Origin of the sequence: Fusibacter paucivorans, from assembly GCF_018390735.1 — a bacterium.
GTDB classification, from domain to species: Bacteria; Bacillota; Clostridia; order Peptostreptococcales; family Acidaminobacteraceae; genus Fusibacter; species Fusibacter paucivorans.
In genome coordinates, this window is record NZ_JAHBCL010000001.1 from 173,014 (window position 1) to 230,684 (window position 57,671).

40 protein-coding genes (1 of these 40 running past the window's edge) are annotated in these 57,671 nt (G+C 44.2%); 8 read left to right on the plus strand and 32 right to left on the minus strand.

The window, feature by feature from the left end; genetic code table 11:
- On the plus strand, positions 1–531 hold the final stretch of the coding sequence (locus tag KHM83_RS00760) for a DUF917 domain-containing protein (protein WP_213234982.1). 570 nt of this gene lie to the left of the window's left edge; only the last 531 of its 1,101 coding nucleotides appear in the window; its start codon lies beyond the left edge, outside the window; it ends in the stop codon at positions 529–531.
- Positions 524–2,077 (plus strand): hydantoinase/oxoprolinase N-terminal domain-containing protein, encoded by a 1,554-nt coding sequence (locus tag KHM83_RS00765; protein WP_213234983.1) that lies wholly within the window; start codon positions 524–526, stop codon positions 2,075–2,077. Before KHM83_RS00760 ends, KHM83_RS00765 begins: the two co-directional genes overlap by 8 nt.
- Before the next feature lie 329 nt (positions 2,078–2,406).
- Here KHM83_RS00765 and KHM83_RS00770 read toward each other — a convergent pair whose 3' ends face one another.
- The 15 genes from KHM83_RS00770 to KHM83_RS00840 all read right to left on the minus strand — a co-directional run bounded on the left by KHM83_RS00770 (position 2,407) and on the right by KHM83_RS00840 (position 19,329).
- Complete coding sequence (locus tag KHM83_RS00770) at positions 2,407–2,913, minus strand: nucleoside-triphosphatase (protein ID WP_213234984.1); 507 nt, start codon at positions 2,911–2,913, stop codon at positions 2,407–2,409.
- A 16-nt stretch (positions 2,914–2,929) separates the two neighbouring features.
- Positions 2,930–4,144: an ABC transporter substrate-binding protein gene (locus KHM83_RS00775; protein ID WP_246542796.1), complete on the minus strand. Its 1,215-nt coding sequence runs from the start codon at positions 4,142–4,144 to the stop codon at positions 2,930–2,932.
- A 70-nt stretch (positions 4,145–4,214) separates the two neighbouring features.
- Positions 4,215–4,940, minus strand: coding sequence for a methyltransferase (locus KHM83_RS00780; protein ID WP_213234985.1), 726 nt, complete (start codon positions 4,938–4,940; stop codon positions 4,215–4,217).
- Complete coding sequence (locus KHM83_RS00785) at positions 4,937–5,713, minus strand: ABC transporter ATP-binding protein (protein WP_213234986.1); 777 nt, start codon at positions 5,711–5,713, stop codon at positions 4,937–4,939. The genes KHM83_RS00780 and KHM83_RS00785 overlap by 4 nt, the downstream gene beginning before the upstream one ends.
- A gap of 40 nt (positions 5,714–5,753) precedes the next feature.
- Complete coding sequence (locus tag KHM83_RS00790) at positions 5,754–6,731, minus strand: FecCD family ABC transporter permease (protein WP_246542815.1); 978 nt, start codon at positions 6,729–6,731, stop codon at positions 5,754–5,756.
- Positions 6,732–7,161: 430 nt separating this feature from the next.
- Positions 7,162–8,517, minus strand: a complete 1,356-nt coding sequence (locus tag KHM83_RS00795; RefSeq protein WP_213234988.1) for an FAD-dependent oxidoreductase — start codon at positions 8,515–8,517, stop codon at positions 7,162–7,164.
- 223 nt (positions 8,518–8,740) lie between these two features.
- Complete coding sequence (locus KHM83_RS00800; protein WP_213234989.1) at positions 8,741–9,928, minus strand: CaiB/BaiF CoA transferase family protein; 1,188 nt, start codon at positions 9,926–9,928, stop codon at positions 8,741–8,743.
- Positions 9,929–10,177: 249 nt separating this feature from the next.
- Positions 10,178–10,435 (minus strand): HPr family phosphocarrier protein, encoded by a 258-nt coding sequence (locus tag KHM83_RS00805; RefSeq protein WP_213234990.1) that lies wholly within the window; start codon positions 10,433–10,435, stop codon positions 10,178–10,180.
- A gap of 203 nt (positions 10,436–10,638) precedes the next feature.
- Positions 10,639–12,078, minus strand: coding sequence for a 6-phospho-beta-glucosidase (locus KHM83_RS00810; protein WP_213234991.1), 1,440 nt, complete (start codon positions 12,076–12,078; stop codon positions 10,639–10,641).
- Positions 12,079–12,242: 164 nt separating this feature from the next.
- On the minus strand, positions 12,243–13,196 hold the full coding sequence (locus KHM83_RS00815) for a Cof-type HAD-IIB family hydrolase (RefSeq protein ID WP_213234992.1): 954 nt from the start codon (positions 13,194–13,196) through the stop codon (positions 12,243–12,245).
- Between the two features lie 38 nt (positions 13,197–13,234).
- Positions 13,235–14,107: a BglG family transcription antiterminator LicT gene (gene licT, locus KHM83_RS00820; RefSeq protein WP_213234993.1), complete on the minus strand. Its 873-nt coding sequence runs from the start codon at positions 14,105–14,107 to the stop codon at positions 13,235–13,237.
- 152 nt (positions 14,108–14,259) lie between these two features.
- Positions 14,260–16,152, minus strand: a complete 1,893-nt coding sequence (locus tag KHM83_RS00825; protein ID WP_213234994.1) for a beta-glucoside-specific PTS transporter subunit IIABC — start codon at positions 16,150–16,152, stop codon at positions 14,260–14,262.
- 41 nt (positions 16,153–16,193) lie between these two features.
- The gene (locus KHM83_RS00830; RefSeq protein ID WP_213234995.1) at positions 16,194–17,615 is read right to left on the minus strand and encodes a glycoside hydrolase family 1 protein; all 1,422 of its coding nucleotides are present in this window, start codon (positions 17,613–17,615) and stop codon (positions 16,194–16,196) included.
- Between the two features lie 299 nt (positions 17,616–17,914).
- Positions 17,915–18,763 carry an AAA family ATPase gene (locus tag KHM83_RS00835; RefSeq protein WP_213234996.1) on the minus strand — a complete coding sequence of 283 codons (849 nt, stop codon included), beginning with the start codon at positions 18,761–18,763 and terminating at the stop codon, positions 17,915–17,917.
- Between the two features lie 14 nt (positions 18,764–18,777).
- The gene (locus KHM83_RS00840; RefSeq protein WP_213234997.1) at positions 18,778–19,329 is read right to left on the minus strand and encodes a helix-turn-helix domain-containing protein; all 552 of its coding nucleotides are present in this window, start codon (positions 19,327–19,329) and stop codon (positions 18,778–18,780) included.
- A gap of 201 nt (positions 19,330–19,530) precedes the next feature.
- Between KHM83_RS00840 and KHM83_RS00845 the strand changes: the two genes are divergently transcribed.
- Positions 19,531–20,082 (plus strand): hydrolase, encoded by a 552-nt coding sequence (locus tag KHM83_RS00845; RefSeq protein WP_213234998.1) that lies wholly within the window; start codon positions 19,531–19,533, stop codon positions 20,080–20,082.
- Positions 20,083–20,228: 146 nt separating this feature from the next.
- Here the strand turns inward: KHM83_RS00845 and KHM83_RS00850 are convergent, their stop codons facing one another.
- The 7 genes from KHM83_RS00850 to fabG all read right to left on the minus strand — a co-directional run bounded on the left by KHM83_RS00850 (position 20,229) and on the right by fabG (position 28,736).
- Positions 20,229–20,846, minus strand: a complete 618-nt coding sequence (locus KHM83_RS00850; RefSeq protein ID WP_213234999.1) for a non-canonical purine NTP pyrophosphatase — start codon at positions 20,844–20,846, stop codon at positions 20,229–20,231.
- 204 nt (positions 20,847–21,050) lie between these two features.
- The gene (locus KHM83_RS00855; protein ID WP_213235000.1) at positions 21,051–22,835 is read right to left on the minus strand and encodes a methyl-accepting chemotaxis protein; all 1,785 of its coding nucleotides are present in this window, start codon (positions 22,833–22,835) and stop codon (positions 21,051–21,053) included.
- 451 nt (positions 22,836–23,286) lie between these two features.
- The gene (locus KHM83_RS00860; protein WP_213235001.1) at positions 23,287–24,312 is read right to left on the minus strand and encodes a ketopantoate reductase family protein; all 1,026 of its coding nucleotides are present in this window, start codon (positions 24,310–24,312) and stop codon (positions 23,287–23,289) included.
- Between the two features lie 132 nt (positions 24,313–24,444).
- Entirely contained in the window at positions 24,445–25,755 is a 1,311-nt protein-coding gene (locus KHM83_RS00865; RefSeq protein ID WP_213235002.1) for a GntP family permease, read from the minus strand.
- 39 nt (positions 25,756–25,794) lie between these two features.
- Entirely contained in the window at positions 25,795–26,970 is a 1,176-nt protein-coding gene (locus KHM83_RS00870) for a thiolase family protein (protein WP_213235003.1), read from the minus strand.
- Positions 26,971–26,988: 18 nt separating this feature from the next.
- Positions 26,989–27,837, minus strand: a complete 849-nt coding sequence (locus tag KHM83_RS00875) for a beta-keto acid cleavage family enzyme (RefSeq protein ID WP_213235004.1) — start codon at positions 27,835–27,837, stop codon at positions 26,989–26,991.
- Positions 27,838–27,998: 161 nt separating this feature from the next.
- The gene (fabG, locus tag KHM83_RS00880) at positions 27,999–28,736 is read right to left on the minus strand and encodes a 3-oxoacyl-ACP reductase FabG (protein ID WP_213235005.1); all 738 of its coding nucleotides are present in this window, start codon (positions 28,734–28,736) and stop codon (positions 27,999–28,001) included.
- 448 nt (positions 28,737–29,184) lie between these two features.
- On the opposite strand from fabG, the gene KHM83_RS00885 reads away from it, so the two are divergent.
- Positions 29,185–30,591 carry a sigma-54 interaction domain-containing protein gene (locus KHM83_RS00885; RefSeq protein WP_213235006.1) on the plus strand — a complete coding sequence of 469 codons (1,407 nt, stop codon included), beginning with the start codon at positions 29,185–29,187 and terminating at the stop codon, positions 30,589–30,591.
- Between the two features lie 38 nt (positions 30,592–30,629).
- A complete protein-coding gene (locus tag KHM83_RS00890; protein ID WP_213235007.1) occupies positions 30,630–32,126 on the plus strand; it encodes a carboxylesterase/lipase family protein in 1,497 nt (498 codons plus the stop codon).
- A gap of 124 nt (positions 32,127–32,250) precedes the next feature.
- On the opposite strand, the gene KHM83_RS00895 is transcribed toward KHM83_RS00890, so the two are convergent.
- Together KHM83_RS00895 and KHM83_RS00900 are read right to left on the minus strand one after the other, a co-directional pair.
- The gene (locus tag KHM83_RS00895; protein ID WP_213235008.1) at positions 32,251–33,009 is read right to left on the minus strand and encodes a protein NO VEIN domain-containing protein; all 759 of its coding nucleotides are present in this window, start codon (positions 33,007–33,009) and stop codon (positions 32,251–32,253) included.
- 12 nt (positions 33,010–33,021) lie between these two features.
- Positions 33,022–34,149 carry a DNA adenine methylase gene (locus KHM83_RS00900; protein ID WP_213235009.1) on the minus strand — a complete coding sequence of 376 codons (1,128 nt, stop codon included), beginning with the start codon at positions 34,147–34,149 and terminating at the stop codon, positions 33,022–33,024.
- Positions 34,150–34,298: 149 nt separating this feature from the next.
- Between KHM83_RS00900 and KHM83_RS00905 the strand changes: the two genes are divergently transcribed.
- On the plus strand, positions 34,299–35,495 hold the full coding sequence (locus KHM83_RS00905) for a GGDEF domain-containing protein (RefSeq protein ID WP_213235010.1): 1,197 nt from the start codon (positions 34,299–34,301) through the stop codon (positions 35,493–35,495).
- 419 nt (positions 35,496–35,914) lie between these two features.
- Here KHM83_RS00905 and KHM83_RS00910 read toward each other — a convergent pair whose 3' ends face one another.
- The 4 genes from KHM83_RS00910 to KHM83_RS00925 form a co-directional block, all read right to left on the minus strand.
- Positions 35,915–37,084 (minus strand): trans-sulfuration enzyme family protein, encoded by a 1,170-nt coding sequence (locus tag KHM83_RS00910; protein ID WP_213235011.1) that lies wholly within the window; start codon positions 37,082–37,084, stop codon positions 35,915–35,917.
- 3 nt (positions 37,085–37,087) lie between these two features.
- Complete coding sequence (locus KHM83_RS00915) at positions 37,088–38,266, minus strand: MalY/PatB family protein (protein ID WP_213235012.1); 1,179 nt, start codon at positions 38,264–38,266, stop codon at positions 37,088–37,090.
- A gap of 19 nt (positions 38,267–38,285) precedes the next feature.
- On the minus strand, positions 38,286–39,566 hold the full coding sequence (locus KHM83_RS00920; RefSeq protein ID WP_213235013.1) for a dicarboxylate/amino acid:cation symporter: 1,281 nt from the start codon (positions 39,564–39,566) through the stop codon (positions 38,286–38,288).
- Between the two features lie 269 nt (positions 39,567–39,835).
- On the minus strand, positions 39,836–41,878 hold the full coding sequence (locus KHM83_RS00925; RefSeq protein ID WP_213235014.1) for a sigma-54 interaction domain-containing protein: 2,043 nt from the start codon (positions 41,876–41,878) through the stop codon (positions 39,836–39,838).
- Positions 41,879–42,041: 163 nt separating this feature from the next.
- On the opposite strand from KHM83_RS00925, the gene KHM83_RS00930 reads away from it, so the two are divergent.
- Together KHM83_RS00930 and KHM83_RS00935 are read left to right on the plus strand one after the other, a co-directional pair.
- Positions 42,042–42,506: a MarR family winged helix-turn-helix transcriptional regulator gene (locus tag KHM83_RS00930; RefSeq protein ID WP_213235015.1), complete on the plus strand. Its 465-nt coding sequence runs from the start codon at positions 42,042–42,044 to the stop codon at positions 42,504–42,506.
- A 49-nt stretch (positions 42,507–42,555) separates the two neighbouring features.
- On the plus strand, positions 42,556–43,983 hold the full coding sequence (locus KHM83_RS00935) for a DHA2 family efflux MFS transporter permease subunit (protein ID WP_213235016.1): 1,428 nt from the start codon (positions 42,556–42,558) through the stop codon (positions 43,981–43,983).
- On the opposite strand, the gene KHM83_RS00940 is transcribed toward KHM83_RS00935, so the two are convergent.
- From KHM83_RS00940 to KHM83_RS00955, 4 genes are all read right to left on the minus strand, one after another.
- A complete protein-coding gene (locus KHM83_RS00940; RefSeq protein ID WP_213235017.1) occupies positions 43,980–44,594 on the minus strand; it encodes a LysE family translocator in 615 nt (204 codons plus the stop codon). The two genes, KHM83_RS00935 and KHM83_RS00940, sit on opposite strands and share 4 nt — an antisense overlap.
- A gap of 295 nt (positions 44,595–44,889) precedes the next feature.
- Positions 44,890–54,636, minus strand: a complete 9,747-nt coding sequence (locus KHM83_RS00945; RefSeq protein WP_213235018.1) for a X2-like carbohydrate binding domain-containing protein — start codon at positions 54,634–54,636, stop codon at positions 44,890–44,892.
- Positions 54,637–54,685: 49 nt separating this feature from the next.
- On the minus strand, positions 54,686–54,916 hold the full coding sequence (locus KHM83_RS00950; RefSeq protein WP_213235019.1) for a DUF2442 domain-containing protein: 231 nt from the start codon (positions 54,914–54,916) through the stop codon (positions 54,686–54,688).
- Between the two features lie 128 nt (positions 54,917–55,044).
- Entirely contained in the window at positions 55,045–57,519 is a 2,475-nt protein-coding gene (locus KHM83_RS00955) for a LuxR C-terminal-related transcriptional regulator (protein WP_213235020.1), read from the minus strand.
- Positions 57,520–57,671 lie beyond the last annotated feature (152 nt).

Here is a 57,671-nt window from a genome sequence, read left to right on the forward strand (position 1 = left end):
TGCATGGATGGTGCAACACTTAAAAAATACGCCGTTAAAAACATCGTAACGCGCAGTGAGCAGTTAGGCGCTGCCATCCGCAATGTTAAACACAGTGGTGAAGCATCACCTGAAGCCGCATTTTTAAAGGCCACCGAGGGCTTCAAACTATTTAAGGGCAAAATTGCCGATGTACTTCGTGAAACGAGAGACGGCTTCAACTTCGGTAAAGTCGTACTGGAGGGCATTGACACGGATCGCGGCAAAAAAGCCTCGGTCACGTTCCAAAACGAAAACCTCGTCGCAGAAGTTGACGGCGCCATTCTCGCAACAACGCCCGATCTTATTGCCATTGTCGATTCCGAAACCTTTATCCCCGTGACAACTGATGCATTGAAATATGGCAAACGCGTTATCGTCGTCGGATTAAAATGTTTTGAATTATGGCGTACGCCAGAAGGACTTGAACTCGTCGGCCCGCGCTATTTCGGCTGTGATGTCGACTATCAACCTATTGAAGAATTGATGAAAGGCGGTGAAACCAATGTATAGACTCGGTATAGACGTTGGCGGTACCAATACAGATGCCGTGATCATCGACGAGGCATTGAACGTCGTCGCGCAGATAAAACACCCGACATCTGACGATATTTATGACGGTATTCTCGGTGCAATTGATGCCATATTATCAGAATCAAAAGTTGATCCCAAAAAAATTCATTTGGCAATGCTCGGCACGACACAGTGTACCAATGCCATCGTCGAAAGAAAACACCTTGAACCCGTCGGCCTGCTGCGCATTGGCGCCCCCGCAACCCTCGGCGTTCCACCGCTCGTCGACTGGGCTGACGATATCGCCAAAGTAGCGGTATCCGTCGCAATGATCGGCGGCGGTTTCGAATACGACGGCAAAGCCATTGCCGCCTTTGACGAAGCTGCAGCCACTGCTTACTTCGAAAGTTTAAAGGGCAAAGTCAATTCCGTTGCTATTTCCTGCTGTTTTTCAACTATTCGCGATGAACATGAAAAAAAGGCAGCCGCATTATGCCGTAAAGTTTTAGGTGACGACGTCCACGTCTCCATTTCCAGCGACGTCGGCTCCATGGGACTTATAGAGCGCGAAAATGCGACGGTTCTCAATGCTTCACTTTACAAGGTCGCTCAAAAATTCACCGATGGTTTCGCCAAAAGTCTTTCCGAACACGGCATTGACAATGCCAAGATTTATATTTCTCAGAATGACGGCACGCTGATGACCATGGCACACGCTCAAAAATATCCAATCCTCACTATCGCCTGCGGTCCTACCAATTCCATTCGCGGCGCCAGTTATCTCGGAGAGCTTAAAGAAGCCATTGTCATTGACGTCGGCGGCACCACCACCGATATCGGCGTCATCCAAGGCGGTTTTCCGCGCGAATCCGGCGTTGCCGTTACCATTGGCGGCGTCCGAACGAATTTCCGTATGCCGGACGTTTTATCCATCGGCCTCGGCGGCGGCTCCATCGTCCGACAACATCCTGACGGGAACATCACCGTTGGACCTGACAGCGTCGGTTATGAAATTACGAAAAAAGCGCTTGTGTTTGGCGGCGATACCCTAACAGCCACGGATATCGCCGTAAAGCTCGGCATGTGCCAAATTGGCGATGCCAGCAAAGTTGACTTTCTCGAAACTGATTTCGCTGAACGCGCCATGACCGTCATCAGAAATGCCATTGAAAACGGCATTGACGCCATGAAGCTGTCCAGCGATGACGCCGATGTCATTCTCGTCGGTGGCGGTTCCGTTATTGTCCCGTCAACACTGACCGGCACGCGTCAAGTCTTGATGCCAAATTATTTTGGAACAGCCAATGCCATCGGCTCAGCCATTTCCAAAATCAGCGGTACCTACGAAAAACTCATCGACTATGAGACACTGCCGAGAGAAGAAGCCATTGAAGCGGCTAAAAAAGAAGCGATTCAAATGGCGGTTGATTCCGGCGCAGCCAAAGAAACCGTCGAAATCATTGATGTCGAAGATGTGCCACTCGCTTACTATCCCGGGAATACAAACCGGGTTAAAATTAAAGCAGCCGGCGATCTGGCCATTTAACGGCATTAAAGTTGATTTCACGATCCAGAAATCTAGCCTATTTAATTCTGCTTGATTTTCTTTCTTGATATTCTTAATGTCTCTTTTATAAAGGAAAAATCGCCGATACGGATTTTAAAGTTTGTATCGGCGACTTTTATTTCACGGGATTTCAATTCACCTTCAATCAATCATCTATTATTCACTGATAGACGTACCATATATTCTCTAACAAAGGCTAAAATTAATATATCACGTAGACTCTATGATTAGTATCGTATCGTTTCGTACACTGTATTGAGCGGCATACTGTATTGAACACTCAACACTGCGAGCCGATTGCCTTTATGCTACCACGCGAGTGCTTTTATCAGCTCATCCAGTTCGGCTATCCGCATGGTGCGATTGGCCTCTGTAATGTGAAAGAGCATGGCGTTGTCATTTGCACGGACAGCATCCAAGAAAGGAGCCGAACGCGCTTTCACCACGGCCAAAACCGGTCGATCACTCGCCATGATTTCTAAAACGGCATCACAAAACACTTTTGCATCGCGTTCCATAAACCCCAGTTCATCCATGACAATAAGCGACTGCGTTGGAAACCGGTTAATTGTTTTGCCAAATGTATCAAAAACAGACGGATAGGCCGTCATGATCCCATTTGCATCGCATTTACCAATGCATTGCGGTATTGCCCGTCCTTTCAGCAAATGATGCGCATCGTATAAAAATACCTCACTGCCCCGCTTGATGGTAAAAAAACCGTTGATCTCCAAATGAACCTGCGACAGCAAAGAACGTACTAAGGTTGATTTCCCAACACCTATTTCACCTGTAATCAAAATTTTCGGAATCATTTCTCACCCGATATCATTACTGTGCTCTTTCCATCAGCGTTTGATACTGCGCTTCTGATAAATCACAATGATAAAAGTTTTTAAAATAAGCGGCAACTTCCTGATACATATCGTAATCAGCTTCTTCGGGATAAAACAGCTCAGTCATCCAAATCATGCCTAAATAACGCTGCACAGATGGCGGAAAGCCAAGCCAGTTATAAGGGACATTGGGCACTTCATAATAACGGCCGTTTGCAATTGCCGGTATGGTTGCCCATGCAGGGTCATCGCCTACCGTGTCATATATACTGCCTGGGCCGAAAACAATAACATCCGGCTGCCAATTGACAATTTGCTCCATATCCACTTCATTCCCCGCACCGCTGGACACTGGGCTGTCTACAACAGCTGCATTGTTTGCAAGCAAATCAAATACCTGCGCGTGAAACGATCCCTTGGCAATAACGTGCTGTCCCTTGTCGCCCAAACAATAGAGCAGATTAACTTTTTCGACGCCCTCGGCAATCGATGCCGTTTTGGCATAAATCGTCTCGCAGTACGTCGCAAGTGCTTCGGCCTCTTCTGGCATATCAAGCAGTTCACCCAATTTTCGGTAGGCTTCTCCCATATTGTCGAGGTTAGCCGTGATATGGACAAATGGGATTCCCGTTTGCGCTTGGAGCATGTCCAGATCTGCTGTAATGGAATCTTTTGGTTCACCGACATCAATGACCACTTGTGCACCACTGGCAAGCAGCGTTTCTAAATTCAGTTCCCCCTTGCCGCCATACAGCTGCCCCAAAACCGGCATATTGTAATAAACGGGATCAAAATAAGGCTCTGCTTCTTTCGACCACTCGTTTGCAATCCCCACGAGCTTATCCGGTGCCAGCGAAAAAACAACGATCTGCGTCAATGGTCCTGATATAGCCACTTTGGTAATATGTGCCGGCACTTCTACGGTTCTGCCCACGGAATCAACAAAAGAAACCATTTCATCTGAATCGCTTGCCTCATTTGACACACTGGATGCTGGTTCTGATTCTGCGACAGCTTCTCCCTCATTTGATTCAGTTGACGGTTCTGCCACGGCAGAAACTGCTGTTTCTTCACCATCTTTCGATGCTGTTTCAGCAGATGCCTTTGCCTGACAACCGCACAGCAATCCCAGTACAAGCATAACGGTTAAAAAAAAGGCGATCCCCCTTCTGCCTTGATAGCCATGCCACTTCCTATCATGCTTTAACATTTGTATTCCCTCCATTTTCTCTAATATTGGCGTTTACCATCCCCATATTATTTCATCACCTCTAAACCATTTATAATCCGTCAAGATCCGACGTCTTTACAATGAAAATGCCAACCTCACGATCCATATGACTGTAATATGGAAATATCTCGGAGTGATTATCTGACAGCTTCATTTTTATTGTGTTGAAATCAATGCTCGCCGTATCCGATTCCCGGCTGTACAATCGATAAAATGCAACTGCGTCTTCTCTGCTTCGGAATGGCTGTCCCATCTCCAGCTTCAGCATTTCTGTTTGATAGGGTATTGAAAGCATTTCAAATGCCGCTTTTGAATGGCCATAAGTACATTTGTGAATAGGGCTGTTTATCATGGCAAACCGATGCGTCTCCCAGTTTTTAAAGATCATCATAACCGTGCCGACACACTGCGCTTTTGCTAACTTTAAGTTTTCTTCCGCGGAGCCAAACATACTAAACACCATTGCGTCATAAGGTTTTTGGGGTACGTGTGTATAAATATCTTCTTCGATGACATCAATATTCTCAATACGGTTCAACCGGATATTATCCCTCAATACGTCGAGTGGCCTTGATGCTGTATCCACAGCCGTAATTTTTTGAAAATAAGTTGACATAGCAAGGCTTAGGTATCCGAGGCCGCAGCCGGCATCGCAAATATGGGCATCATGCGGAAGCCACTCTGCAATTTTGGCACCGACCGTTAAGTGTGTGCCATTGTACTCATAGGCATCTTTCATATAGCGAACCATTTCCGGCTCCCACAAAAACATCATTTTGACATCCTTTCCAGAGAAGGTTTAATCCATCGTTCATCGCCGATGGCGATCATTTCTACAGGTTCTTTATAAAGCGTCTCAATTAACGATGCGTCCACAATGGTCTTCGGTTCTCCCATTGCTAAAACACGCCCGTTGTGCAGTGCAATCACTCGGTCTGAAAACATGAGGGCATGCTGCGGATTATGGCTTGAGATCACGATCGTATAACCTTCTTGCTTCAATGCATTTACGCGCTTAAGCACGCGCAGCTGATTGCCGTAATCCAAATTTGACGTTGGTTCATCCATCAATATGACTTTTGAATGCTGTGCCAGCGCTCTGGCAATAAGGATCATTTGCTGCTCGCCGCCACTGAGCTGATTAAACTGCCGGTTGGCATAATCCTCAAGCGCCATCATGGTCAGTGCCTCCAATGCGCGCTGATAAGCACCTTTATCCGGTACCGAGTACTTGGGAATACTGCTTGCCAGTCCCATCACAACCATCTCCAATACTGTATAACTAAACGTCGATATATGCGACTGCGGAATATAGGCCACTTGCTGAGCCAATTGCTGAGGCGATAATCGCTTAATGTCTTTCCCGCCAATGCGGACAGTCCCTTCATAGTGCTTTGTAAATCCCAAAAGACATCGAAAGAGCGTACTCTTCCCAACGCCATTAGGCCCCAGCAATGCCACCATTTCTCCCGATCGAACTGTAAAACTGACCGATTTAAGAACAGGCCTCTTGCCATATTGAAAGGTCAGTGAATCAACTGCAATCATATTGTCTACGCCTCCTGTCTAAACGATACGCTTTTTCTCGCTATACATTTTCTGAATCTCGCCTGAAAATCAGCACTGCAAAAAAAGGTGCTCCAATAAAAGCTGTTAAGATCCCAATAGGGATTTCAGTTGCCATCAGGTTTCTTGAAATATTGTCGACAAGCAGCATGAACACCGCACCGAAAATCATACTGGCCGGCATCAAGTAGGTGTAATTATTGCCCATGATTTTTCGGCATAAATGCGGCATCACGAGACCGACCCAGCCGATCATACCACTGACCGAGACACTTGCAGCCGTAATCACTGTTGATGCAATGATAACGATCATTCTAACTTCTTCCGGATTGACACCCATGCTTCGACATGCTTCATCGCCCATTGTCAAAAGGTTAATGCGCCACCTTAACGCAAGCAGCGGCAGAAGACCTAAGAGCATCGGCCCCGCTATTGTAATGACTTCGTACTGCTTCGCCGCAGAAAAGCTGCCCATTAGCCAATAAGTTATTGCCGGCAATTCATTGTTTGGATCTGCAACAAGTTTGATAAAAGAAGTCCCCGCCGTAAAAATGGAACTCACCATGATCCCGGCGAGAATCAGATTCATCACCGATCGCCCCGGCGCCCATTTCCCAATATAATAGACAATCATCACTGTAATGATACTGAAAAAGAATGAGGATATTGTTATCACAGACGTTGAGGCGCCAAGTAAAAATGCCAGCGCTGCACCAAAAGCGGCACCCGATGTCGCACCTAAAATATCAGGAGATGCCATGGGATTTCGAAAAACACCCTGATACGATGCACCGGCTACCGAAAGACAACAGCCCACCATACTGGAAAGCATAATTCTGGGAAGTCGAATGTTAAAAACGACTGCTGCCATTGCCGGTGTCCACGTCTTCTCTATTGGCAGCACACTGCTTGCTAAAATCCTGACTAATTGAGACAGTGATACCGGATAGCGGCCAAAACAAAAAGACCCAAAAAAAGAGATGGCAAAGAGAACGCCCATTCCCAAAAGTTTCTGATTGGGTGTCAGAGGCAGTACCAAGGACTGCTTCTGTCTTTTTAGCCTCGTTAATATATGTATTTGTTCCATTCCTTCACCTCGCATTTCCTGCCGTCTCGTTTCAGCCATTGCATTAAATTCAATTGCCTTGTTGGTAAACGTTCAGTATAAAACTCTATTGCAATTTTTATGCCATGTTCTGGAAAACATTTTCATAAAAAAAACCCGCAGACTTTTTATCGCCTGCGGGGCAGTTTTTAGAAGCACTTTGTATGCTTTTGCGTGATTATTCAGTTAAATGAATCTGTTCAAACAGCATTAAAAGAGGGTAACAGCGTGCACACAGTGATTGCTCATCTGCGTAACAGCCATTACACATCAATGCCATCAAAACTATGTTTAGATGTTTATAGCATCCATTGTTTTCGTGCGCTTATTTTAGTTTGCGCGCAATGACTTCAGCAGCCTTAATCAGCGGGTATGCTGCCGGCGATGCGGTTAGCATCGGTTGTGTACCAATTTGAGATACCAAAAGGTCATTCAGCGTCATACCGCCTTGAATAATAAAGCCAATCACGTTGATGAGTTCGCCGACACTGGTGCCGCCGATGACTTCACCGCCTAAGATCCGTCCGCATTCTTTGGAAACAATAAGTTTAACGGTTTGCTGATGTGCTCCGGCAAGTTTTCCCGGGTGACGGTCCATTCCCGTAAAGCTGCCAGTGATAATCTCAAAACCTTCTTTGCGCGCCCCGCCTTCTGTCAGCCCTGCTACACCATATGAGCTTTCACCGATATTGGTTGAATAGATGCCAATCGTCCCTTTAAATGATCTGACAGTGGAAAGGCTGTATAGATTGAGTCCTGCAACCCTTGCTTCTGCACATGCAGTAGAGGCAAGCATCGTCGTCGCCAATTTCCCGGTGGCAAAATCACGTTTGCCGGCACAGTCGCCTGCTGCAAAAACATTGGCCGCGCTGGTACGCATGTATTCGTCAACGGCAATATAGCCAAGGTCATTAATCTTTAACCCCATTGCCTTTGCAAGTGCTACATTGGGGCGGTAGCCCATCGAGAGAATAACAGCATCTGCTTTAAGCCGTTGGCCATCTGACAACTGCACGGCTTCGACTTTTCCGTCGCCTTCAATTGCCTTAATGCCTACACCTGTCAGAATGTTGACGCCGCGCGCCGCAAGTTTTTCTTGGGCAACGCCAGCGATGTCATCGTCAAATGCAGCTCCTAGGATACGATCCTGTATTTCCACCAGTGTTATTTTCTTGCCTGATTTATTGAGTTCATCTGAGGTTTCGACACCAATAAAGCCCGCGCCGACAACAATAACACGATCCATTTCACTCAGTTTTGCCATAAGTTCATCTAAATAAACTTTATTTTTAGGAATCGTAAAAACATTTTTTAATTCAGCACCTACGAGCCATGACGGTACAAACGGCTGCGATCCCGTTGCCATAATCATTTTGTCATAAACGATGCTGTCACCGCTCTGCGTTTCGCACAGCTGCTTTTCAGCATCAATTGCATTGACTGTATCAATGCAAATTTCAACACCAAGTCCTTCGAGTCCTGCATCCGGCAATATGTTTTGATCTGTGCCGTCAAGCGATCCGAAAATATACGGAATGCCGCATGGAATCATGACTTTAGCCTCTTTCCGAATAAGCATGACTTTTTTATCAGGATGATTCGCTTTTGCCGTCATCGCCGATACCAGCCCCGCAGCACTTCCGCCTATTACCAATATGTCCGCTTTCTTTTGAGTCCCCATTTCCAACCTCCATCGTATTATTTGTATCACAATACTTTCATTATACGACGAAAAAAGTTTTTGTCAAATGCCCATAACTTTTTTTGCTTCTTATCCAATCTAAATCTTGATTCTATTAAGTAAGAAAAGGCCAACATCACCTTTCGTTTGTAAAAAAGCAGCTGCCAGAGACCTATTGGTCTCCAAGCAACTGCTTTTAGATTTTGCGATAACATCTACAACCTTAAAAAATACCTTCTGCTTTTAATGCTTTAATCTCTTCATCTGTTTTGCCTAAAAGCGTCTTCAATATTTCATCAGTGTGCTCACCGAGTACAGGTGCCGCCGTACGTATACTTCCCGGCGATCTACTCAGTTTAATTGGAATACCTGGGATATGTGTCTTGCCCGCCACTTCATGAGCCACCTCGACAATCATCTCGCGTTCAAGAACCTGCGGATCTTTTGTAAGCATTTCAATATTGTTGATCGGTCCGCAAGGTACACCGGCTTCTGTCAGCCTATGGTACCAAGAATCCGTTGTATCCGCTTTAAATTTTGCCGCAATCATGGGTCTCAGTGTTTCATAATGTTCTGTTCGAAGCGGATTCGTACAGTATTTTGGATCGTCGACAATGGCTTCAAGTCCAGCTTCTGCACAGAATTTACGCCATAGGTTATCATTGCCGACTGCAATCATAATTTCACCGTCACTGGTTTCAAATGGCTCAAACGGTACAATAGACGAATGCTTGTTGCCTGCCGGTTTTGGCGATTCGCCCGTGGCAAAATAACGCGCCATGGCGTTTTCTAAAATCGCCACTTGGCAGTCGAGCATTGCCACATCCACTTTTTGTCCCCTGCCGGTTTCATTGCGGTAATTCAGTGCGGCCAATACGCCAATCGCCGTAAAGAGTCCTGCTGTAATATCGCCAATGGACGGTCCAACACGCGTTGGTTTGCCGCCGAGTTCACCTGTAATGCTCATAATACCGCCCATGGCTTGAACGACACCATCATAAGCAGGGCGCTTGCTGTAAGGTCCCGTGTGTCCAAAACCGGAACTTGCCGCATAAATCAGACTTGGATTAATTTCTTTTAAGACATCATAACCCATCCCCAGTTTTTCCATGGTTCCGGGTCTAAAGTTTTCGACGACGACATCAACTGTCTGAATGAGTTCAAAAAACAACGCCTTTCCAGACTCACTCTTTAAATCGAGCGTCATGCTGCGCTTATTGCGGTTAATGCTCATAAAATAAGCGCTTTCACCATTAATATATGGGCCAAACTGTCTTGAATCATCACCTTTTTCAGGTACTTCGATTTTAATGACATCGGCGCCTAAGTCGGCAAGAATCATTGTGCAATAAGGCCCTGCCAAAACGCGTGTCATATCCAAAACTTTAAGGCTACTTAAAGATTGCTCCATACTAAAACCTCCTGATGAACATGATCCATACATGTTCTTCTGCTTATTGTAAATTTGACATTTCGTCATTTTCATTCTAACAGGTTTAGTGCCGCCTAAAAGGAGCCGAAATACCGCCAGTTTTATAAAACACTGTACGAATCAGGTGAAATGAGCATAAAACAAGCGCTTATCTGTATTAGGTACCCTGACAGATAAGCGCTTATCATTCAGTGTTATAAAAGATTATGATGCAATGTGCTCAATTGACTATAAATCCTGTAGAAAGAATGCTTTTAGCTTTTCAGCCATTTCCGTTTCATCGTTGCCTTCGACAACGCATTCGATATCACTGTCTTTGGCAATGCCGAGCGACATAATCCCCAAAATGCTCTTTGGATTGCCTTCGCGACCGTTGCTAATGAGTTTTATCGTCGATTGGGCGCCCGCACACAATTTCACCAGTTCAGATGCCGGTCTCGCGTGCATACCTTCTTTAAAATTGATCTTTTGTGTAAATGTAACCATGATTGCCTCCATTCTATAGCCTACAACTTAATGTTTTTAACGCTATGTCCTTAAATGATATCGCCTATATTTAATGTTCGATCATCTTAATGCCCTAGAACTTTAAATTCTATACTTTAAAGCGCCACTGCTTAATGTTTTACGTCTTAATCTTCTGCATCCTTGTGCGCTGAACCTCTGTGCGCTGCGGCACAAAGCCACTGCTAAAGAATGCCGCCATTGCTGCTGATGACTTCCTTGTACCAATTAAAGCTCTTTTTCGGTGTGCGCTTTAAGCTGCCTGCTCCCGTATTGTCCTTATCGACATAGATATAGCCATAGCGCTTTTTCATTTCACCTGTTGAGGCGCTTACAATGTCAATACAGCCCCATGATGTATAACCCAGTGTCGGTACCCCGTCAACTAGAATAGCATCTCGCATGGCCTTCATATGTTCACTGAGGTATGCAATACGGTAATCATCTGAGACAAATCCGTTTTCATCCGGTGTATCAACGGCGCCAAGACCGTTTTCAACAATAAAAAGCGGTTTTTGATAACGATCATATAGGGCATTCATGGTAATTCGAAGTCCAAGAGGATCTATTTGCCAGCCCCACTCACTCGCTTTAAGATAGGGGTTTTTCAAAGAACTGAAAACATTCCCCTCCGTTTGTGTCATTACCGCAGGATCAGCACTGGTCAACCTAGACGCGTAATAACTAAATGAAATAAAATCAACGGTATGTACCTTAAGCATCTCCTCATCGCCTTCGAGCATCGTCAGCTTGATGCCCTTCTGCTTTAATTGGTTGAGCGCATACTGAGGATAAGCACCTCTTGATTGCACATCAATGAAAAAATAATTTTCCCGATCCTTGCACATTGCCTCAAAGACATCTTCCGGCGCGCAGGTATTGGCATAAGTATTCCCAGCCGCAAGCATACAACCGATTTGAAAAGCCGGATTGATGCGCTTTGCCGCTGCGGTTGCCGCCGCACTGGCAACAAGCTGATGATGCGCTGCCTGATATTTAATCTGCTCGACATTTTCACCTGATTCAAAACGAATGCCGCCGCCGATAAACGGCAAATGCAAAATCATATTGATTTCATTAAATGTCAGCCAATATTTTACCTTGTCTTTGTATCGATTAAATAGTACTTCGCTCAGTTTTACATAGTGGTCAACCATTTCCCTGCTTCGCCAGCCGCCAATGGTCTGCACGAGATGCATCGGCACGTCAAAATGCGCAATGGTCACAAGCGGTTCAATTTTATACTTGATGCATGCGTCAAACACGCGATCATAAAAGGCGAGTCCTGCCTCATTGGGCATTGTCTCGTCACCTTTTGGAAAGATTCGCGTCCACGATATGGAGATTCTAAGCGTTTTAAAGCCCATTTCTGCAAAGAGGGCAATATCCTCTTCATAGCGATGGTAAAAATCAATGGCTTCATGTGATGGATACTGATGATTCTCATCACAGGTATTGACTACCATCTCGCCAGACATTACTGGAAATCTATCTTTTCCCGATGGAATCACATCCACGGTTGAAAGCCCTTTACCACCCTCTAAATAAGCGCCTTCACACTGGTTTGCCGCTAACGCGCCGCCCCATAAAAAGCCTTCTGGAAAGGTGTTTTGCTGTTTGTTCATAAAAAAACCTCCTCAAAATATATGTGTTCATATGCTTAAAAAGCAATGTTGTTTGCGTCTTTAAAAAAACACGTTTTCTGCGCTAAATGCTAAATGACATCACTGTACATTTGCACAAAAGCAAACGACAGCGAGGGGACGCGCCTTTTGGCGTCTTATGCCTTTCAGTTGCTGAGATCAAAATGGCGTTCCAGCATTGCACGTATCCCTTCGCCGTTATTATCAAGTGTCGTTGCGTCGGCAAGTGCTTTCACATGCTCCGCCGCATTGCCCATTGCAACACCGCATCCGGCATAGGCCAGCATCTGCACATCATTGTCACTGTCGCCGAATGCCATAATCTGCTCTGATGCCACCCCTAGCTGCTTTGAAAGTTCTGCAATCCCTGATGCCTTATGGACGCCGTTCCGCGTCAGTTCAATGGTAAATTTAAATGTTCGTGCCACTTCCAGTGTCGTCTGCTCTCTTAAAAGGCGTTCAATGGCATCTGCCTTTTCTGGCGAGTTGATAAACAATACAACTTTAAGAATACCTGCGTGATCACGCAGGATTCTTTTTTGCATGCGCCTGTGTCCCGGTACATAGACCAGTCGTTTTGATAGGAACTGCTTATAGCGAATGTTGTTGAACAAATGAAATAAATAAACACCTAAGCTTTCAATATAAATGTAGGTTTCGCTGTAATAAATCGGGTGCAGATCGTATTCAATTGATAATGCATTTAACTGACGCAGACTTTCGGCATCCATCGTCTGCGCAAACCGCAGTTTTTTTGAATTAACTTTCCCGACGGCTGCGCCGTTTGCCGCAACATAATAGGCGCCTAGATCAATCAACGATGCATAATAGCGTGCATCCACCGGATGCCGTCCTGTACTCACGACGACGTGCACCCCTTTTGCCATTAATGTCTTTAGTGCCGAAACAGCCGATGGATTAGGCATGTGCTGATCATTGAGCAATGTGCCGTCTAAATCGACGCAGACCATCTGATATTGATTTTCTGTTTTATTTTCTGCATTATTTACGATCGTTTTTGCTGCGGTATGCTCTATCACTTCTTCCACCGTATTTCCTGCTGTGCTGTTTAAAGGTTCTTCGGCATTGATTGCTTCCATGGCTGCTCCTTTCGACTGAACTACTTCCATGCCATTGATCACTTTTTGAGACTTTGAATCACTTTTTCAATGTGGACAATTAAGTAAGTAAGCTCTGCATGATTGATTTCAAATTGGTGTACCTCATGGGCATATTTCTGAATTTTCTGCGCACAGGCATACGATTCCCTGTACTGTGATGAAATCATGACAAAAAGCTTTTCATCGGCATCATCTTTTGCTGAATCTTTCGCTTCACCCAGATCATTGTTCTTTTGACTGCTGATGATCCGCTGTGCAAAGAATTTTAAATGTGTGACCAGCCGCTGGTAATAAAGCGAATCTTCATCAAACTCAATATGGTAATGGTATTTCATAATACTTAGTGTATCCTGAATAATTTTGATCATCGTCACGACATTCGGCATCGCTTCACCGAGCTCGGCATTGACGATGTGCATCGCAATTGAGGCTGCTTCTTCGTCGGGGAGTTCGATATGAAGGTTTTTTTCAATAGCCTCAATGGCCTTAACGCCGACTTTGTATTCTTCGGTGTAGAATCGCCGTATTTCCCATGACAGCGGATTACTGATGGTTAATCCCTTTTCAATGCGTTCTACTAAAAAGTGAATATGGTCCGTTAATGTCAAGTAGATATTTTCATTTAATTCGCATCCGAGATCTCGTTTGGCCATGGCAATGATAGCTTCTGATATTTCAACATATTTAATCGGCAAATCCCGTATCAGTTTTTTTAGTTTTCGTGAGACTTCCTGATCTTCCAAACGAAAAATGCGCTCTACTTTGTGATTGTCCAGAATATCGCCGATCTTCTTTTTAAAAGCAAGTCCAGATCCAGTTACCACCACTTCGTTTGTATCTCGATCTATGGCGATAACGGCATTATTATTTAAGATTTTCTTAATTTTCATGCAACCACCTTTTCCGCTATTTTGGGACATCCTTTTCACGATTATCACATGCCGAACGGCACGGAAGACACTCTCAATAATCATACCCCTCCGCACCGTTTTTTACCATCCTTTGGTGGCATCTGAAAATATACCATGCCCACATTACTTCATTAGATCACGCTCATAACACATTCGTTCACAGTCGCAACGCGGTCATTGTTCAATGCGAAGTCAACATAATCATCTGAATTTGTAATCACCACAGGTGTAATCAGTGAGTAGCCAGCCGCTTTAATACCTGCCATATCAAATTCCAGCAGCAGATCGCCGCGCTTGACAAAATCACCTTGATTGATTTTAGCGTCAAAGAATTCACCGTTGAGCTTAACCGTATCCATCCCGACGTGAATGAGAATTTCCATGCCGGTTTCCGTTTTGATTCCAATGGCATGCTTGGTTTTAAAGAGCGTGACGATTTCACCGTCCACCGGTGCATAGACTTTGCCTTCTTTTGGCATGATGGCAAATCCCTTACCCAGTGCCTCGCTGGAAAAAGCAGCATCTTCAACTTGATTAAGCGGTACGATTTCCCCTGCGATTGGTGCGTAAATCATTTGAACCGGAGCATCACCTGAAGCTGAGACTTCAACAGGCTCTTTTTCTTTATAGAGAATCATGGTTGCAACAAATGAGAAGACCATTGCAACGCCAACACCTGCTAAGGCGCCGAAAATACCTGTGATATTATTGGTTGCCGGATCAATGTATGACGGAAAGCCAAAGACGCCCAAACCACCGAGCATATACGTCTTCACGCCGAAAATACCAATGATAGCACCGCCGATAGCCGCACCAACACAGGATATCCAAAACGGCAGTTTTCTCGGAAGCGTTATACCGTAAATTGCCGGCTCAGTCACCCCAAAGAAGCCTGAAATAATAACGGGTATTGTAAATGATTTAAATTTAACGTCTTTTGATTTAAACGCCAGTGCCATAACGACAGCAGTCTGCGCAAATGAAGCGGCAAAGACAAGTGACAGAATAAAGTCATAGCCCAGTGCACCTAAATTGACAAACGACAGCGGAATGACGCCCCAGTGCAGACCAAAGATAACGAGGATCTGCCATAATGCACCGAGAACGAGACCTGCTAAAATTGGACTAATGCTAAAGACAGTATTGGTAATCACGCCGATTAACGATGTCAACACGGATGCAATCGGTCCAACGACGATAAACGTTAACGGTGCGACGACAACCAGTGTAATGGTTGGCACCAAGAAGGATTTCACAACATCGGGAATAACGGTTTTCAACCATTTTTCAAGTTTTGATGCAATAAAGACCGCCAAGATAACCGGAACAACTGAGGAAGCGTAGCCTGCCATCGGAATGGTAATCGGCAGTCCGAAGAATGTCGCATAGATATTCGCCGCAAAATCTGTTCCCGCAAACATCGTCCCGATAACTTCACCTGAAGCCATTGCCAGGACATCGTTGACATACATCAGCGCCGCCCCGAGCGCCATCCCCACAAAGAGGTTAGAATTGAATTTCTTGGCCGCTGTGTAACCTAAGAAAATCGGCAAGTAGTGGAAGAAGCCATCACCGACAGCATACAGTACTTGATAGACGCCACCCGCAGTATCAACCCAGCCAAAGAATACAAAGAGTGCTAAGAAGCCCTTAATCATCCCCGTCGCAACGAGTGCGCCCAATGCCGGCTGGAATACCCCTGAAATAATATCGATCAGCGCTGCACCCGGGCTCAATTTAACGGCTTCGCCTTCGCTGTTGGCAAGATCTGATAAATTGCCGACTTTAATAACGGATTCATAAACATCCGGCACGTGATTGCCGATGACGACTTGGTACTGTCCACCGCTTTGCATGACGGTGACAACACCATCTAGTGCTTTAATCACATCGGTTTTTGCTTTCGACTCATCTCTTAATTTAAAGCGCAGCCGCGTGATACAGTGTGTCACACCTGCGATATTTGATTTTCCGCCTACGTTCTTAATAATGTCTTTTGATAATTGATCATATTTACTAGACATATAAACCTCCTAAACTCCCTAAGGATAACTATTTTGCTTTATTAGGCTTTTGACGCTCTTGATAAAGACGCCCCGTTGGATGCAATTATATCTTTGTACCAGTAGAATGATTGCTTACGGTATCGTTTCAGTGTTCCCGTACCGTCATTATGTCGATCGACATAAATATAGCCGTAACGTTTTTTCATTTCTGCCGTCGATGCACTGACGAGATCAATACATCCCCAAGAGGTATACCCCAACACGTCGACGCCATCTTTCAGCGCCTCCTCAACCTGCACCAAATGATCATTCAGGTAAGCAATTCTGTAATCATCTTTCACCGTATACGCGCCCTGCTCGTCCTGTACGAGTTCGTCTATGGCGCCAAGGCCGTTTTCAACGATAAACAACGGTTTCTGATAGCGGTCATAGAGTGTATTCAGCACATATCGCAGGCCTTTGGGGTCAATCTGCCATCCCCACTCGCTCGCTTTAAGCAACGGATTGGGAACACCCGGCAATATATTGGCAATATCTCTTTCGACGTCTTTTGACGTTTCACAGATGCTCATATAATAACTAAAGGATACAAAGTCCACCGTATTTTTGAGTACCGTCGTATCTTCCGGCAATATTTCGAGTTCAATGCCGTTTTCTTTAAATAGGCGTTTAGCATATGCAGGATACGCGCCTCTAACGTGGACATCGCTGAAGAGTAAATTGCTGCGATCCAGTGCCAATGTCTGAATCATATCATCCGGTGACGGTGTCATCGGATACACCGGCAGTGCCAGCACCATGCATCCGACTTTAAATTTTGGGTTGATCTGATGGGCAATTTCGGTCACTTTCGCACTGGCGACGAGTTCATGATGAATCGCCTGGTATAAGTCCTGTTTTGACAGCTGCGCCTTTGGTGTCAAAATGCCGCCGCTGATAAAGGGTGCATGTAATATAGAATTAATTTCATTAAACGTCAGCCAGTAAGTGACCTTGTCCTTGTAACGCTCAAAAAGAGTTGTTGCATAGCGCACATAAAAATCAATCATCTTTCGGCTCTTCCAGCCATCGTAAGTTTTTGCCAAATGAAGCGGCGTCTCATAGTGCGAAATGGTTACCATGGGTTCAATACCATATTTCAAACATTCGTCAAAGACACCATCGTAAAAGGCAAGCCCCTTTTCATTGGGCTCTGTGTCGTCACCATTCGGAAAAATGCGCGACCACGCGACGGAAATGCGCAGCATTTTAAAGCCCATTTCCGCAAATAATTGAATATCTTCTTTGTATCTATGATAAAAGTCTATGCCGATGCACTTCAAGTTGTCTTCTGTCGGCATTTCTGTGATGGGACCTGCAATGCCCTTCGGTGTCACATCCTGTACACTAAGTCCCTTGCCGTCCTCGTTATAAGCGCCTTCAAGCTGATTTGCCGCTGTGGCGCCACCCCATAAAAAACCCTCTGGGAACGCTGAAATCATATAACCTCCTAACATAACCTAATTGCTCTTTTGAAATTGCTTTACTTTCTCACAATACGTTTTAATTGTTTGGCCAAACAACTTTGATTAAAAAAAGCAATAAAAAAAGACCAAAATGTCATTCAACGGTCTAAACGTGAATAACAATTCTGGTCTTGCCTGATTCAACAGTAACAATCCAACATTATGTTTGATTTGTGATACAATACTACCACGTCGATTTTTGCTTGTCAATAGGATGTACTAAAAAAAATGCATGCTATTATGTTCATCTTTCGCACACTTTAAAACCTCTCCGATTAACACCCTCGAAAAAAGTTTTGATAAATCTGAATATTTTCCAGTTCATGATACGCTTTTAAAACAACGGGATCACAGTCAAAATCGTATATCTTAGCACCCTCAATGGCTAAGAGAAATGGCGAATGCGTCGCCATGATGATTTGACATCCAAAGTAGCGAACCGCCTCTTCAATCAGCTTTTTAAGTTCAAGCTGAAGCTTTGGTGAAAGGCTGTTCTCCGGCTCGTCCAAAAGAAAAAGCGCATCATCTTTCAGCCTTTCCGTGAAATAGCGAAAAGCATTTTCTCCATTGGAATGTGTTCTAATATTCGCGGCAAGATTATCGCGAACATATCTCGACTGCGTCTTGCGGCGCGATTCATTAACCTGTTTTAGGCGATCGTAATCTTCCAGCGACTGCATTTGAAATTTTGCGTATTTCGCATCAAGATATTCATCAAACATCGATTCACGTCTGTGATCAATTCCTAAATTGGCATTTCGTATGTTCAATGCATAGTCAAAGACATCGTCACTGGTGACAATAGCGCTTCCTTCGGGTATTTTCGCCTCAACTTCAAGGCGATAAAAACACATTGTCAAATAATTTTCGAAAAAGTTCGTCCGATTGTAAACGGCACTGCGATTTAGTTTTAATTTTTCAGCGATAATATTCAATGCCGTCGTCTTGCCGGAACCATTGCCGCCATAAAGGATTGTAATGGGTTCAAAATCAAGCTCCAACGGCTCATCGGAAGCCAATACCTGAAAGGGGTAGAATGTCGTGTAGCAGTTCCGAGCCACTGACATAAAAAAGTTGAATTCCTGATCTTTGCTCGGAAAAACGAATTTTTCTAAATAACGCACGATAGCCTCCTGTACTAGGCCGGATAATAATTAATAATTGTCGCTTTTAAAACAGCCTCACCTGCGGCAAGATAGCTATGCGGCACTGATGCATCGAACTTAATGCTCTCTTCCGGCTCAAGCCGATAGATTTCACCGTTCAGCGTCAGTTCCAAACTGCCGCTTAATATCATGATATACTCTTCACTCTTTGAAGCATGTCCGATAGATTGATGCGTTTCACCGGGATCCAGTTCAATTTGGAACCATTCAAAATTGCGATTTGGCGTATTGGGATAGTAGCAGTACAAGCGGTAATGATCCCTTTCATCCAACTGCATGCCAGCGCTTTCTTTCGTCATAACTTGCGCTTCCGGCTGATAGAATTCCAGCAAAACTGTGTAGGGAACTTTAAGACCGTTGGCAATTTTCCACATGGTATTAACGGTCGGATTCGTCGTGCCCTTTTCGATGTGAAACAACATGACTTTACTGACGCCGCAAAGCGTTGCCAGCTGTCCTAAGCTGAGGTTGCGCTCCATGCGCAAACGCTTTAAGTTATCTGCTACAATTTGATTAATTTCCATGTGATCTCCTTTTGATTGACATCTATATTTAACATATGTATAATATATTTAACGATTTAGCCAACACTTATCGTGCGTTATTGTATCATTAAATAAAGCTTTACGCTTGCTTGTGCCATGCAGATCATTTAACGAACGTTAACGATATTATAACGCGCTTTTTATTAACGTACAAGATGATATAACCACAAGGAGGTTTTCATGTTCACTAGAGATGAAGCACTGGCATTACTCAACAAGTATAATCAAGAACCTTTTCACATTCAACACGCCCTTACCGTCGAAGGCACGATGCGCTATTTTGCAGAAAAGCTAGGCTACGGTGACGACATCGAATTCTGGGGACTGGTAGGGCTCCTGCACGATATCGACTTTGGCAAATGGCCCGAAGAACACTGTCAGAAAGCGCCGGAGCTGCTTGCTGAAATCAATGCACCAGAATCACTCGTCCACGCAGTTGTCAGCCACGGTTACGGTATTTGTGCTGATGTTGAACCCAAGCATCAAATGGAAAAAGTCCTCTTTGCCACCGATGAATTAACAGGACTTATTGGTGCCGCTGCACTAATGCGCCCTTCAAAAAGCTGTTCCGACATGGAGCTGAAATCACTGAAAAAGAAATTTAAGGACAAGCGATTTGCCGCCGGCTGTGATCGCGAGATCATTAAGCGGGGCGCCGAAATGCTCGGTTGGGAACTTGATGACCTTATGAATCAAACACTCGATGCCATGAAAAGCCTCGAAAACGCTTAGAATTTAATAGGAAACCCGCAGTACGACTCTTTTCAAATCGTCTGCGGGTATTTTATTTGTTCTGTTATGGTCTACTATCCTAATATGCCAGAAAGGACACGCCTCTTATAGATGACACGCCGCAACTTAACTGCTTCGACTAGACGCTATTGTGTTTGCAATGCCTTCAAAACATTTTCAAAAAAAGTCAGAAAACCTTCTTCAATGGCAACTTGATCTCTGACGCTCTCCTCGAGATCGTAAAAGTACTTGCCGGTCGCCATATCCAACGAAAGGCTATCTATGGGAAAACCATCTTTTCGTATAGGGTGCGGCTGATCCGTAATCATAAATGGAGCACTGGCTAAGCTTTCATCCATGGATTCATAAACGTGATCTGAATCGACAATCAGGCATATAGCATTTCGGTAACATGTCACCAATTGTCCGTACTGCTTCGCAAGACCGCCATAGTAGGCAATCATCTCTGTATCATTTAAAATTTTGCCGCCAACGCGTCTGGTGTGAACTCCCGGCTGCAATGCCGCTGGCACCCCTTCCAGATACATCGCTGAATCACAGGAAAAAACCGGCATGCCATAAGCTTTATAATACGCTTCTGCCTTTTGTCGTGCATTCTCAAGCGGCGTCTTACCATCTTCGGGAACATCGGGAATTGAATCACCCATTTCCTTTAATCCAATAATCTCAACTGGCAGCATCTCCAGTCTGCGCTGCATGGCTTCCAGTTTTGCTGCATTACCCGTTCCGTATAAAAACTTCATCTGCACGCTCCTTCAGTCATCAGAGGAAATTGCATCATTCCCTAAATTGATCCCTCACGTCAATCGGTATTATTTTCATAAGACGAAAATTCAACCGATTTCATGAAGCATTAAATTTGAAAGAAGCAATGACCTCAATTACAGAATATCCTGAACCTATTATAGGCAATAACAAACAGTGCGTCCAGCATTCTAAGAAGATACTTATAGATTAAATTGAGATACGAGCTTTACCAGTGATTCGGCATATCGCTCAGTGGCATCGGCCGTTCTCGAAAGTTCGTGTGCCTTGCCGGTAATATTGTCGATACTGCCTGCGATGTCACCAGCACCTTCTGCACTTTCAGAAGTCGCCACTGCTATTTCGTTCATGGCCCTCGTCATCTCTTGAATCACATCGCTTAAATGTACCGCATTATTTCCAAATAACGTAATCATTTCATTCAGTTTCTCAGCATCATCCCGATAAACGGATGACGTCGTCAGCATGAGCTCATAGTCTTTTGCTACATTTTTAACCATATAATTAACAAGGTCACCGGTATTCGCATACATGAAATTGACTGACTCAACAACAGACTGTGTAATGACTTGGATCTGGCTGACGGTATGCTGCGAATGTTCTGCCAGCTTTCTGATTTCCTCTGCAATAACGGAAAAGCCAAGACCTGCACTGCCCGCCCTCGCCGCTTCTATTGAAGCGTTGAGTGCAAGCAAATTCGTTTGTTCTGTTATTTCAATAATTGCTTTTGACAGCTGGTCGATCTGCGCAACCGACTGCGTCGCCTTCTCGGCTTCTGACATCTTATGATGTGCATCTATGATAAAGACCTTACCGTCATCTAACGCTTTTTCAATGTTGACCGTTAAATTTACTGCACGCTCACTGATTTCATCAATTGCATGTGTTGCATCTTTCGCTTTATCAGCAATATCTCTAGCTGATTCAGCAATTTCATATGTTTTAGCGGTGATATCCTGTGAGATCGCCGTGGTTTCTTCCATACCTGCCGCAATTTCTTCCGTCGTCGCTGAAACCTCTTCAATTTCCTGATTTAAGGTTGCAGTTGCTTCTTTTACTGTCATAGACGATTTTGAAACATGGTCCGCTTCTGTCGCGACACCATGGATAAACTGCTTAATTTGCTCAGTCATCTCATTCAGTGTTTTTGCTAAAAGACCTATTTCATCTTTTGATTGAATTGCCACTGCTTTAATGGTAATTTTGCCTTCAGTATCCTTCTCAAAACCTTTGACGAGTTTGACAATCGGCTCCGTGATCACGCGGCTGAAAATCATCCCCATGAGAATACTGCCGACCATTGAAAAAATAAGCATACCAATAAGCCCATAAACATTATTTTGAAACTGATGTTTTAATACGGCTTCTCTTGAAGCTACCAGCGCATCAATATCATCGACGTAATTGCCGGTACTGACAATCCACTGCCACGGTTCATAATACTTGGAATATGCTCGCTTTGGACTTTGCAGATTGCTGTTGACATCTTCCGGTTTTACCCACATATAATCTGTAAAACCGTCGTTTGTGCCATTGATGCTGGCATCAATAATATTTTGAATGAGATAAACACCATTGGGATCTTGTGTATTGATTCGATTGTTGCCTTCATTTTCCGGTAAAATTGGATGTCCTATTAAAATGCCGTCGGCATTGTCAATCCAAAAATAACCATCGCCGTTATAACGAAGCAATTTTATCGCTGCAATCGCCTCGGCCTGTGCTTCCTTTTCTGTCATACTGCCAGCTCGAAAAAGGCCATCATAGTATTCGAGGATGCCTACGGCAGTATCGACTTCATTCTTAATCATATGATCATAATCGTCGCTAAGCATTTCATGCATTGTCGACAACTGTGTCTGATTCATTGATGCAATATGATGTAAGCTATAAGCACCAATCAGTAAAATAAAAATTGACGAAACACTTAATAAAAGCAATTGAATTTTTAACCTTATTTTTTTCATATGTCACTCCTAATTGAAAATAATATCTTTTGAATATGTATACGTATCTTCTTCAATTGGCAAATCATACAAAAACACGGTTATAACAATCAATGCTTTCAAGTCTATTTAAAAATGCTGTTAGCGGTGATATAAACTGGATATTTTCTTAGATAGATTACTAGATGTTTTGATAGAAATATTTACGGCAATCACTATTGGCAAGAAATGAATCTCCGATGACACCAAAACCGTCTTCACAGAACGAGCTTCCTTATATATCGGATTGTATACATTATACCATGAAGATTGTTTCTCGAAAATCATTTGTTAAACAAAAGACGAAACGCACACATTTGTGATCATCTCGTCTTTTATTTAGTACATTACTCAAGCGTTTCAATAGTCTGTTCCGCCAATGTCGGCAACTGTCAACTACCTTACCATAATCATTCCCCCGCTTTGCTTTTACCTAAAGAAACGGTGACTGTGGAAAGCGTGACAAATTAGCCATTTCATAGGCCAAAGTCTTTCCTTCAATTGCTTTTACAACAGATACGACGGTATCGTTGTAAGGCGTTTGAATGCCCACTTTTTTACCGGCATCACAAATGTAGCCATTAATCATGCTGATTTCTGTCTTTCGTCCTTTTTCAAGATCTTGCAGCATGCTCGCCTTGGCAGGTCTCAAGTCTTTTAATATGTCGTAGAAAATTCCCTGCGATTTATCAAAAGCTGCCTTTGAACTGAGATCGCCCATGGCCGTCATATCCTGATTTCTAAACGGCGGCATTTTATAGCCTAGTGCACGGCACACTGCAACGGCTTCATTTGCGATATGGCTCATGCAGGCGCTCGCCTTAGCATTATCGATAATATCACCAAAAGTACAGCCCAGCGATGCAGACATGCCGCTCCAGCAGCTGTTGAACATGACTTTCAACCATCGTGCACCCATCAGATTATCCGTTACCTCAACGCCGCCCATTACTTCCAGCGCCGCAGCGACTGACTTAATGCGCGCATCAATATGTCCGTCGATTTCACCAATTTCAAACAACACTTTGCTTTTCGTAATATCCTGCGTCAGTTCTGAAACACCGGGCTCTTTAAACGTAGCTCCCCAGAGAATCGTTCCGCCAACCGTGCGCTTTTCGCCAATAACTGCCGCAACACTTGGCTCCGGCACGCCATTTTGAAGGGTGCAGACGGTACTCTTCTCATGTAGGTAGGGCAGCATTTTGGCGAGGACTTCATCATTCGCCGTCTGCTTCGTCATCAGAAAGACGAGATCATAGGTTCCTGTCATTTCTTCTGGTGTAATGGCTTTGACCGGTACTGTCAGATCGGCACACAGTGTTACCTTTGCACCGGATTCATTAAGCTTATCAACATGTGCCTTATAGTTGTCAATCATGATGACGTCAAGTCCGCCTTTGCTGAGATAGGCACCTAAAACGGTTCCCATTGCGCCGCAGCCGTATATGGCAATCTTCATTTAAATTACTCCTTTCAGATAGTACACATTTAAGAAAAGTGTATCATTACCTTTCGTTAATCCTTAACGACAAATGGTACCTTTTCATTTTCCCGAAAAATTGACATGCGTTTAAAACGCGTTTCCAATCCGTTAAATACCAAGAACAATAATCCCTGCCGTAAAGATGACGAAAGTGATCAATGGAATAACGACTGTTGTAATCCCGAAAAAGCGATAGGAGCTCTTATGGTTAAGCCCTAAGATCGCAAGCATCAGGAAAACGCCTGAGGAATGCGGCAATGAATCCAGACTGCCTGCTGCAATGGCAATGAGTCTGTGTAAAATTTGCAGATTAGCGCCTGATTGCATAAATTGTTCCCCAAATGTTTGAAGTGCAATTTGAAGACCACCGGAGGATGATCCGGTTATCCCTGAGATAATTGCCGTCGCCAATGTTCCACTGACATATGGATTCATATTGAAGCTGTTAATCCAAGCAACGATATCAACAAATGATGACGAATTCTGTACCAATGTTCCAAACCCAACGACAGCACATGGTGATGCAATGGCTGGTACTGCACTGGATAGTCCTACATTGATGGTCTTCATCTTGTCTTTAAGCCTGGACCAATGCAGCACTGTCGCGAGGACTGTTGCGACACACATGGCTGCAACCACCAGCATTGTCGCATTGTCGATGACGCCTTTTAAAGCGATAATCAGTACGATCAATACCACTAACGGTAAAAATGATGCAAAGGCTGACGGCAGCTGATCCCGATCAATTTCATATTGCTTCACATCTTGTCCTTCGATGTAACTAAAGTGTTCACCCGCTTCTCTAAGACGCTTTTCCTCCCATCGCAGATACGCATATAGCAGCACAAACTGAAAAATTGCTGCGATAATACTAAATACTGGTGCCGCAGTCAAAGGCGTCCCTAAAAATCTGGATGGAATAACATTGGTCAGCTGAGGTGAACCCGGTAGTGTCGTCATTGTAAAAGTTGCTGCACCTGCCCCCAAACAGCCAGCTGCAAGACGTCTCGGTACATCGCCTTCTTTGAAAAGCACCATGATAATGGGCAATACGGCAAAGATAACGACAAACAAGCTGACGCCGCCATATGTGAGGACGGCAGTCGAAAGAAATACGACCAGTACGGCACGCTGTTTTCCGAACCAATCCACAAATTTATAGCCAATTGCCACAGCTGCACCCGAATCCTCCATCACTTTCGCATAAAGCGATGATGACGCAAAGATCAGAAAGTAACCTTTAAAAAAGCCAACATACCCCGATAAATAATATTCTGAATAAGATGTCCAAATATCCATTCTGTTGGTCAAAATAACGACCAAACCCGCCAGTAAGGTCAGCGGCAATGCACTGACGCCTTTATAAGCCAATATTGAAAGTATTAGAATTGCAAAAATCAAACCAATAATACCGATCATTTTTGTTCCCCCTATTCAATTGAGGCAATTGCCCCTACATCAATGTTTAGCCTCCATTTCAAAAATCCCCGCGGCACCCATACCACCGCCAATGCACATGGTTACGAGTCCATATCTGCCTTGATTCGCTTCTAGAATTGACAGCAGTTTGCATGTGAGCACCGTTCCGGTCGCACCGAGCGGATGCCCTAATGCCATCGCGCCGCCGTTGACATTGACACGCTCAATTGGCAGTCCCAAAGTCTCAATACATGCAATCGCTTGCGATGCAAAGGCTTCATTAAGTTCGATGGCATCCATGTCTTCAATGGTTAGGCCGCTCTTAGCCATCACTTTTGGGACGGCTTTAATAGGACCAATGCCCATGATCCCCGCGGGAACACCTTCAACGGTAAATGCCGTAAACTTTGCAATGGGCTCATAACCTAAACGTTCCGCTTTTTCCCTTGCCATGATCACCACAAAACTCGCGCCATCTGTCATCTGTGAAGAAGTTGCTGCTGTAACAATACCGTCTTTTTTAAAGCATGGCTTTAACTGCGCCAAGCTATCAGCCGTCGTATCCGGCCTAATTCCCTCGTCTTCACGAACCGTCACCTCACCATTGTCTGTTTCAACGAGAATGGGAATAATCTCTCGCTTAAACTTGCCGCTTTGCTGCGCACGCGCTGCTTTCTGGTGGCTTTCCGCCGCCATTCGATCCATCGCTTCCCGTGACACATGGTATTGTGCCGCAACATTTTCAGCGGTTAACCCCATTGCCATGTACGCATCCGGCACCATGGCCGTAAGCGCAGCCTCTTGATAAATTTCAGGATGTGTCATTTCAATGCCCGTCATCAGTTCAATGCCGCCAGCAATGATAACATCACATTCACCTGCCTTGATGGCATTTGCTGCGGTTGCAATGCTCTGAAGACCTGAAGAACAAAAACGGTTGACTGTCTGGCCCGGTACGCGATCCGGTAAACCGGCACGTTGGGCAAGCAGCCGTGCTACATTGTATCCTAAATATTTTTCAGGCATAGCACATCCTACAATAACATCATCAACACAGCTGGGATCAAATTGATCGAGTTTGTCTAGCACGCCTTTCAAGGTTTGCGCACCAAATGCCAGCGGATGCATCTTTGAGAAAGAACCTTTAAAGGCTCTTGCCATTGGCGATCTGCCGTAAGCGACGATCACAGCATCTCTTTGGTTATTTATTTTCATTATCCCTTTCCTTTCCAATTACAATCGTTTTAGCGGCGGCAAACTTAGGATTTCCCTCGCTTCTGCTGCAGTTGCCACCTTCTTGCCATATTCGTTGATGACCCTAGCAGCACGTTCTACCAGCATGACATTCGTTGCCGGAACATCCTTTGCATACATCACGTTATCTTCCAAACCGACGCGAATACCATCTGCGCCTAGGGCAAGCGCTGCAAACATCATTGGCATATGATTTCTGCCAATACCAAAGGCTGACCACTTCGCACCTTCCGGTAGATTGTCGACAAGCGTTTTCATGTTGGCAACCGATGATTCCATACCACCCAAGACGCCGAGGACAAACTGATAATAAGGGTTCGGCGGCAAAACACCTTTTTTCATATAGTGTTTAACATTGCCCATCATTCCCAGATCAAAAATTTCAAGTTCCGGTTTAACGTCGTTGGCCATATAACATTTGCCAAGTGATTCAAGGAATTTTGGCGTATTATCAAAGACGACATCACAGCCCCAGTTAAAGGTTCCCGCATCATAAGAGCCCATTTCTATTTCTGGTATCTCTGTAAAATGACGCATCCGTTCTTCATCACTCACTGGCGGATACGTTCCGGAAGACGTACAGCAAATGATGACATCACAGTCTTTATAACCTCTAATCAGTTCAACGGCTTTTCTAAAACGCTTTGAATCCATCGTCCCTCGGCCGTCTTCATCTCGCATATGCAAATGTACCATTGCCGCCCCCGCCTTCCAGCAGTTATAGGCATCGACGGCAATCTCTTCCGGTGTCAACGGAATATTGGGATTAATGTCTTTGGGGGTCACAGCACCTGTTAGTGCCGCCGTAATAAATACTTTATCTTTCACTTCTTAACTCCTTTCTAAACACCACCCGCTGCTTAAAAATAGGATCATAAGCATTTATACATGCAGGTCATAAATCTCTCTCGAAATATGCCAATAGGCAGTTTTCAGCCATTGAGCATACCTTTTGGCAGCTTTTAATGCGCTCATATTTCAAAATGCCACTACTGCAAACCACCGGATATACGAATACACTGGCCACTGATATAGCCTGCTTCGTCGCTTGCCAGAAAAGCCGCTAAGCTGGCAACTTCCTCAGGTTCACCAAAACGCTTCATTGGAATGGCTTTTAAGAATCCTCCCAGTACGCTTTCAGGGATCGTCTCAATAATAGATGTGTTGATAATACCGGGTGCGATACAGTTGACTGTAATGTTCTTGTTCCCAAGTTCCAGAGAAAGTGTTTTGGTCAATCCGATAATGCCCGCCTTTGCGGCTGCGTAATTCGCCTGTCCGACATTGCCCCTCGATGCAATGGAAGACAAGAAAATAATACGTCCCCACGCGTTCTGACGCATTGGCTCGATGACCTGTTTCGTACAGTAGAAAGCGCCATTTAGATTGACTTTTAAAGCCAGATCAAAATCTGTCTCTGCCATTTTTGTCGCCAATGCATCACGGGTAATGCCAGCATTGTTCACGAGAATCGCCACATCACCCCACGTCGATCGGATCGTGCCAAATGCTTCCGCCACCGATTTCGGATCGGATACGTCGCACGGAAGCGCCATCGTACGTTCACCTTCCGGATCAATGGTCGCCCGCATCTGATTGACACCTGCTTCATTGAGATCCAGCAGTACAACGCGCGCCCTTTCTTTAAAGAATTTTTTTGCAATCGCCGCGCCAATCCCTTGTGCCGCACCGGTCACAACGACAATTTTGCCGTTAAAATCATTCATGTGTCCTATAGCCTCCTTAAGTATTTTAGACACGTCATCACAGCATCCCTTAGTACAATGTGTAATCTCATCAAGTCTAATAAACTATACAATCGCAAAAGCAGTGCCAAAAGACATCATTGCGTTGCCGCAGTAATCCAATAATAGCATTCGACCTTTCAACCCCGCATTTTGAGGGCGTTCAGCAATAACATAAGTTCCTGTTCACAAACACATTAGATCAACTGTCGCAAGATGCACTTTTGCATTTTCGCAAATATGCATTTGCAATGTTGCACCTAAAGTGGGGATGCGATATACTTTTCTCATCAAGGGTGCGCATCTGTCATCAGCGTTGGGAGGCATCATCATATAGTCGTCATGCAGTCATCATGTACTTATCATCCAGTCGTCATGTAATCGTCATCAAAATAGTTCATCAGTGCGCAACACACTACGGGAGGCCATCATGAAAAATGAAGGAAAATTTCTGCTGCACCTGATCAATCATTTGGAAATGGGGATTTTTGTCCTCGATGCCGAGGGAAATTATGTATTCGTTAATCAAACCTATTGTGACTTTCTCAGTAAAACACCCACTTTTTTCAAGAATCATTCAATTCCAAAATTAAAAAATACCGGTTTTCTTTCGAAGAGCGTCTGGGAACAAGTTGTGGAAAAGAAAACCTCCGTCAAATCTCTTATGACCATCGTCGACAAAACAAACGGCAAGACAATGAAGCATTTCACAACCGCCATCCCCACGTTCAACATCGACGGCTCCATTTACTTAATTTACTATCTTGTTGAACCCCTTGAAAAGATGACAGCACGTATCCAAATGGGAATGCTGAACCGACAAGAATTCATCTCCGAAGATCTTTACACCAACGCAGACGTCGACTTCATCGCAGAAAGTCCGCAGATGAAGCGTATTATTACAACACTTGAAAATATCGGCACCACCGATGCGAGCATTCTCATCACGGGGCCAACCGGTTCCGGCAAAGAAGTCGTAGCACATTATGCCCATTCTATCAGCCAGCGCCGTCACTGTAATTTTGTTAGTGTCGACTGCGCTGCTATTCCCGAAAACTTACTGGAATCTGAGCTTTTTGGCTATGAAAAAGGCGCTTTTACAGGTGCCTCTGCCAATGGAAAAATCGGGTTAATTGAATCCGCTGATGGCGGCTCACTCTTTCTGGATGAACTCAACTCCCTACCGCTCAATTTACAAGCAAAACTATTGCGCGTTTTGGAGACAAAAAAAATAAAGCGCCTAGGCGCTAATAAATATTGCAGTATTGATTTCAGACTTATTTGTGCGACAAATGAAGATTTAGATCATATGGTTGAAGCAGGTGCCTTTCGTTCTGATCTCTATTATCGGATCAATGTCGTCCCCATCTATATCCCACCGCTTAAAGATCGTCATGCAGACATCTTGCCGCTCACCATTCACTTTCTAAATCACTTTTGCCGTAAGTACGCCAGAATCAAAGTTCTCAGTGAAGCTATGATCCAGCAAATTCTAGCTTACGAATGGCGCGGCAATGTGCGGGAACTTAAAAATTATATTGAGCGGCTTGTGGTAACATCACCTGAAACGGACATTGAAATCGACAAAGCGCTGAAAAAAAACAGTGTCTCAGATAACCACCTAAACGAGTCATCTCATTCACCCTTTTTCAACGTACCTGCCCCAGACTACAAAGATCTCGATTTTTCTTATCACGCCTATATTAATCAGTGCGAAAAAGCACTGTTGCTGGATTTAGTTCAAAATGGCCATATGCCAAAAGAAATCGCTAAAATCCTTCAACTTGATCTTTCAAATGTCTATCGAAAAATGAAAAAACACGCAATTCCGCACTAAAACCAAATCTTAAATGAAGAAATTTTAAGGAGGACGATATGCTCTCAAACATTGTAACAACACCTTTTGGTGCCATTGAAGGAACAATGGTTAACGGAACCATGCGCTTTTTAGGCATTCCCTATGCAAAGGCACCCGTAGGAGCTTTGCGTTTTCGAGAACCTCAACCAGTTGATGCATGGGAAAATACGTATATGGCCAATCAATATCGAAAGGATCCTATGCAAATCCATAAAACGTTGAGCATCGATTGCTACAGTGAAGACTGTCTATACTTAAATATATGGGTTCCACCTCATGCAGATGAACCGCTTCCGGTTATGTTTTGGATTCCCGGCGGCGCCTATGCTACCGGCGGCAGCGGCGCTGTGGCACCTGAAGGCCCCAGCCTTTACGAATGCGATACTTTTGCCATGAATACGGGATGTATTGTCGTCACCGTTAGCTATCGTCTAAACGTTTTTGGTTTTTTAAATTTTTCATCTTATAGCGAACGATTCCAAGACCACTTAGGCATGAAGGATATTCTTTTCGCATTACAGTGGCTACATGATGTCATTGGTTCATTTGGCGGCGATACTGAAAATATTACGATCTTTGGACAGTCTGCTGGCGCGGGTGCCGTTTCAGCCATTTTATGTATTGATGAAGCAAAAACACTGTTTCATAAGGCAATCCTTCAAAGCAATTGCTTTGAATCTTTTTATACACCTCAGGAAGAAGCGGAAATTACCGAAAAGTATCTGGCATTTCTCGATCTCGAACCCAATCAAGTTGATGAAATACTGGAACTCCCCGTTACTCAGCTGATGCAAGCTTCTAAGAAACTAGACGATTACGTCCTTGAACATTACTTTGCGAGATGTACTTTTTGTCCTGTCGTTGATGGCAAATTTATCAAAGACTTTCCAACAATTGCAGCTTTTCAAGATTTAAAGAAGCCTATTTTAGTGGGATCTAATAAAGACGAGGGCAATTTCCTAGTAGCTGCTTACAAATGGACGACAAAAGAAATTGCCGATCTCCAACAGCGCATCTTTCATCGGATCGCACCAGAAAAAGGCAGGCAACTTTTAGCCGCCTATCCTCAACTGCCCCAAAAAAAAGCTTTTGCTTCTTTGCTCACAGATGTGATGTACACCATGCCGAAAATTTGGTTTGCAGAGCATCTGAGCGATTATCAAGATGTATATGTCTATCGTTATGACTATGCGACACCCATAATGAAAATTATCGGATTAGGCGCTTGTCATGCTGCTGAGTTGCTGCCGCTTTTTAATTGCCGGGATAAACCGTATCGCACACTTTGCAGGGGAGCGGAACACACGATAAGAAATATTGGTATAAGAATGCAGCATTACTGGGGAAACTTTGCACGGACAGGCAATCCCAATCAGGACGGCATGGTTAACTGGAAGCCCTATAATGATCAGCAACGGCATACATTAATCCTTGGCAAAAAAGATCGGCTGGAGAATGACCCTGATCGTACCTTACGAGAAACTTATCACGATTTATCTAGGTTGCTAATTTAATCAATCTATTCCAAATCATCTTTATCGAATAATTTGAATGAAGAAATTGCATATAAAAAAGACGCTTTCAAATGATTACATCATTTTGAAACCGTCTTTTTTATATGTATGGATGCCGTCGCTTTTATTCTTTTGCCAAACACCGATAAGCCGTAGGTTTTAGTTCAATTTGCTCAAAGAAATCACTTCCCTTGATGCGCATGATTTTGCCTGTACCCGTTGAAGCATCAAACTCATAAACTCTGATAATCTCTGCTTCTTCACCATAGAGTTCCAGAAAGAGCCGTTCATTTTCAGAGAGGAAAAACGGCGTATTCACCCCGCCCGTCGTCGTTTTGACTTCCAGAAATCTTGGCGTGCCGTCGATGTTGTAAGATAAAATATCATAACCGGCACCATCACCATCCGTCACAGAGATATGTCTGACTTTATCCGCCAATGCCTTTGGCAATCGCTCACGTTCTTGTTGCAGGACAAAGCACTCACCTAAATAACCAATCTCCGCATTACGGCTGTTTTTTTCTTCAAAATCTATCTTTCTAGCGACAAATTGTTTTTTACGGATTTTTCGCTTGGTAATCGCTGCTTTTGATGCTGTCCGATCAGTCGTTCCCAGTGATCGGACTTTTAAGATTCCGTTATTACCTGATCGCCTGTAATCGCAATAGCGGAGCAGTTCGTTATTTGCCCGGTGCGAAATCATATTCCGCACTTTTTGTTCAAACTTCGTATCCTTTCGATTCTGATTGATCAGCAAGTCGTCACCCGTTGGATTCATTTCATCCATTAACGCCTGTTTAAGTTCTGTCGTCGTCAGCTCTCCGGATTCTTCCAGTATCTTAATCGCAGAGGAAAGTATTGCTGCTTCACTGTATTGGCTCATCACATCACGCTCCTAGTAGTTCATAATCAGCAAATGGTTCACAGCCCGCTCATTGCGATCCATAAAACTAACAGCATAGGACTTGTCAAATCCGATGATGCGGATGCCCTTTTGATGATAGAGGCTGTAAATATAATCTGTATTTTTGATAATGACCATAAATCTCCCCTCATATGTGTTCAGCAGATAATCCGCCAGCCGCTTCTGATCATTAAGATTAAAATCGTTATTGGCATAAGTAGAAAACTCCGTATCATAAGGTGGATCCACAAACATAAAATCGTTTTCATGAATGGGGATGGTCTCTAAAAACATTTCAAAATCCTTATTGTAAAGCGCCGACGCTTGCAGCACTTCTTTTAGCGGTGCCGAACGCAAATATTCTATCTTTTGCTTAAAATTCTTGCGGTTATAAGACGCTCCACCATAGGGAACATTGAAATCACCGTCTTTATTATAACGAAACATGGATGAATAGCAGAACTCCCTTAAAAAGAAGAAAAGCGCCATATGCATTTCTCTGTCCACTTCAAGACCCGTCCTTCGATTATACAAAGTTCGAAAATAAGTGTAAACGGCTGTTTTGATACCCGCTTCAAAGTTTTTATGATAATCCGCTTCAGGTAAATCGCCTTTGGCGCGTTCATTCTTCTTGGTATTTCGAAATTTCAAGTATATAGAATCCGTCATCGTTTTGACAAATTGAGGCATATCCAGCTGCAAAGGCCTTGGAACACCAGCGATCATCTCAACATGCTGTGCTTCAACAAAACCACTCACCAGTATTTTGCCTTCTATTGTACTATATTCACCTGCTTTATAGACTGCATACAGCGCTCTCAGCCTCTGATAATTGCGATCAGAGAAATCGCCAAAGTGGCTCCAGCACGACCAAATGGCCTCCAAATTATCAATGAAGCCGTGATTGCCTGATTGAATATACTGGTAAAGCCCCATGAGTTCTTCGGATGCATCATTGAGATAGGCTTTTTGATAGGCCGCTCTATCAAGTGATAAAAAGCACGCGCCACCGCCGACAAAGGGCTCAATATAGTTTTGGAATGCCTCAGGCAGATTTTCGTGAATAATTTTCAGTTCTGTCGTCTTACCGCCGGGCCATTTGATAAATGGCTTAATCATTACCACTCGCCTCCTGTCACTTAGAAAAATATTATACCATACAATCCGCAAATATGTCGCTTCTAAAACACCTCCCAATGCGATATAATCATTGTATTATAACAATTAACAAATTACATGCGATGGTCTAGCTATCCTGCGAGGTTTACATGAATATTGATTTACGGACAACCGTTATTACCTATGTTTTCATTAATTATATTTGCGCCGCCATCACTTGTTCCATTTGGCTGCACAATAAAGATAAATTTCAAGGTCTTCAGCTGATTTTTCTTGATTTTATTTTACAATCAATTGGGCTGACGCTTGCTTCTTTCCAAAGTTATATTCCCGATATGCTATCGATATTCATTGCCAATAATTTAATGTACCTCGGCGCTATGCTCTTTCCTTTCGCCATCGGACAATTTTCAGGCATTACGATTAAAAAATGGCATTACCGCTTAGCCTTTCCTGTTTTCGCCATCCTGTACGGTTATTTTACCTTTGTAGCACCCAATGTAAGAATCCGCCTCATCGTCTTTACCCTTATGATCATACCGATTTTTCTGCATACGGCATATCTCGTGTTCAAACGCGCTGATCCACAGCATCGAACTTATACACTTCGAATCGGCATCGCGCAACTGCTCTTGGCTGTGATACATGGTTTTAGAACCCTTTGGGCATATTTAAGCCCTTCTTTTCCCGAGTACTATCACTATGACCAAATAGAGGCCATCCTCGTCATTTTAAGCCAATTGCTCACCATCTACGTCCTTTTCGCCGTAACACAAATGATTCAAATGAAACTCCTAAATCAGTTGGACAACTATATTTCTAGAACGGAACAGTTACTGGACAAAACAAATAAACTCGCTACCATTGATGATTTAACCCAAGTTTTTAATCGCCGAAAAACAGAAAACGACCTTGCAATGGCCATTATCAACTTTAACCTCTATCATCATCCGCTTTCGGTGCTCATGATTGACATCGATCACTTTAAGCGTTTCAACGATACCTATGGGCATGATATTGGCGATCGCGTCCTGATCGACGTTGCACATGTTTTGAAGACAAATATTCGCAATACGGATATCATTGGCCGATGGGGCGGCGAAGAATTTTTAATTATTTTACAGCAGTCCGATATAAAAGCTGCAGAAGCCGTCGGCATAAAACTTGTGGAAGCAGTTCGTGATATTTCACTTCACTATTGTTCGTCACCAGAAAATGTTTCCGTCAGTATCGGCTGTGCTGAGGCTGAAAAATTTGATACACTGGACAAATTTATCAAAAGAGCGGATGTCGCCATGTACAATGCTAAAAACAGCGGGCGCGATCGAGTTGTTATTTCGGAATAGGGCATCTGATTTTATCATTTGCAGCGGCGATCATCACAATTTATTCACTTTTTATTCTCGACTCTTTAACAAGCGATTAATATCCCGTTAACATTCATCTTGTACAATAAGGTCATAGCAAACGAACCAATGCTAAACTTACACTAAAAATTATTCTCCTAAAATACGACCCCCCAATCGTATTGTTCATAACCCAATTGACACGTTGACCCACGTGTTAAACGACCCCAGATATAGACGATATTAACCATATCGTCTTTATTGTTTTTTGTTGATAAAAAGGCTATGACCGCTTTTATAACAGTCATAGCCTTTTAGTTTGCATTTATTTTGCAATACCCATTGCAATCGTTATAGTATAGATCAGCACATTAAAAATCAGCTTACTTCAATTGATGCATCAAGCGATGCCTCATCGCCTAGACACACGCAAATCCCTTATCGAGATCAGCCAGAATATCTTCGAGGTCTTCAATGCCCACAGAAATGCGTACCAGCCCATCGGTAATCCCTGCACTAAGACGTTCTTCCGGCGGAACGGCGGCATGTGTCATAGATGCCGGATGTTGAATCAGCGAATCGACGCCGCCTAAACTAACCGCCAGCGAAATGAGTTCGAGATTGTTCAGCAGCTTTTCTCCTGCTGCATAACCGCCCTCGAGTTCAAAAGCAATCATTCCGCCGAAATTTGACATTTGGCGCTTGGCAAGGTCATGCTGTGGAAAGGTTTCAAGGCCCGGAAAATATACTTTTGCCACTTTCGAATGTGATTCCAAATATTTTGCCACAGCCATGGCATTTTCGCAGTGTCTTTCCATGCGAATCCCCAGCGTTTTCAAGCCGCGTGCCACAAGCCATGCATCGAACGGCGATCCCGTGCCGCCTAAATTGAGCAGATGCGGATTATTGATCTGGTCAATATAACACTGCTTGCCGGTAATAATGCCACCTACGACATCACCGTGTCCGTTAATATACTTTGTAACGCTGTAGACGACAACATCAGCGCCTAGCTTTACCGGTTTTTGGAGATATGGCGTCATAAATGTATTGTCGACGACGAGCAGCGCACCATGCGCGTGTGCCATTGCCGCAACTGCTTCAATATCAATCAGTTCCATAGTCGGATTGGCAGGCGTCTCAATGTAGACGACTTTTGTATTCGCTTTGAACGCGCTTTGAAACGCTTCGGTATCATTGATTTTGACATAATCCATCTCAATACCGTATTTGGTGATCACCTTGTTGATCACGGCGACCGTCCCGCCATAAAGGCAATCGGCCGCAATAAAGTGATCACCCGCCTGCATCAGTCCCAAAAGCGCCGTTGAAACTGCCGACATTCCGGTGCTCGTGTAGAGACCGGCATCTGTCTCATCTAGAGCCGCAAGACGACTGGCAACTTCACGTGTGTTCGGATTACCAAGACGCGTATATTTATAACCGTTGTCTCTGCCGGCAAAGCGATCGCCTCCCTGCGCACAGTCTTCAAAGACAAATGTAGATGTTTGATAAAGCGGGCTTACATGCGCACCGAACTGCTTATCGTGAATAGCGCCATAGTGAATGGCCTTTGTATTGAATTTCATCTCTTATCCCCTCATTTCTTTAATTGCCTGATGAAGATGATCCAGCGCCTCTTTTAGCATGGATTGTGGACATGCAATATTGAGCCGCATAAAACCGCTTCCCGATGCACCAAACCAATGACCACTGTCGAGTGCTAGTTTCGCCTGATTCACAAACAGATCATCCAGTGCAGCATTACTGAGCTCAAGCGCCCTGCAATCCAGCCAGAGCAGATAGGTCGCCTCCATTTCCACCGGTATGATGTCAGGTATATTAGACGCTAAATACTGTTTGACAAAATTATAATTGCCATGAAGATAAGCGACCAATTCGTCGACATAATTAGCACCCTGTTCGTATACCACCTGTGTCAATTCCCGGCTAAAGACATTGGCGCGATTTAAATCCAACAAACCCAATTCTTCACGATAAATCCGCATCATCGGCTCATTTTTAATGATACAGTATGCACTGTGCAAGCCGGCGATATTAAAAGTCTTGCTCGGCGCTGTACAGACAATAACATCTTTATCATATTCCGGTCCCAGATTAGCCAGTGAAAAGTGACGATGCGGCTTGTACACCAAATCAAAATGAATTTCATCCGAGATGAGCAAAACACTGTTCGCCTTACAGATCTGTGCTACTTTTAAAAGCGTTTCTTTTCCCCAAACGCGACCAACCGGATTGTGCGGACTACACAGAAGCATCATGGTGCATGCAGGATCTTTTGCCCGTGCTTCGAGATCTTCAAAATCCATTTCATATTTCAATTCGCTCTGGATGAGAACATTGTCAGAGACAATGCGCTTGTTCTTTTCAACGAGATTTTTAAACGGATAGTAAACAGGGCTCTGAATAATAATCTTTTCGCCCGGCTTTGTAAACAGCCGAACCATCATATTCAGTAAAAAGACGACGCCAGGGCCGTATTCAATTGCTTCTTTTGCCACGTCTATACCATGTCTATTCCTTAACCATCCCGTAACGGCATCATAGTATGGCGGCATTCGCTTTGTGTAGCCAAAAATGCCGTGGTCAGCCCTTTGCTTAATGGTATCAATCATAAAAGACGGTGATTGAAATTCCATATCGGCGACCCAGAGCGGACATAAATCAGGTCGTCCAAACTTAAGTGTCATTTCTTCATATTTTACAGCACTGGTGTTGCTTCGATTAATTACTTTATCAAAATCATACATGTTATTACATAACCTTTCTTTACCCTACTGTCACTTCTTCTGTGGATACATAGGTCTTATGCATCCAGTCTTTTCCCTCTACACGTCTCGTGACCATCATCGCCGCAACCGCATCACCCGTTGCGTTAATCATTGTGGCAATGGCATCTGTCAGCATGCCAATGGTTACAATAATAGGGATCACTTCCGGGTTAAAACCATAAAAACCGACGATAATCAATGACCCCATCATGCCACCGCCAGGAATACCACTCATGACAACGCCACTCATAACTGAGATCGCAATCGCCGTCGTCCAAACGCCAAATCCGGAGAAAGGCATATCAAACAAACCAAAGAGAAAAGCGATTTTCATCAGCGTTGTCAGTGCCGTACCATCCATGTGAATGGTTGCACCCAGCGGTAAAACGATATTTGAAATATCTTCCGGAACCCCCATGCGCTTTGTTCCGTCGAGATTCGTCGGGAGTGTCGCAACCGAACTCTGTGTCGCAAGTGATGTAACAACTGCCGGCAAAATGTGCTTGTAATACGTTTTTACACCTTGCGTGCCACCGGCATAATAAGCATATGCCGTGAATCCCGTAAGGAAATAAACAACACAAATTGGGAAAAACATAATCACTGCTTTTGCATAAGCATTTACCAATTCAGCGCCGTAAGTACCAACCAGTGAAGCAAAGTAAGCCCCCAGACCAATTGGCGCATAAAGCATGATTAAGTTAATCATCTTCATAAATGCCTCAGCACAGATATCCAGAAATTCCGCTACCGGATTATGTTCTAATTCTCTCTGCTTTGAAACCAAACTCACACAATAGCCAAAGGCAATGGCAAAAATAATCAACGGCAGCATGGCATTTCTCGATAAGATCAGATTAAAATCGCTGACAGTCAGTGCCTTTACCACTTGATCCATCATATTCATCTGTTCGCCGGCATCGTAAGTGCCCATTTCAATAGAAACGCCGTCAGCAGGCGGTATAACGGTTACAACGGCAATAATAAACACAGATGCAATCATACCTGTTACTAGAAAAATAAGGAGTGTACTCTTTAAAATCTTGCCCAGCCTCGTTAAGTTTGACATCTTTGCAATGGAGCTTGACAGACTGAAAAAAACCAGCGGAACAACCGCTGTAAACATCAGATTTAAAAAAATCTGGCCAAATGGTTTAAACATTTGGGCTTTCTCACCCATAATTCCCCCAACTATACAGCCAACGATAATGCCGATCAATAATAAGATCATTGATTGATACGATTTAAAGACCGTGCGCTTTGTAAACGTTGTTGACATGTGATCCTCCTTGTCGTTATTTTTCTCTTTACTGCGTCGACGCAATTATATTATGTTGCAAGACCGATGCCAATACGCCAAAATAGATTTTCATGCAGTTGGTCACGAATTGTCCATCAAGGCTTTCTAGACCCTCCCAGCGTATTGTTGTCATCATCCGTTCTTTTTTCTCTACCTTTATCTGTTGTTCTATTACTATCTGAAAATAATAAAATGGGTTAACGGGCGATTGTAATGCCCATTAACCCATTTAAAAAGTCATACCGTTATTACTGACATTTTATCCATTCGATCCCTCGAGGCGAAATCGTACTGCCGCCGCGTCCCGCTCCAATGAAAATCAGCCCCTTTTCTTTTAAACTGTTCATAATTGCACGAACATCGTATTCACTTAGGTATATTTGTGCTTCAAATGCTCGCTCCGAAATACTGCGTCTGCCTAAGCGCCTTCTACGTATAAAGCTTTCATATAGCAGTTTTAAAACGAAAGTTTCTCGCTCATCCAATGCCTCCAAGCGAATTTCTGATGGTATAGGATCAAAGGCTGGCTGCATTTCGAGCATATACCGCGGCAAATCTTCAACGGTTATCATCACTTTTCCAATATTGTCAAAATACTCAATGCAGTTTCTCAGTTCCCGAACATTGCCCTTCCAATGATAACCTTTAAGAAACATCATTAATTTTTCAGCGATTTGAAAAGCATATCCCTCCTGCTTTTTAATCGATTCAATCAGCACGGGGATATCATCTGACCTTTCTCGCAGTGCGGGGATATGAATGGGCAAAACATTAATGCGGTAAAAGAGATCTTGTCTAAAGCGACCTGCATCTACCTCTTTCATTAAATTTTTATTCGTCGCAGCAATCATTCTAAAATTAACTTTAATAATTTTATTGCCGCCAACGCGCATGACTTCCTTTTCTTGAATGACGCGAAGCAGTTTTGCCTGCAATTCTAATGGCATCTCGCCAATTTCATCTAAAAACAGCGTCCCATTGTGTGCCAGTTCCAAAATCCCCATTTTGCCACCCTTTAGCGCGCCGGTAAAAGCACCAGCTTCGTAGCCAAATAATTCACTTTCAAGAAGATTGGCTGAAATCGCGGCACAGTTAATGGCAACAAATTGCTTATTTCGAAAAGGTGAGGCGTTATGAATGGCCTGCGCTGTAAGTTCTTTACCGGTGCCGCTTTCGCCCGTTATTAAGACCGCTGATTTAGAGTTGCCCATTCGACGCACCAATTGGCATACGTCCTCCATCACCTTGCTCTCACCGACAATAGAATCCACGGAATATTTCGCAATATGCCCTTTTTTCGCCAATTGGAGCCTTAGCATATTTTGTTTATCCTCTTCTGATTCAAAGTTTTCAAGCAACATGTAAATCCCATTTTTCACTCTGTTCGTTTCCGTATTTTCGAGATCCCGCACCGGTACAATTGATACTGTCAGCAAATGATCATTAATTGCCGTCAGTTGATTTAAAATGGGTTTCTTTGTACTTAAGCAGCGTGCCATATCCAGTTCAGAAAAGAGCGCCATCGCTTTTAACCCAATAAGCGGATTTGATTCACCGACCATTTGCTGTGCCGCCTGATTGCAATTTTCAATCATTCCATCGCTATTAATGCTGATAACACCTTTTTCCATAATAGATAACAACGTCTTAAACTGTCGACTGAGGTGATCTGACTTGCTGATGAGAAATTCTACGCCGTAATTGTAAGAAACCAAATTGTCAAAATAGGCTGTAACCCCGGGCTGCATCAATGCATCCTCGATTGACATGGCAACGGCAATTTCGAGAATGGTGTTTTTATCAATTAAGCGATGTCCCAAATTGATAATGCGTTTTGCATTTGGCGGCACCAGCCCTTCCTCGCCGGTGGTGATCGCCACATTGAGATCGGGAACCGTATCCATATTGGGATAAACCGGCACCAGTTCCACGCCTTCGAGTCCTAATTGAAGCAGTGTTGCAATGGTTTCGATACACATTTCAAAACTCAAGTTGACCATCATGGCGCTTTTCGGCAGCTCATCCGCTTTCAACAATGCATACCCTGCCTTCGAAATGGTGAGCTTAGAGATGATGACATCGACTTCTTTTGGAATATAATTTTTTAAAATTTCATATTGTGAAATCGTACTGATTAGTAAAGCATCCACATGACTAATGGTATCGGTATTATTGGATTCAAAAGAATAAGCGACAATCTCAAAACTATCGCCCAACGCATTTTGTATCTGACGAATATATTCAATGCCTACATTTTTACTGGATGTTACAATGCCCAATCGTTTTCTCATAGGATCACCTCAATTTTAATCCTAAACTATAATATCCTATAAATCAACTGTCTCTCCAACACCTCTTCTTGCTACACAGCATTGCAACCAATCAGCCGATGTGGTACAATAGCTAACACCGTTAGCTATTGTACCTACATGTTTTAGAAAGGGAGCTTCATCATTGTCCAATCATTCAACACATACAGCATCAGAACAGCATATTGACTATTCTGCACTCGCAATTGAGCTACGCGACGTCAAACGTGAAATGATTCATATTCAAAAACTGCGCGGCATCGTGCATTTCACAAATGGCGAAAACTACGTGCTCGGCCTTTTGGCACAGAAGCAGCACCCACTACATCCCAAGGAAATCAGTGACGCCATGTGCATCAGCACAGCACGTGTCGCGAAAATACTTAATCAGCTGGAAGAGAAAAAATATATTGAGCGATCGTGTGATCCCAATAATAAACGTCAGAAATGGATTGCTTTACTACCTGCCGGACTGGCGCAAAACACGTTAAACATCGAGGCCTATATACAGCGACTCACCAATTTTTTACGTGCACTAGGTCCCGAAGATGCCTATGACTACGTTCGCATTCAAAAAAAAATCGTTACCATCTACGGCAACGTTAAATAAACCTCTATTTGAAACTTTATACATTCTATATTTTAGAAAGAAGAACAACATGACGATTACCTACACCGCTAAAAAACGCAACTTCATCTTTGCTATTCTCATGATTAGCGCCATTGTCGGCGCCATGCTGCAAACCTCATTATCAACGGTACTCCCAGTCATTATGTCAGATCTGGAAATTACAGCTGCCAAAGCGCAGTGGCTAACCAGTGCCTACTCACTCGCAATGGGCGTTATGATCCCTGCAACGGCTTTTCTGCTAAAACGTTTTAAGACAAAGAACCTCTTTTTAGTCGGATTGAGTCTCTACTTTTTAGGGTTACTGCTCTGCGCCACGGCATTTTCATTTCCGTATCTGCTCTGCGGCCGATTAATGCAAGCCCTAGGCAACGGCATCATTCTCTCAATGACACAAGTGATCATCCTCTCCATCTTTCCCTTAAAACAGCGCGGCACCATTATGGGGATTTACGGTCTCGCCGTAGGCGCTGCACCTGTCATCGCCCCAACACTCTCCGGTATGCTAATTGATTATTATCATTGGCATGTCATCTTCTGGTTTGCTTTCGCCATTATATTCATTGATATCATCCTCGCGTTTTTCTTCATGGAGAATGTTTTGGAAAATGAACGGCTTCCATTTGACATGCCCTCTATGTGTCTCAGCGCCATTGGTTTTTCCGGCATACTCTTGGGCCTCGGCAACCTCGGCAGCCACAGCATTTTTAGTGTTTCCATCGCCATGCCGCTTGTCCTTGGCATTGCCTCACTGTTGCTTTTCATCAAGCGTCAGTTCCAGCTCGACAAGCCGTTTCTCGACCTCACAACTTTTCAAAACAGAGAATTCAGGTTTGCCGTCATCCTCAGCATATTCCTATATGCCATTATGATCGCGGGTTCAACACTTTTTCCAATCTACATTCAAATTATCAGAGGTATGTCCGCCACCGTATCAGGCCTTATCATGATGCCCGGCGCACTTGCTATGGCAGTAATCAGTCCCTTTGCCGGGAAGATTTACGATAAATTCGGCATTCGAAAACTCGCACTTATTGGCAGCGCTTTCTTGATGTTCAGCTGTTTAGGGGTTTCTTTTGTCAGTGAAACGACTCCTCTTGCGTATTTGGTCGTCTTTTATACGGCGCGGCCCGTTGCCATTGGCTGTTTGCTCATGCCCGTTGTCACATGGGGAATGAGTACACTCGATTCCGAACACATGCCGCATGGTTCGGCACTGATTACATCACTTCGAACCATCGCAGGCGCTATTGGCCTTGCCGTCTTTGTCGCCTTGATGACATTTGCCACCAATATTTCCACAGGTGGTGATGTCACAATTCCCGCCAATGTCTTTGGCATTGATGTCGCATTCGCCAGCATCACAGTACTCGCTATTCTGCAACTGCTCTTTGTCATTTCTTTTGTTGGAATCGAAAAGAAACTGCCTGTCGCAGAAGAAGCTGAGTCATTTGTTTAAAAGGCATTCACACCTGCTATCACATCGAAAACGTGCGCTTTAAAAATGGCAAAGGCAACATATGCCAGCAAAATTGCCATACCGGTATTAAAATACTTTAATATCCGGTCATTATGAATATACGTGCTAAACCGCATGCCAATCAAGGCATACGTGCATGGCGCAAGACAAGCCATTAGTGCCAGTACAGCAGACGCAGGCAAAATTGTCGCCCCTGTAATTTCGTTGGCAGGAAAGTGAATGGTTGCAATAGGCAGTGTTGCCAGCATTGCCTTTGGGTTAAAAAGCTGCATTAGCAGGCCATCTTTAAAAGATAACTGTTTGGCAGGCGTCTCTTCATTAATTTGGATAGATGCCTTGAATATTTTCATCGCCAAATAAAGAATGTATCCCGATCCGACAATACTGATATAGATGAGATGCGTTTTTTTAATGACGTTTTCACCTGTATAACCAAAGATTAAAAAGAGAATGAACATCGCCAAACCGACACCTGCAAAAAAGCCAATAGACGCTTTAACCTTTTTATGAATACCTTGGTTAAGCCCCAGTATATTAATGGGACCAGGTGTATACATCACGCCAACCGCATATAAAAACATATTGAACATTGTATCACCGCCTTTCTTTGACCCATTATACCGTTCACCTCTCTTTTTGTATTGTAAATTATTGCGCTTCGTCACCATCAACATACCCTAAAATGCATGCGCGCTCACAAGTCTTTCCGATACGAACATGTAAGCCAGTGCTTATCAATTAAAAACGACCTCTCCTAAGGAACGGAGAAGCCGTTTTATTTTTTTACGCGGTTTACGCCGCGCTAGGCTGATATGGTTATCATATTACCAGAGATATTTGCTAGACATTATTGTGCCGGCATTTAAGCCGAATGGTTACGCCTAATTATTGAGTCGGATTATCCAGCAAATGATAAAGTATCTGAGCGATCTGTGCTCTCGTTGCGCTTCCGCTTGGATCTAGGACACCCTCATGACCGGAAACAATCCCCGCTGATACAAATGTGCTCATCGGTTCTCGCGCATAGTCAGAAATCGCATCCACATCACTAAATGCGGCAAGTGAAGCAACTGTCGCTGTTTCCGGCAACTCATTCAGGATGTTCAGAGCGTGATAGAGCAGTGTCATCATGTCCTGTCTTGAAATCGCCTGATCCGGTGCAAACAGGTTGTTGCCAACACCGCTTGCGATGCCGAGGCGTTTAGCTGCTGACAGATATCCTGTATAGTACGTATCACCTGCATCGAAGAAATTACTGGTGATCACTTCATCTGCATCAATGCCATAGGCATTCATCAGCATGACGATAAATTGACCTCTGGTGAGTACCCTGTCCGGACTAAATAATTGATCGCCTGTCCCACTTGTAATTTCTCTTGCTGCACAGAATGCAACGGCATCGTAATACCAGTCATCTTTTACGACATCCTTAAAGTCAACGCTGTTATAGCCAACAGCATAGTAGCTAAAGTGAGTCGTTTCAAATACAACCATGCCGGCTTCTGCATCATAATGACCATTGGTAACACAATTTAACTGATTGTCACCGTCAACGTACCAAACGACAATGCCATTTGGATTTTCAAGTTCGTCGGCTGTTGGCGTATATGGAATGCTGACACCAACTTTTGCATTTTCATTACGCCAATCGGATCTCTGTCCGTTGATCGCCACTGAGAGCGAGATAACAGGTCGATCGCCAATGGTTGCCTGTGCTTCAGTTGATAAAGCATTGCGATCAACGTTGCCAATTTCGATCTCCGCATTGCCAGTGATCTCATTATCGGTTCCTGCAAACATGTTTGACGGCAGTGTAATATTGCCGGCTTCACTGTTCAGCGTCACGGATCCACCGCTGGTTTCTGCTGATAGATCGGCTACTTTTAAGCCAACGGCGTAACCAGTCACCCCTTCAATCGTTGGCATTGTAATAACCAGTGACTTGCCTTCTGCAATCATCGCCCCCTGATCTGCCGCAATCTCTGCAGCCGCATTGGTACTATTCACTTTGATCGCAACATTTCCGGTTCCATCGCCAGTCATCGGGGCTTCATATGAAGCCGGCGGTTCAGTATTGGTATTTGCATTACCTGTCGGTGAGGTTGGTCTCCTTCTCGCATCAACCGACACTTCAATTGACACATTCAGCGAAACCTGATTAGGATTGACAACATCTTCTGGAAGGATTACCGTCCCCAATATCGTAAAGGTCTGTGGTGAGGTATTCGTTTCATCATAAGTACTATCTGCTACTTGCCATGTCACTGCTGACATAACACTTTCCGCATCCGTACTCAGGATTACCTGTGTCGGCAATCCCAGCGCTTCTGCCGTCTTGCCGGTTCCGTTGGCAACGGCTGTTATACGGTCTGGTGGTATAACCGCCAGCAGTATCTTGTTGGTTTGTGCCGGTTCTGTCACTGTGAAATCAATTGTAAATGATTGACTTGCAATCGCTTCACCTGCGACTGTCACTTCTGCGGTATAAAAGCCTGCGCCCAATCCACTGACAGGCCAAATCTTAAATTGCTTTTGTCCACTAACATCAATACTGTCCAGTCTTGCTGTTGACAGTTCAAATTGATCGGCATCTGATCCATCTAAGCCGATCGTCAAATCGCCTGAAGGCAAATTTCCCGTGTTAACCACTGTCACCGTTAAGGCGTCAGCCGTTGTATAATTTACAGTCTGTGTATCAAATGCATACGTTCCCATTTGGCTCAGGCCAATGCCGCGTGCCATTGCTTCATTGACGACAAACTTCACTGTGAACAACTGTGTCTCAACCGCGTCACCTGTCACAGCGACCGTTGCCATATAGGTGCCGATCGGCAAATCATTTTTTGTTTTTACTTTAAACAATGCATTGCCATTTTTCGCAATATCATCGATGCGATCTGTTGACAAGCTAAATGCATCTCGATCAGAACCTTCCAGAGCGATATGCAGCTGACCGGTTGCCTGATTTCCGTCATTATCAATGGTGACACTGACAGATGAAGCCGTTGTATAATTGACTGTTTGTGATGGGAAAGTATAGACCCCCATCTGATTGAGTTTGATGCTGTAGACACTTGCTTCTTTGACAATAAACTGAATGTCGAACGTCTTGGAAGCAACTGTATCTCCTGAAACGGTAACTGTCGCATCATAACTGCCGACCTGCAAATCGGATTTTGGCGATACCGTAAAACCACTTTGTCCGTTTTGCAAAATACTGCTCAAATCATCGGATGAAAGCATAAAGGCTTCTTTATCCGCACCGCTTAACGCGAGATGCAAATCACCAGTCGGCTGATTGCCCTCATTAGTCACTGACACAGAAAGCGGAGAAATTGAAGTATAATGAACCGTTTGCGTTTCAAAATGATACGTTCCAACTTGATCTAAAGCAATCCCATAGGTTTTCAGTTCTGCTACGGTAAAAGCAACCGTAAAGGATTTTGACGCCACATTATCCCCCGAAACAGTTACCACAGCCGCATAAAGCCCCACCGGTAAATCATCTTTTGGCATCACGGTGAAACTATTCTGACCGTTTACCGCCAGACTGCTCAGCGTTTTTTTTGAAAGCATAAAGTTGTCTTTGCCAATGCCGTTGAGCGCAATCACAAGGTCGCCTGTCGGCTGATTTCCCTGATTGGTCACTGTCACCGCCAGTGGTGACACCGCTGAGTAGCCCGCGGTTTCTGCACTAAATATATAGGCGTCCTCACAGCTTAAAGTAATACCAAAGGTATCTGCGGCTGTTGCTGGGAAAATGGCTGTTATCACACCGCTATTGGCATTATTAACTGCCGCTGTCGCGCCTGCCACTGTAAAGAAATTCTCCGGTATGCCGTTCAGGGTGTAACCCGCCTTTGGCATTAACACAATGGTAGCTGTGTAGGAAGTGCCGGCTGTAAAGAGATTGTCACTTGGCGACCATGTCACTGTCCCAATGTACTGCGCCGTCTCGTTTATCGTGGTGACTGGCACGGCATTTTTTTCAGGCACGGTTATACCGTTTATTGCTGCTATATCAATAACCGGTGTCGTATCTGTCACTGAGATCGTCAGCGTCTGATCAACACCACTGTCGAATTTAAAGGTAAGCACCGTATTACCAGTTGACAGTGCTGCAAGGTAATTTTTATCAAAGGTCATTGTTGACCCCATTATACTGTAATCCGTTCCGGATGCAAGTGCTGCATCACCATTGTAAATGCCGGTTAGCGTATTGTCATTCAGCGTCAGGATCACACTGATATCGGCATAATCTGTGCTGCCGGCGTATTGATCAAAGTTTGCTGTCGCTGGATTAATCGTACTGTTTGCAAGTGCCGTTGCCGGGAACACTGCGGTAATCACACCGCTGTCCGCTGCGTTGGTCGCCGTCGTTGCCCCTGCTACTGTGAAGAAGTTCGCTGTAACGCCATTTAATGTGTAACCTGTTTTCGGCGTCAACGTAATGGTTGCTGTATAGGCTGTTTCCGGTGCAAAGAAGTCACCGCTTGGCGACCATGTCACCGTTCCCGTATACTGCGCCGTCTCGGTAACCGTCGCTACCGGAATGCCATTTTTAACCGGCACCGTCACGCCGTCAATCGCTGCTATATTAATCGTCGGCGTCGAGTCTGCCACGGCGATCGTCAGCGTCTGATCGGCACCACTGTCGAATTTAAAGGTAAGCGTCACATCCCCCGTTGGCAGTGTTGCCAGATATGCTTTCTCAATGGTGACTGTCGATCCCGTCACGCTGTAATCCGTGCCGTAAATCAATTCAGAAGCGCCATTGTAAATGCCGGATAACGTATTTTCATTCAGTGTCATGGCGACGCTGATATTGACATAGTCTGAACTGCCTGAATATCGATCAAAGCTTGCAGTCGATTTATTCAGGGTGCTGTTCGCCAAGGCGGTTGCCGGGAACATAGCCGTAATCACACCGGAATTAGCGCTGTTAAATGCCATTGCTGCCCCAGGCACTGTAAAGTAGTTCGCACTTACGCCTGAAAGTGTGTAACCCGCTTTTGGCGATAATGTAATCGTCGCCATGTAGGCAGTCTCCGGCGCAAAGAAATCATCGCTTGGCGACCACGTCACCGTTCCCGTATACTGCGCCGTCTCGGCAATCGTCGCTACCGGAATGCCATTTTTAACCGGCATCGTCACGCCGTCAATCGCTGCTATATTAATCGTCGGCGTCGAGTCTGCCACGGCGATCGTCAGCGTCTGATCGGCACCTTCGCTAAATTTAAACATCAAGGTGGTATTCCCGTTTGCCCGCGCCGCGAAATAGTTTTTATCAAGTGTTACCGTCGATCCCGACACACTGTAATCTATACCTAAAACCAGCTCTGCGGATTCATTGTAAATGCCTGAAAGGGTGTTTTCGTTCAACGTCATATTAACGCTGATATCCGTATAATCTACGCTGCCCGTATATTTATCAAAATTTGCGGCGATTGGATTAATGGTACTGTTTGCCAGTGCCGTCGCTGGGAACATTGCAGTAATTACACCGCTGTCCGCTGCGTTGGTCACAGTCGTTGCCCCTGTTACTGTAAAGAAATCCGCAGCGATGCCTTTTAATGTGTAACCTGTTTTCGGCGTCAATGTAATCGTCGCGGTATAGACCGTGTCTGCCTTAAATGGATTATCATTTGGCGACCATGTCACCGTCCCCGTATACTGTGCCGTCTCGGTAACCGTCGCTACCGGAATGCCATTTTTAACCGGCACCGTCACGCCGTCAATCGCTGCAATATCAATGAGCGGCGTCGAGTCGACCACGGCGATCGTCAGCGTCTGATCGGCACCTTCGCTAAACTTAAACGTCAAGGTGGTATTCCCGTTTGCCCGCGATGCGAAATAGTTTTTATCAAGTGTTACCGTCGATCCCGACACACTGTAATCTGTACCGGAAACCAGCTCTGCGGATTCATTGTAAATGCCTGAAAGGGTGTTTTCGTTCAACGTCATATTAACGTTGATCTCCGTATAATCTGCGCTGCCCGTATATTTGTCAAAATTTGCGGCGATTGGATTAATGGTACTGTTTGCCAGTGCCGTCGCTGGGAACATTGCAGTAATCACACCGCTGTCCGCACTGTTGAATACAGCCGAAGCTCCTGCTACCGTGAAGAAGTTCGCTGTAACGCCATTTAAAGTGTAGTCTGCTTTCGGCGTCAATGTAATCGTCGCGGTATAGACCGTATCTGCTTTAAAAGGATTATCATTCGGCGACCACGAAATGTTGCCTGTATACTGCGCCGTCTCGGTAATTGCCGCTGCCGGAATGCCATTTTTGACTGGCACCGTCACGCCGCCAATGGCTGCAATGTCAATAATCGGTGTCGTATCAACCACGGCTACCGTCAGCATCTGATCGGCACCGCTGTTAAATTTAAACGTAAGCGGTGTACTGCCTGTTGTCAGTGTTGAAAGGTATGCTTTATCAATGGTGACTGTCGATCCCGTCACGCTGTAATCCGTGCCGTAAATCAATTCAGAAGCGCCATTGTAAATACCGGATAATGTATTTTCATTAAGTGTCATGGCAATGCTGATATTGGCATTGTTGACACTGCCTGCATACTTGTCAAAGGTTGCCGTTTTCGGATTAAGGGCACTGTCAGCAATTGCTGTCGCCGGAAAGACGGCCGTAATAACACCTGAATTTACATTATTGAGCACAAACGTCGCACCTGCAACGCTAAAAGCATTAGCACCAACACCTGTCAGGGTATAAAGACCCTTTGGCATCAAAGTAATGGTAGCTGTATAAGCGGTCTCTGCCGCAAACGGGCTGTCACTTGGCGACCACGCCACTGTCCCGGTAAACTGATCCGTCTCCGTAATCGTTGTCACCGGCACTGCATTTTTCGCAGGCGGCGTCACGCCCCCTATCGTCGTTATCGTAATCGGGATTGGTGTGGTATCACTCACAGACACCGTGAGCACTTGATCGTCTCCTTCGCTAAACTTAAGCGTCAAATTCGTATCACCTTCACTTAGTGTTTCAAGGTATGAAGTGAGAATTGTTGCAGTTGTACCCGACACGGTATAATCCGTATCTGCTATAAGTTCCGTACTGCCGTTATAAATGCCAGTAAGTACATTTTCATTAAGTACTAACGCTACTGAGATATCTGAATAATTACTACTGCCACTGTATAAATCAAAGGAATCTGAATTTGGACTAATGGTGCTGCTAAGAGGCTTCGTTGCTGGAAATAATGCTGTAATAATACCACTATTCGCTTCATTGGTTACACTTGTCGCACCTGCCACGGAAAAGAAATCCTCTGTGACACCACTTAATGTAAAGCCCGTCTTCGGTGTTAATGTAATCGTTGCGGTATAAGTTGTAGCCGTTGCAAACGGATTGTCATCAGGGCTCCACGTCACCGTTCCCGTATACTGATCTGTTTCTGTGATTGTCGTCACAGGGACGGCATTTTTAACAGGTGGTGTAACGCCTTCGATTACAGCGATATCAACAGCAGGTGTCGTATCGACGACAGATATGATTAACGTTTGATCTTTTCCGCCACTAAACTTAAACGTCAAGGTGGTATCCCCAACGGGCAGCGTTGAGAGGTATGATTGGTGAATCGCAAAAGCTAGCAGCATATCATAATCCTCATTCAAAATCAATTCATTTTCACCGTTGTAAACACCCGTAAACGTATAACCTGAAAGGGTCATGTTCAAAAGGATCGCTCTATAACCTGCACTGCCCGTGTAGCGATCAAAGGTAGCTGTGGATATACTGAGTTTAGCACTTATTTCATCTACCGTTACATTGATGGCAGTGCTTAAAGACACGGCGTCAGGATTAACAACACCTTCAGGCAATGCCACCGTACCACTTACAGCAAATGTCTGTTCTGTCATTATTGCAGGGTCGTAGTCACATGAATCCACATCCCATGTCACAGCCACATCGACATCCCCAAGATCTGTCACCATGGTAACGGTTTCAGGCAATCCCAAAGCGGTTGCCGATTTTTCTGTTGCAGCTTTAACACCTGTGACATCACTTGGGGCCGTTATACTTTGAAGTGTTTTTAATGCTTCTACTGTAAAGCTGATATCAAATGACTTTGGCTCAATATTATCGCCCGATATGCCAATTGTTGCCGTATAGGTACCTGTGTCTAAGCCAACGTCCGGTGTGACGCGAATAGTCGATACACCATCGACAGCCATGCTTAAAAATGACGATCTGTCCAGTGTAAAACAATCACTGTTTGTGCCGCTAAGCGCCAGCGTCATCGGCCCCGTTACTTGATTCCCATCGTTGGTCAGTGTGAAATCAAAATACGGTGCTTCTGCATAGCCCACTGGTTTGTTCGCAAAGGTGTAGGTCTCCGTTTGATTAAAGGCGACACTGTACACCGGTATAGGCGTTATTTCAATTGCTACGCTGTAGGTTTCATCTATATTCTCATTCGATATATCAAGAAAAGTTTCATAATCTGTCGGGAGAAGTCCGATTTTAGGGCTTAATGCAACCGTGTAGCTCTCCCCTTTCTCGATGCTGGGGATTGTCGTAACTGAATAGTCAAAAAAGTCGTCTAAAGTTGTTAAGTTTAAATCACCCGTCGCCTTCGCACCTGTATTTGTTACAACAAATGACGTCTCCGGTGCCGTTTCATAGCCATCCTCAATGGGATCAAATACATAAAACCTTGGACTTACCGAAATGTTATATGCGATTACATCAAACAGCACCACTTCTTTTGAGTAGTCCCCATGTGTTGCAATCAGCGTGGCATCTCCGCCGTTGTCTGATATCGTAACATGTCCTGAATCATCTAAACTTAATCCATCTGACCAGTCTGGGTCAAGCGCCCATGCTACGTCATTTACCATACTCACTGAAAAATCCGTGTAGACGGCACTTCTCGACTCATAATCTATCGTATCAACACCCCTGAGAAAGATGGGTGCTGCCGAAACAATAGCCACATCGGTATCTGCCATACCGACTAATCTTGGATAAGTCCCCGTTGTAAACTGCCAAATTGACTCATCCCAGCCGCTAAAGGCGTTCCCTGTTGTCATGTCTGAGGTCAATAATGCCGTTCCATAGCCATCTGGTAAATATCCCGGGTCAATACTGGTATACATTTGAATATCATAGTAATTCCCGCTCATTGTCCCACCAAGATAATCACCGACAATGCCGCCATCGACATCAGAGCGACGAACACTGCCTGCGCTATAACAATTCAATATCGTACTATCACTACTCCCTGCGATCCCGCCGGCATTATCGCCATAGCTCACGATTAAACCGACATTATAACAATTGCTGATTTCACTCGTCGTGGTATTGTTGCCAGTTATGCCGCCGGCATTCCCATCGCCGCTGTAAACATATCCCGCATTGTAGCACTTTGTAATCGTTGAAGTCGTATTAATGCCAGCAATACCACCAACTTCAGTCATTGTCCCTTCCACATCACCTGTGTTATAGCTCTCTCTAATGATTGATACTGGATTATTTTTTCCGGCAATACCGCCAACATACTGCGTGCCTTTAATATTGCCTGTATTATAGCAGTTTTCGATAATACTGCCTTGATAGTGATAACCTGAGATCCCGCCGACATGACTGCCGCCGCCCTTTACATCTGCCGTATTATAACAGTTCGATAGGGTCATCGCCTTATACGATTGTCCAACGATCCCGCCAACTGCCACAACACCTGAAACCTTACCGGTATTGTAACTGTCACTGATAATGCCATTGATTGAGGATTTACTCAATAAACCACCCACGTAAAAGCCAAGACCTACAACACTGCCCGAATGATGAGAACCCGCAATATCAAAATCCCCACTGTAGCCTACAAGCCCACCTGCATAACTATTACCTTCTGAGGTGCCAATAATACTGCCCGTTTGATAGCAATCTGTCATGCTGCCGCCATAACTTCTGCCGACAATACCACCAACATAGGAATAGCCAAATACATAACCGTTTTCGACAGCGATGTTTTTAAATGTGACATCGGCGCCGTAACCTGTGAGACCGAAGAGGCCTTGGTTCTTTTCTTCTGAATGGGTATAAAGACCGCTGATCGTAAAACCATTGCCGTCAAAGGTACCATCAAAGCTATGAACGACCTCACCAGCGTCATCATAATAACCAATCGGCGTCCATTCACTCAATGCAAAGGGAACCGTTTCCGTCGTCGTCGTACTGGTATCGTCTAAATAAAACGCCCCCGCGGTACTCGCCGAAAAGTTAAATGTATAATTATCACCTGACCAATCACCAAGCGCACCCGTACCGATCCAGTAAGTATCGGTGCCGTCGGAGACCTTCATCAGTCCCGTATCCGCTTCAAAAGTAAGGACTATCCCTTCATTCAAGTTAATATCGGCGGACAGATAAAACGTCACGCCTTTCATTGTTTTGTGTCCATCGTTGACAGCTTCTGCCAAAGCGCTAAGTGCTTCCTTTGTGCCAATTCGATAAACGGCGCCGCTTGCGTACGTCTGTCCTTCCACATATGAAAAATCCGTCATGCCTGATGTGTCCACAGTGTCGGCATATGTCGGAAGTGCCATAATAGGCATCATCGCAAAAACCATGCACAATGAGAGCACGATGCTCAAAATCTTCTTCCCCATAAGATGCAATCTCCTTTCAACTGTTAATACTGCATTGTCATACCGCATGCTATTTTTTAAGTAAACTCAATACTTCACTCAAGGATATTTCAACTTTGTGATCCCAGTGAATAACGGTTCCATCCGTTTCAACTCGGCGAAAAAAAGTCTCGTCACTCAAAAGGCCAAAGCGAATGGTTTGCAGTTTCGGTGCCAAATTCAGTGTAATGCTGCTGCCATTATCCAACAGCACCTCTAATTGATGTTTCGCTTTTGGATGAACCTCCAAAATCTTTACCATGTCATCACTCCTGACAAATTTCGAATCCTGTTTTTGCTTATAAAAAAACCACTATACAAAATTGTATAATGGTTTAATCATTACGTAACCTACCCACCGGGTAGTCTTTTCATTCGCCCGCTTATATGCTACTCCGTTTTACCAAAGTATTGTTTCAATAGTGCCCGGCTGCCAATGGCTAGCTTGGCAAAGACCGATTTAAGTGCAAACTTCACCGTATTCTGAGAAATATAGAGTTTCTCAGCAATCTCCTTATTGGTATACCCTTTTGATGCCAGTAAGGCTACTTCATACTCGCGGTCTGTCAACTTATCCTTATCTTCGGGAAAATACTTTTGCTTAACCGCTTCTTTAGCATCAGCATACGTTTTATAAAGCATTAAAATATACGTCGCATCTTCTCTGTAGCAGTCCGAAAAAACCAGTTCTTTCACAAGCGGCTCGAGATAGTCGCCATTTTCAACAAAAGGCATATAGAGCTGATCCGGCATCGCAATTGCCAATGCCTTTTTGAGGTCTTCCCGCGCATCGTCAATTCTTTTCAGCTTCCAGTTTGCAGCGGCTGAATAAAGGTACGTATACACACTGCTCAATAAAGTCGGAAAAATTGATGCAATTTGTAGGAAGTGCGGCACACTGCCCAATATTTTTGTATAGCGTTCATTGATCAGCATCACCCGGCCATAAATAATGTTAAACATGCCATAATTGGCATAGAGCAGTCGAATGTCACCTTGCTCAGGCCGTCCGAGGCTATCAGGAATTTTATATTTCTGATCCAGTTGTGCATAAAAACTGATTTCACACAATTCTACTTTATGCAAATACTGGTATTCAACGCGCTTTGTCATTTCCTCACGCATTCTGTGCAAGAGTTCAAACATATGCTGATAATCCTGTTTCATCAGATCAATGCGCATTTGCAAATAGATTCCCGAGAGCTCAATACTCCACTGATCCGATGACTGTGCCATATGCATTGCCTTATTCAGTGATATCTCCGCGTTTACAAAATCGCCGCGATGGTAATAGCATTCCGCTTCCATGATAATCTCGGCACCATTGCCGTGCGCTCTTGTAAGCCGTCGATAATGCGGCAGTTTTTCAATCATCGTTTTGAGATGTGTCTGAAGTTTGCCGCTCTCCCGATAATAAAGATAGAGAATAGAAGGTGAACCGTGCGACCAGTCTGAATTCGTATCAAAAACCGATGTCGCCGTCCCCAGCAATGCCCATGCACGATCAAAATGTTCAGCCATTTGATCGAGGTCATTAAATGCTGCAATGCCCTGCATCAATTCGAGTTCACCGTAAAATGCCTGACGCTGTGCTTCTGAGAAACCACCTGCATTTTCGGCCGCTTCTCTGCAAAGTTGACCGAAAATTTGAAATTCATTGTGCAGCGTCATATGCATTGCCAAAATCAGCAGCGCATAGGGATAACGCCCTTTAATAGCCGGCGGGCATTCTTTGACATATTTATACAATGCTTTTACACTTTGTGCTGTTGAATTTTTTACTTTTTCAGTTTTGATCGACTGTAAAATGGCTTCAAAATCACCACAGCGATACCAGAACTGTCGGGCAGTAAAAAAATCTTGCTGTTTAGAATACCATGCCGCTGCCTGTCGATATAAGCGCATTTTAAAATCTGAGGGCTTTGTTTCAAACACCTCTCGAAGATACTCTCGAAACAAACTGTGAATCTGATAATTTTTTGTGCGCACGTCATAATTGATAAAAGTATTCTTTTGTACTGTGTTTTCAAGAATCTGTACCGCACTTTGACCGTCCCAAATGAACACCGCCTGTTTTAAGGTGAAATTGTCGAAGATGGACAGCATCGTCATCAATGCTTTCGCATCGTCATCAAGCGGTGTGTAGACAATTTTTTCAATGAGTTTATAGATGCTTTCCGGCGGTTCTAAAACGCCGTCTTTCAGATAACTCAACAGCATCAAATAAAGTGCACTAATCCATCCCTCTGTCGCATCAAACAGCCATTTCGCTTGTTTCTCATTGATGATAACGCCACAAGCATGATAGTAATCTATTATTTCATTCTCAGTCATTTCGAGACTTTCTTTTGTTACGTGATGCAGGATGCCCTTAAGCGACAATTCTTCGAGATGATGCAACTTCGTATAACGCCCCGTTAAAACAATATGAAGCCCTTCAACTTCATTGGCTGCAAGGGTTGTAATGAGGCGGTTGAGTTCTGGGCTGTCAATTAAATGATAATCATCAATCACCAGTACACAGGGGTTAACGAGATTAAGTGTCCCCATCAACTTCAACGTCTCTCGCAATGAAACGGCATCATTCGGAAAGCCCACTTGGATGAACCGCTGATAAAGACTTTCATTATAGTTGCCAAATAGTGTCGAAAACTCATCCCAGAAATGATCGATGAGTTCGTCATACACCTTGAGCCAAAGCACATCGGCTTTTGTATGCTCAAGGAAGTGCTTAACGGCAGTTGTTTTGCCATACCCCATGGGCGCTTCCACAATGGTCAGCGGATATTCCCAAATACTTTTAAGTGTTTCCAATAACCTTGGTGTGAAATATAATTGCTTTGTTTGATCGCTTTTTCCGTTCAAAAATCCGCCTGCTTTCATCTCTTTTTATACGATTGTCAGGTGATGATCTTCGAAACCGGACTGCTTGTGTCCATGTTTGTTCGATCGCCAGTTTGAATCTACTATAACATATTTTATGACGGTTTTTTAATGGATTACCTGAGGAAATTGCA

Bases quoted from the DNA above. Each gene is read 5' to 3' on its own strand.
- KHM83_RS00765 (WP_213234983.1), top strand. From the start codon at position 524: ATGTATAGACTCGGTATAGACGTTGGCGGTACCAATACAGATGCCGTG.
- KHM83_RS00770 (WP_213234984.1), bottom strand. From the start codon at position 2,913: ATGATTCCGAAAATTTTGATTACAGGTGAAATAGGTGTTGGGAAATCA.
- KHM83_RS00775 (WP_246542796.1), bottom strand. From the start codon at position 4,144: ATGTTAAAGCATGATAGGAAGTGGCATGGCTATCAAGGCAGAAGGGGG.
- KHM83_RS00780 (WP_213234985.1), bottom strand. From the start codon at position 4,940: ATGATGTTTTTGTGGGAGCCGGAAATGGTTCGCTATATGAAAGATGCC.
- KHM83_RS00785 (WP_213234986.1), bottom strand. From the start codon at position 5,713: ATGATTGCAGTTGATTCACTGACCTTTCAATATGGCAAGAGGCCTGTT.
- KHM83_RS00790 (WP_246542815.1), bottom strand. From the start codon at position 6,731: ATGGGCGTTCTCTTTGCCATCTCTTTTTTTGGGTCTTTTTGTTTTGGC.
- KHM83_RS00795 (WP_213234988.1), bottom strand. From the start codon at position 8,517: ATGGGGACTCAAAAGAAAGCGGACATATTGGTAATAGGCGGAAGTGCT.
- KHM83_RS00800 (WP_213234989.1), bottom strand. From the start codon at position 9,928: ATGGAGCAATCTTTAAGTAGCCTTAAAGTTTTGGATATGACACGCGTT.
- KHM83_RS00805 (WP_213234990.1), bottom strand. From the start codon at position 10,435: ATGGTTACATTTACACAAAAGATCAATTTTAAAGAAGGTATGCACGCG.
- KHM83_RS00810 (WP_213234991.1), bottom strand. From the start codon at position 12,078: ATGAACAAACAGCAAAACACCTTTCCAGAAGGCTTTTTATGGGGCGGC.
- KHM83_RS00815 (WP_213234992.1), bottom strand. From the start codon at position 13,196: ATGGAAGCAATCAATGCCGAAGAACCTTTAAACAGCACAGCAGGAAAT.
- licT (WP_213234993.1), bottom strand. From the start codon at position 14,107: ATGAAAATTAAGAAAATCTTAAATAATAATGCCGTTATCGCCATAGAT.
- KHM83_RS00825 (WP_213234994.1), bottom strand. From the start codon at position 16,152: ATGTCTAGTAAATATGATCAATTATCAAAAGACATTATTAAGAACGTA.
- KHM83_RS00830 (WP_213234995.1), bottom strand. From the start codon at position 17,615: ATGATTTCAGCGTTCCCAGAGGGTTTTTTATGGGGTGGCGCCACAGCG.
- KHM83_RS00840 (WP_213234997.1), bottom strand. From the start codon at position 19,329: ATGGAAATTAATCAAATTGTAGCAGATAACTTAAAGCGTTTGCGCATG.
- KHM83_RS00845 (WP_213234998.1), top strand. From the start codon at position 19,531: ATGTTCACTAGAGATGAAGCACTGGCATTACTCAACAAGTATAATCAA.
- KHM83_RS00850 (WP_213234999.1), bottom strand. From the start codon at position 20,846: ATGAAGTTTTTATACGGAACGGGTAATGCAGCAAAACTGGAAGCCATG.
- KHM83_RS00855 (WP_213235000.1), bottom strand. From the start codon at position 22,835: ATGAAAAAAATAAGGTTAAAAATTCAATTGCTTTTATTAAGTGTTTCG.
- KHM83_RS00860 (WP_213235001.1), bottom strand. From the start codon at position 24,312: ATGAAGATTGCCATATACGGCTGCGGCGCAATGGGAACCGTTTTAGGT.
- KHM83_RS00865 (WP_213235002.1), bottom strand. From the start codon at position 25,755: ATGATCGGTATTATTGGTTTGATTTTTGCAATTCTAATACTTTCAATA.
- KHM83_RS00870 (WP_213235003.1), bottom strand. From the start codon at position 26,970: ATGAAAATAAATAACCAAAGAGATGCTGTGATCGTCGCTTACGGCAGA.
- fabG (WP_213235005.1), bottom strand. From the start codon at position 28,736: ATGAATGATTTTAACGGCAAAATTGTCGTTGTGACCGGTGCGGCACAA.
- KHM83_RS00885 (WP_213235006.1), top strand. From the start codon at position 29,185: ATGAAAAATGAAGGAAAATTTCTGCTGCACCTGATCAATCATTTGGAA.
- KHM83_RS00890 (WP_213235007.1), top strand. From the start codon at position 30,630: ATGCTCTCAAACATTGTAACAACACCTTTTGGTGCCATTGAAGGAACA.
- KHM83_RS00895 (WP_213235008.1), bottom strand. From the start codon at position 33,009: ATGAGCCAATACAGTGAAGCAGCAATACTTTCCTCTGCGATTAAGATA.
- KHM83_RS00900 (WP_213235009.1), bottom strand. From the start codon at position 34,149: ATGATTAAGCCATTTATCAAATGGCCCGGCGGTAAGACGACAGAACTG.
- KHM83_RS00905 (WP_213235010.1), top strand. From the start codon at position 34,299: ATGAATATTGATTTACGGACAACCGTTATTACCTATGTTTTCATTAAT.
- KHM83_RS00910 (WP_213235011.1), bottom strand. From the start codon at position 37,084: ATGAAATTCAATACAAAGGCCATTCACTATGGCGCTATTCACGATAAG.
- KHM83_RS00915 (WP_213235012.1), bottom strand. From the start codon at position 38,266: ATGTATGATTTTGATAAAGTAATTAATCGAAGCAACACCAGTGCTGTA.
- KHM83_RS00920 (WP_213235013.1), bottom strand. From the start codon at position 39,566: ATGTCAACAACGTTTACAAAGCGCACGGTCTTTAAATCGTATCAATCA.
- KHM83_RS00925 (WP_213235014.1), bottom strand. From the start codon at position 41,878: ATGAGAAAACGATTGGGCATTGTAACATCCAGTAAAAATGTAGGCATT.
- KHM83_RS00935 (WP_213235016.1), top strand. From the start codon at position 42,556: ATGACGATTACCTACACCGCTAAAAAACGCAACTTCATCTTTGCTATT.
- KHM83_RS00940 (WP_213235017.1), bottom strand. From the start codon at position 44,594: ATGTTCAATATGTTTTTATATGCGGTTGGCGTGATGTATACACCTGGT.
- KHM83_RS00945 (WP_213235018.1), bottom strand. From the start codon at position 54,636: ATGGGGAAGAAGATTTTGAGCATCGTGCTCTCATTGTGCATGGTTTTT.
- KHM83_RS00950 (WP_213235019.1), bottom strand. From the start codon at position 54,916: ATGGTAAAGATTTTGGAGGTTCATCCAAAAGCGAAACATCAATTAGAG.